The sequence below is a fragment of the Desulfosporosinus sp. genome (assembly GCF_014237355.1).
GTDB lineage: Bacteria > Bacillota > Desulfitobacteriia > Desulfitobacteriales > Desulfitobacteriaceae > Desulfosporosinus.
This window is the reverse complement of the sequence record NZ_JABZFS010000014.1, coordinates 57,672-115,342: the sequence shown is the minus strand read 5'-3', so window position 1 is coordinate 115,342 and position 57,671 is coordinate 57,672. Positions and strand designations below refer to the sequence as shown.

General features: G+C 40.6%; 54 protein-coding genes (2 of these 54 cut by a window edge). 47 read left to right on the top strand and 7 right to left on the bottom strand.

Going from position 1 to position 57,671, the window contains the following annotated elements; genetic code table 11:
* A protein-coding gene (locus tag HGJ98_RS03255; RefSeq protein ID WP_291349593.1) for a LysM peptidoglycan-binding domain-containing protein crosses the window boundary here: on the bottom strand, positions 1–364 show its 5' portion. 173 nt of this gene lie to the left of the window's left edge; the window shows 364 of its 537 coding nt (coding positions 1–364); the start codon lies at positions 362–364; the stop codon falls past the left edge of the window.
* Between the two features lie 153 nt (positions 365–517).
* On the opposite strand from HGJ98_RS03255, the gene HGJ98_RS03250 reads away from it, so the two are divergent.
* From HGJ98_RS03250 to HGJ98_RS03185, 14 genes are all read left to right on the top strand, one after another.
* Entirely contained in the window at positions 518–1,900 is a 1,383-nt protein-coding gene (locus HGJ98_RS03250; RefSeq protein WP_291349592.1) for a 3' terminal RNA ribose 2'-O-methyltransferase Hen1, read from the top strand.
* On the top strand, positions 1,897–4,503 hold the full coding sequence (locus tag HGJ98_RS03245) for a polynucleotide kinase-phosphatase (protein WP_291349591.1): 2,607 nt from the start codon (positions 1,897–1,899) through the stop codon (positions 4,501–4,503). The genes HGJ98_RS03250 and HGJ98_RS03245 overlap by 4 nt, the downstream gene beginning before the upstream one ends.
* A 165-nt stretch (positions 4,504–4,668) precedes the next feature.
* Complete coding sequence (locus HGJ98_RS03240) at positions 4,669–5,868, top strand: saccharopine dehydrogenase family protein (RefSeq protein WP_291349590.1); 1,200 nt, start codon at positions 4,669–4,671, stop codon at positions 5,866–5,868.
* Positions 5,869–5,878: 10 nt separating this feature from the next.
* Positions 5,879–7,015, top strand: coding sequence for a carboxynorspermidine decarboxylase (gene nspC, locus HGJ98_RS03235; RefSeq protein WP_291349637.1), 1,137 nt, complete (start codon positions 5,879–5,881; stop codon positions 7,013–7,015).
* 254 nt (positions 7,016–7,269) lie between these two features.
* A complete protein-coding gene (gene gap, locus HGJ98_RS03230; RefSeq protein ID WP_291349589.1) occupies positions 7,270–8,277 on the top strand; it encodes a type I glyceraldehyde-3-phosphate dehydrogenase in 1,008 nt (335 codons plus the stop codon).
* A gap of 20 nt (positions 8,278–8,297) precedes the next feature.
* Positions 8,298–10,034: a pyruvate kinase gene (pyk, locus tag HGJ98_RS03225; protein ID WP_291349588.1), complete on the top strand. Its 1,737-nt coding sequence runs from the start codon at positions 8,298–8,300 to the stop codon at positions 10,032–10,034.
* Between the two features lie 515 nt (positions 10,035–10,549).
* On the top strand, positions 10,550–11,614 hold the full coding sequence (gene rlmN, locus HGJ98_RS03220; RefSeq protein ID WP_291349636.1) for a 23S rRNA (adenine(2503)-C(2))-methyltransferase RlmN: 1,065 nt from the start codon (positions 10,550–10,552) through the stop codon (positions 11,612–11,614).
* Between the two features lie 31 nt (positions 11,615–11,645).
* Positions 11,646–12,674: an aminotransferase class I/II-fold pyridoxal phosphate-dependent enzyme gene (locus HGJ98_RS03215; RefSeq protein ID WP_291349587.1), complete on the top strand. Its 1,029-nt coding sequence runs from the start codon at positions 11,646–11,648 to the stop codon at positions 12,672–12,674.
* Positions 12,675–12,889: 215 nt separating this feature from the next.
* On the top strand, positions 12,890–14,260 hold the full coding sequence (locus HGJ98_RS03210; RefSeq protein ID WP_291349586.1) for a C4-dicarboxylate ABC transporter: 1,371 nt from the start codon (positions 12,890–12,892) through the stop codon (positions 14,258–14,260).
* Positions 14,261–14,391: 131 nt separating this feature from the next.
* On the top strand, positions 14,392–14,748 hold the full coding sequence (locus HGJ98_RS03205) for a hypothetical protein (RefSeq protein WP_291349585.1): 357 nt from the start codon (positions 14,392–14,394) through the stop codon (positions 14,746–14,748).
* A 423-nt stretch (positions 14,749–15,171) separates the two neighbouring features.
* The gene (locus HGJ98_RS03200) at positions 15,172–16,527 is read left to right on the top strand and encodes a TrkH family potassium uptake protein (protein WP_291349584.1); all 1,356 of its coding nucleotides are present in this window, start codon (positions 15,172–15,174) and stop codon (positions 16,525–16,527) included.
* Positions 16,528–16,727: 200 nt separating this feature from the next.
* Positions 16,728–18,365 (top strand): hydroxylamine reductase, encoded by a 1,638-nt coding sequence (hcp, locus tag HGJ98_RS03195; RefSeq protein WP_291349583.1) that lies wholly within the window; start codon positions 16,728–16,730, stop codon positions 18,363–18,365.
* Positions 18,366–18,621: 256 nt separating this feature from the next.
* Positions 18,622–19,278 (top strand): superoxide dismutase, encoded by a 657-nt coding sequence (locus HGJ98_RS03190; RefSeq protein ID WP_291349582.1) that lies wholly within the window; start codon positions 18,622–18,624, stop codon positions 19,276–19,278.
* Positions 19,279–19,427: 149 nt separating this feature from the next.
* On the top strand, positions 19,428–19,607 hold the full coding sequence (locus tag HGJ98_RS03185) for a hypothetical protein (RefSeq protein ID WP_291349581.1): 180 nt from the start codon (positions 19,428–19,430) through the stop codon (positions 19,605–19,607).
* Positions 19,608–19,836: 229 nt separating this feature from the next.
* Here HGJ98_RS03185 and HGJ98_RS03180 read toward each other — a convergent pair whose 3' ends face one another.
* Both HGJ98_RS03180 and HGJ98_RS03175 read right to left on the bottom strand, forming a co-directional pair.
* Positions 19,837–21,588: an aldehyde ferredoxin oxidoreductase C-terminal domain-containing protein gene (locus HGJ98_RS03180; protein WP_291349580.1), complete on the bottom strand. Its 1,752-nt coding sequence runs from the start codon at positions 21,586–21,588 to the stop codon at positions 19,837–19,839.
* A complete protein-coding gene (locus HGJ98_RS03175) occupies positions 21,588–21,998 on the bottom strand; it encodes a 4Fe-4S binding protein (protein ID WP_291349579.1) in 411 nt (136 codons plus the stop codon). Before HGJ98_RS03175 ends, HGJ98_RS03180 begins: the two co-directional genes overlap by 1 nt.
* A 192-nt stretch (positions 21,999–22,190) precedes the next feature.
* Here HGJ98_RS03175 and HGJ98_RS03170 point away from each other — a divergent pair, with 192 nt between their 5' ends.
* From HGJ98_RS03170 to HGJ98_RS03150, 5 genes are all read left to right on the top strand, one after another.
* Positions 22,191–22,511 carry a heavy metal-binding domain-containing protein gene (locus HGJ98_RS03170; protein WP_291349577.1) on the top strand — a complete coding sequence of 107 codons (321 nt, stop codon included), beginning with the start codon at positions 22,191–22,193 and terminating at the stop codon, positions 22,509–22,511.
* Positions 22,512–22,638: 127 nt separating this feature from the next.
* Entirely contained in the window at positions 22,639–23,601 is a 963-nt protein-coding gene (locus HGJ98_RS03165) for a metallophosphoesterase (protein ID WP_291349576.1), read from the top strand.
* 35 nt (positions 23,602–23,636) lie between these two features.
* Positions 23,637–24,188: an SGNH/GDSL hydrolase family protein gene (locus HGJ98_RS03160; RefSeq protein WP_291349575.1), complete on the top strand. Its 552-nt coding sequence runs from the start codon at positions 23,637–23,639 to the stop codon at positions 24,186–24,188.
* A gap of 87 nt (positions 24,189–24,275) precedes the next feature.
* Complete coding sequence (locus HGJ98_RS03155) at positions 24,276–26,000, top strand: aldehyde ferredoxin oxidoreductase family protein (protein ID WP_291349573.1); 1,725 nt, start codon at positions 24,276–24,278, stop codon at positions 25,998–26,000.
* Between the two features lie 66 nt (positions 26,001–26,066).
* Positions 26,067–26,291, top strand: coding sequence for a MoaD/ThiS family protein (locus HGJ98_RS03150; protein ID WP_291349572.1), 225 nt, complete (start codon positions 26,067–26,069; stop codon positions 26,289–26,291).
* A 119-nt stretch (positions 26,292–26,410) separates the two neighbouring features.
* Here the strand turns inward: HGJ98_RS03150 and HGJ98_RS03145 are convergent, their stop codons facing one another.
* The gene (locus HGJ98_RS03145) at positions 26,411–26,719 is read right to left on the bottom strand and encodes a co-chaperone YbbN (protein ID WP_291349571.1); all 309 of its coding nucleotides are present in this window, start codon (positions 26,717–26,719) and stop codon (positions 26,411–26,413) included.
* A gap of 209 nt (positions 26,720–26,928) precedes the next feature.
* Here HGJ98_RS03145 and HGJ98_RS03140 point away from each other — a divergent pair, with 209 nt between their 5' ends.
* Complete coding sequence (locus HGJ98_RS03140) at positions 26,929–27,834, top strand: DNA-formamidopyrimidine glycosylase family protein (protein WP_291349570.1); 906 nt, start codon at positions 26,929–26,931, stop codon at positions 27,832–27,834.
* A gap of 78 nt (positions 27,835–27,912) precedes the next feature.
* Complete coding sequence (locus tag HGJ98_RS03135; RefSeq protein WP_291349569.1) at positions 27,913–28,254, top strand: cupin domain-containing protein; 342 nt, start codon at positions 27,913–27,915, stop codon at positions 28,252–28,254.
* A gap of 52 nt (positions 28,255–28,306) precedes the next feature.
* On the opposite strand, the gene HGJ98_RS03130 is transcribed toward HGJ98_RS03135, so the two are convergent.
* Positions 28,307–28,600 (bottom strand): lipopolysaccharide assembly LapA domain-containing protein, encoded by a 294-nt coding sequence (locus tag HGJ98_RS03130; RefSeq protein WP_291349568.1) that lies wholly within the window; start codon positions 28,598–28,600, stop codon positions 28,307–28,309.
* Positions 28,601–28,773: 173 nt separating this feature from the next.
* On the opposite strand from HGJ98_RS03130, the gene HGJ98_RS03125 reads away from it, so the two are divergent.
* The 10 genes from HGJ98_RS03125 to HGJ98_RS03080 all read left to right on the top strand — a co-directional run bounded on the left by HGJ98_RS03125 (position 28,774) and on the right by HGJ98_RS03080 (position 40,495).
* A complete protein-coding gene (locus tag HGJ98_RS03125; protein ID WP_291349567.1) occupies positions 28,774–29,829 on the top strand; it encodes a GerMN domain-containing protein in 1,056 nt (351 codons plus the stop codon).
* A gap of 31 nt (positions 29,830–29,860) precedes the next feature.
* Positions 29,861–31,021 (top strand): hypothetical protein, encoded by a 1,161-nt coding sequence (locus tag HGJ98_RS03120; protein WP_291349566.1) that lies wholly within the window; start codon positions 29,861–29,863, stop codon positions 31,019–31,021.
* Complete coding sequence (locus HGJ98_RS03115; protein WP_291349565.1) at positions 31,011–33,440, top strand: hypothetical protein; 2,430 nt, start codon at positions 31,011–31,013, stop codon at positions 33,438–33,440. Before HGJ98_RS03120 ends, HGJ98_RS03115 begins: the two co-directional genes overlap by 11 nt.
* A gap of 133 nt (positions 33,441–33,573) precedes the next feature.
* A complete protein-coding gene (locus HGJ98_RS03110; protein ID WP_291349564.1) occupies positions 33,574–35,001 on the top strand; it encodes a peptidoglycan DD-metalloendopeptidase family protein in 1,428 nt (475 codons plus the stop codon).
* 373 nt (positions 35,002–35,374) lie between these two features.
* Complete coding sequence (gene ehuB, locus HGJ98_RS03105; RefSeq protein WP_291349563.1) at positions 35,375–36,250, top strand: ectoine/hydroxyectoine ABC transporter substrate-binding protein EhuB; 876 nt, start codon at positions 35,375–35,377, stop codon at positions 36,248–36,250.
* 51 nt (positions 36,251–36,301) lie between these two features.
* On the top strand, positions 36,302–36,943 hold the full coding sequence (ehuC, locus tag HGJ98_RS03100; RefSeq protein ID WP_291349562.1) for an ectoine/hydroxyectoine ABC transporter permease subunit EhuC: 642 nt from the start codon (positions 36,302–36,304) through the stop codon (positions 36,941–36,943).
* 2 nt (positions 36,944–36,945) lie between these two features.
* Entirely contained in the window at positions 36,946–37,596 is a 651-nt protein-coding gene (gene ehuD / locus HGJ98_RS03095; RefSeq protein WP_291349561.1) for an ectoine/hydroxyectoine ABC transporter permease subunit EhuD, read from the top strand.
* Between the two features lie 83 nt (positions 37,597–37,679).
* On the top strand, positions 37,680–38,477 hold the full coding sequence (ehuA, locus tag HGJ98_RS03090; RefSeq protein WP_291349635.1) for an ectoine/hydroxyectoine ABC transporter ATP-binding protein EhuA: 798 nt from the start codon (positions 37,680–37,682) through the stop codon (positions 38,475–38,477).
* A 226-nt stretch (positions 38,478–38,703) separates the two neighbouring features.
* The gene (locus HGJ98_RS03085; protein WP_291349560.1) at positions 38,704–39,771 is read left to right on the top strand and encodes a 4Fe-4S dicluster domain-containing protein; all 1,068 of its coding nucleotides are present in this window, start codon (positions 38,704–38,706) and stop codon (positions 39,769–39,771) included.
* Entirely contained in the window at positions 39,761–40,495 is a 735-nt protein-coding gene (locus HGJ98_RS03080; protein WP_291349559.1) for a formate dehydrogenase subunit gamma, read from the top strand. Before HGJ98_RS03085 ends, HGJ98_RS03080 begins: the two co-directional genes overlap by 11 nt.
* A 75-nt stretch (positions 40,496–40,570) precedes the next feature.
* On the opposite strand, the gene HGJ98_RS03075 is transcribed toward HGJ98_RS03080, so the two are convergent.
* Positions 40,571–41,353 (bottom strand): enoyl-CoA hydratase/isomerase family protein, encoded by a 783-nt coding sequence (locus HGJ98_RS03075; RefSeq protein WP_291349558.1) that lies wholly within the window; start codon positions 41,351–41,353, stop codon positions 40,571–40,573.
* 266 nt (positions 41,354–41,619) lie between these two features.
* On the opposite strand from HGJ98_RS03075, the gene HGJ98_RS03070 reads away from it, so the two are divergent.
* Positions 41,620–41,961: a toprim domain-containing protein gene (locus HGJ98_RS03070; RefSeq protein WP_291349556.1), complete on the top strand. Its 342-nt coding sequence runs from the start codon at positions 41,620–41,622 to the stop codon at positions 41,959–41,961.
* Between the two features lie 133 nt (positions 41,962–42,094).
* Positions 42,095–42,559, top strand: a complete 465-nt coding sequence (locus HGJ98_RS03065) for a C-GCAxxG-C-C family (seleno)protein (protein ID WP_291349555.1) — start codon at positions 42,095–42,097, stop codon at positions 42,557–42,559.
* A 95-nt stretch (positions 42,560–42,654) separates the two neighbouring features.
* Here HGJ98_RS03065 and HGJ98_RS03060 read toward each other — a convergent pair whose 3' ends face one another.
* Positions 42,655–43,128, bottom strand: coding sequence for an NfeD family protein (locus tag HGJ98_RS03060; RefSeq protein WP_291349554.1), 474 nt, complete (start codon positions 43,126–43,128; stop codon positions 42,655–42,657).
* 215 nt (positions 43,129–43,343) lie between these two features.
* On the opposite strand from HGJ98_RS03060, the gene HGJ98_RS03055 reads away from it, so the two are divergent.
* The 14 genes from HGJ98_RS03055 to HGJ98_RS02990 all read left to right on the top strand — a co-directional run.
* Positions 43,344–44,066, top strand: coding sequence for a sulfite exporter TauE/SafE family protein (locus tag HGJ98_RS03055; protein WP_291349634.1), 723 nt, complete (start codon positions 43,344–43,346; stop codon positions 44,064–44,066).
* A gap of 399 nt (positions 44,067–44,465) precedes the next feature.
* The gene (locus tag HGJ98_RS03050) at positions 44,466–46,181 is read left to right on the top strand and encodes a methyl-accepting chemotaxis protein (RefSeq protein WP_291349553.1); all 1,716 of its coding nucleotides are present in this window, start codon (positions 44,466–44,468) and stop codon (positions 46,179–46,181) included.
* 174 nt (positions 46,182–46,355) lie between these two features.
* The gene (locus tag HGJ98_RS03045) at positions 46,356–47,120 is read left to right on the top strand and encodes a carbonic anhydrase (RefSeq protein ID WP_291349552.1); all 765 of its coding nucleotides are present in this window, start codon (positions 46,356–46,358) and stop codon (positions 47,118–47,120) included.
* Between the two features lie 253 nt (positions 47,121–47,373).
* Entirely contained in the window at positions 47,374–48,009 is a 636-nt protein-coding gene (locus tag HGJ98_RS03040) for a DedA family protein (RefSeq protein WP_291349551.1), read from the top strand.
* A gap of 147 nt (positions 48,010–48,156) precedes the next feature.
* Positions 48,157–48,618 (top strand): helix-turn-helix domain-containing protein, encoded by a 462-nt coding sequence (locus HGJ98_RS03035; RefSeq protein WP_291349550.1) that lies wholly within the window; start codon positions 48,157–48,159, stop codon positions 48,616–48,618.
* A complete protein-coding gene (locus HGJ98_RS03030; RefSeq protein WP_291349549.1) occupies positions 48,618–49,595 on the top strand; it encodes a UbiA family prenyltransferase in 978 nt (325 codons plus the stop codon). Before HGJ98_RS03035 ends, HGJ98_RS03030 begins: the two co-directional genes overlap by 1 nt.
* A gap of 9 nt (positions 49,596–49,604) precedes the next feature.
* The gene (locus HGJ98_RS03025) at positions 49,605–50,810 is read left to right on the top strand and encodes an NADH:flavin oxidoreductase (RefSeq protein ID WP_291349548.1); all 1,206 of its coding nucleotides are present in this window, start codon (positions 49,605–49,607) and stop codon (positions 50,808–50,810) included.
* A gap of 6 nt (positions 50,811–50,816) precedes the next feature.
* Positions 50,817–51,113, top strand: coding sequence for an acyl carrier protein (locus HGJ98_RS03020; protein WP_367142657.1), 297 nt, complete (start codon positions 50,817–50,819; stop codon positions 51,111–51,113).
* Complete coding sequence (locus HGJ98_RS03015; RefSeq protein ID WP_291349547.1) at positions 51,110–52,285, top strand: pyridoxal phosphate-dependent aminotransferase family protein; 1,176 nt, start codon at positions 51,110–51,112, stop codon at positions 52,283–52,285. The genes HGJ98_RS03020 and HGJ98_RS03015 overlap by 4 nt, the downstream gene beginning before the upstream one ends.
* On the top strand, positions 52,282–53,262 hold the full coding sequence (locus tag HGJ98_RS03010) for a diacylglycerol kinase family protein (protein WP_291349546.1): 981 nt from the start codon (positions 52,282–52,284) through the stop codon (positions 53,260–53,262). The genes HGJ98_RS03015 and HGJ98_RS03010 overlap by 4 nt, the downstream gene beginning before the upstream one ends.
* Before the next feature lie 48 nt (positions 53,263–53,310).
* Positions 53,311–54,318 carry an AIR synthase related protein gene (locus HGJ98_RS03005; protein WP_291349545.1) on the top strand — a complete coding sequence of 336 codons (1,008 nt, stop codon included), beginning with the start codon at positions 53,311–53,313 and terminating at the stop codon, positions 54,316–54,318.
* A 106-nt stretch (positions 54,319–54,424) separates the two neighbouring features.
* Positions 54,425–55,735: a beta-ketoacyl synthase gene (locus HGJ98_RS03000; protein WP_291349632.1), complete on the top strand. Its 1,311-nt coding sequence runs from the start codon at positions 54,425–54,427 to the stop codon at positions 55,733–55,735.
* The gene (locus HGJ98_RS02995) at positions 55,728–56,765 is read left to right on the top strand and encodes an NAD(P)-dependent oxidoreductase (RefSeq protein ID WP_291349544.1); all 1,038 of its coding nucleotides are present in this window, start codon (positions 55,728–55,730) and stop codon (positions 56,763–56,765) included. The genes HGJ98_RS03000 and HGJ98_RS02995 overlap by 8 nt, the downstream gene beginning before the upstream one ends.
* A gap of 34 nt (positions 56,766–56,799) precedes the next feature.
* Positions 56,800–57,671, top strand: partial view of a radical SAM protein gene (locus HGJ98_RS02990; RefSeq protein ID WP_291349543.1) — the 5' portion only. Its footprint extends 421 nt past the window's final position; the window shows 872 of its 1,293 coding nt (coding positions 1–872); the start codon lies at positions 56,800–56,802; the stop codon falls past the right edge of the window.

The window sequence follows — 57,671 nt, the reverse complement described above, 5'->3', positions numbered from 1 at the left end:
ATTCAGCACCTAGAGCAACCCAGGTTTCCTCATCGGCTACCCCTGTTCTTTCAAGCTCAGCTTGACTATTTTGGAAGGCTACGAGAGCAGCTTGAGTTCTTGGACCAAATATACCATCTATGGCGCCGGGGTCAAAGCGGGCAAATCGGAGAAGTGTCTGTAGCCGACTTACGCTTGGACCGCGATCTCCTTGGCGTAAAAGCGGGCATTCTACAGAGCTTATTGGAATTATGATCGTCTGTCCTGGATAAATTAAATTGGGGTTAGTAATTTGAGGATTAAGGGCAAGAATGGCATTAACAGAAGTATTATAGTTTTGTGCGATTTTATAAAGGGTATCACCTGGTTGAACAATATACGTCATTTGAATCCCCCTCATGAGCTTTCTATAACACTATGGGATTTTCAAAGACTTTAGTATTCTCTGTTAAAACTGAATTAATCCCACAATTAGTTAAGTCCGACTTTTTTGGGTATAACTAGAAAGAATTTTTGCAGGTGATAAGGAGTTTTTTACGTGCAGTTAGCAATCAAGGCAGTGGGGGAAGGGGCTAGAGCCTTATCCTTTCTCCTAGCAAAAAACCCCCAGAATTTATATGATCGGACTGAAAAAGGATATCGTGTTCGTTTAACCTATACGGTATTTACGGAAACGGAAGTTGAAGTGATCCTGTTTGTGACTCCTGACCCAGTTGAACTGGTCAAAAACAGTCCGGATACTTTCAAGATCACGCAATATATCAACGATCGAGAATTTGTGGTGAGCAGTATATTTTGTTCCTATGCCCGTTCGGCTTTAGCAACAGCTATAAATGGACGGACTATAGAGGAGTATCTCCCTTGGGTAACTCATGCTTTCCAGTTAAATGTGAGTTTTGGGCCAGTTGCTACAGATTTATCGGATTCAGTAGTGACAGGCCTTTTCGAACCTTTAGGTTTTCAGGTTATAATTGAACGGGGAGATGTTGACTATTTATTTAAATTGAAAGATAAAAGCTCGGCGCGGTTTCTCCATCTTCAAGGCAGGGTCACCCTTCAAAACACCTTAAACTACTTATATGTTCTGATACCGGTGCTAGACGATTATAAACATTACTTTATGGATGAACGGGAAATAGAAAAACTTCAACGTTATGGAGAAGGTTGGTTGGCAAATCATCCCTTCAACGAAGTGATTATTAAACGGTCCCTGCGGTTCAGGGAACTTATAGATAAGGTCCCTCCCGAATTAATGACTAAGATACCTGAGAGTTTTCCTTCAGATCCTTTAGACAATAGGGAGCCTGCAATTAATCTTAACGAACTTCGCTACGAAACTATAGTAAAGATTATTGAGACCTTACCTTCGAAAGAAACCATTGTGGATTTTGGTTCCGGAGAAGGAAAACTGTCCGTGCGTTTAGGCTTAATTCCCCAGGTTCAAGAAATTCTAGCGGTGGAGCCGACAGAACGGTTACTCCTCAGAGCGATGAAGCGTTTTGCTCAGGCCAGTCTACAGGAAGGCTTTATTTCTCCCACCCCGATCTGGGGTTCCTTCTATTATTACGATGAGCGGGTGCGAAATAAGGATGTCATGATTCTAGGTGAGGTAATAGAACACATTGACGAACATAGGCTACCCCGGGTCATGGACACAATTTTTGGTAGCTATCAGCCCAAGACCCTCATTATAACGACTCCCAATGTTGAATATAACCAAGTTTACGAAATGGAAGAAGAGATGCGCCACAAAGATCATCGATTTGAATGGACTCGGGCAGAATTTATAGCATGGTGTAACTCTTGGGCTGACCAATATTCTTATGGTGTTAAGATCGATGGTATTGGGCAGGAAGTCGAGGGGTTTGGTCAACCCTCTCAGATTGCTATTTTTACGAGACAGGTGGGGAGCGAAAAATGACTCAACCAATTGCTATTCCCCACGCAGGAATCGTTCTGTTAGTAGGACCTTCGAACAGTGGGAAAACAACACTCCTTAATAACCTTGTAGAGCAAGGAGTATTATTAAAATCTGAAATTGTAAGCTCGGATCAATTCCGAGTTCTAGTTTCCGATACTGAATTCATTGATTTTGGTAAACACTCTAAGGGTGAACTAGAAGTACTCTCTGCAAAGTATCGTCAGATTTCTCAAAGTGCCTTTGACGCCATGAGTGAGCTCATTAATATTCGCGGTGTTTTAAATAGACTTACCGTGGTCGATGCGACCCATCTTTGGCCTGAAGACCGTCAAAAAGCTGTCAAATTAGCAGTTAAAAACCATCTATCTGTAATGGCCATTATATTAGATATACCGGAAAAGATACTTTTAGAAAGAGATGCGAAGCGAGAACTCCCAAGGGGTCGTAATCGAATCAAGCAGCAGGTTCGAACCTTTAAGAATAATCTTGGTTCCCTAAAAACGGAGGGCTACTCTGCTATATATACTTTAAATGAAGTCCAGCTTGAACAGAGCAGCTTTGTACGAATTCCCAATCCCTTGGTAAAAGAGGTTGGCGCAGGGCTTGATTTTATTGGGGATCTTCATGGTTGCTATGATGAGTTTTTGGAACTCCTTAAAAAACTAGGATATCGGCAAAATGAAGAGGGTCTTTACCTTCATCCTGAAGGCCGTAAACTTGTATCTGTCGGAGATATTTTAGGACGAGGCCCAAAGAGCCTTGATTGTTTGAACTTTTTCATGAAACACGTAGAGAAGAGCCTCGTTTATATGGTGGATAGTAATCACGGTTGGAAGATTGCTCGTTGGCTTTCCGGTCGTAACGTAAACCTGACGCATGGAGATGAAAACGTTGCAGCGGAATTTTTGCATTACGAGCAAGAACAAGGGAAAGAAGCTTCTGATCGTTTTAAAGAGCAAGTTAAAAATTTTCTTCTCGACGCGCCATCAAATCTCGTATTTAGTGAAAATGGAGTTGAGGGGATTGTTGCAGCCCATGCTGGAATTAGGGATCGGTATATTGGAAAACAATCTAAACGGATTAGTGATTTTTGCCGTTATGGAGATACAGATGGGATGGATGAGACTGGAAGGCCAGTTCGTAAGGATTGGTTTATTCAACATCAATCCGGAGAGATTATTGTCTGGGGACATGATCCAAAGCCTCAGCCTCTGGTTGTTAATAACACAATCAATATCGACCAAGGGGTTGTCTTTGGCGGCAGTTTAACCGCTTATTGCTATCCTCAAAAAAAGTTTGTTTCAGTTGGTGCGCAAAAGGACTATGCAGAAGATCCAGAGAGCTCTATACAAAAATGGAAGAGCAAACGGTTTGATCCTCCGAATATCCATGGTTTTATCAACGGATATTCCGTCAATACGGAAGATTATGGAGAAATAAGGATTAAAGAGGAGTATGTTAAATCTTCGATAGAAGAAGTCTCCCATTATACTATCCCTATAGAAGAACTCGTTTATATTCCTCCGACAATGAGCCCTACGACGGATCCTTCTCCTCTTAAGGATTATCTTGAACATCCGAAAGAAGCGTTTGACTATTATCGAAAACAAGGCATAAGGACTATGGTAGTAGAGAAAAAACACATGGGCAGTAGAGCAATCCTCCTCCTGTTCAACGATGTTGAGTCTTCTAAAAACTATGTCGGAACTTCAACTTTAGGGATTGTCTATACAAGGACGGGTAGACCATTCTTTAATCAAGCCATGACCCAAACGATTTTAGAGCAACTGAATACTGATTTAAGGAAGGCCGACTATTTTACTAAGCACAAGACAGACTTTGTTTTACTTGATGCAGAGATTTTACCCTGGAACTTAAAGGCCAAAGAATTAATCAGTGCACAGTATGCTCATGTTTCGGAAGTGACCTTAATGGATCGGCAAAAAATTCTAGAGAAACTAGAGCTGGCCTACCAAAATGGCTGGGACGTTAGTTCGTGGATTGAGGAGTTCAAAGTTAAATTGAAACGTGCAGAGGTTTTTCGGGACGTCTTTCAAACCTACTGTTGGGACACCCATGGAATTGACGGGATTAAGATTGCTCCGTTTCACGTTCTAGCAGATAGTAATCGAACGTATTTTGACCAACCCCATCTTTGGCATATGGAACAGAACAGGGACCTAGCTGCATTATCTCATCTATTCATGGAAACGGAATTTAGAGTGGTTACGGATGAAGTGTCTGAAGATGAGGCAATTCGTTGGTGGGAGGAAATTACGGAAGACGGCCATGAAGGATTTGTCGTTAAGCCAGAAACCTATATTGCTAGAAATGAAAAAGGTCGTTTGATTCAACCGGCAATCAAGGTCCGAGGGAGAAAATACCTTCATATTATTTATGGAATTGATTACTTACAGCCTGAGAATTTAGCTCGTTTAAAGAGACGTAATGTTAATCGAAAGCAACGTCATGCCTTAATGGAATTTGCCTTAGGACTAGAAGGGGTTAAGCGTTTTGTTAAGAAAGAATCAGTTGCAAGAGTCCACGAATGTGTCCTAGCAACCTTGGCCTTAGAGGCTGAGCCAGTCGACCCGAGGTTATAAAGATAATGATTATCTTTGCAAGGGTCAGGAAAAGCTAATAGTCAGCAAGAATTCAAGAATTTGTGTAGTAAAAAAAGTTATGGCTCATTTTATGGGTTTTAATTGATTATTTAGAGTGGTTTAGGTATAATTTGCAGTGTTGTTAAAGTGATAGGAGGGTGCTAAATGGGAAAAGCTTTGATTATCGGTGCTGGTGGAGTGGCCAGTGTTGCTATTCATAAATGTTGCCAGAATCCAGATGTATTTGAAGAGATTTGTATTGCCAGTAGAACTGTGGAAAAATGTGAAGCCATTAAAAACCAATTGGCAGGAAGCCGCACAATAATTCATACGGCTCAGCTTGATGCTGATAATACGGATATGGTTATTGACTTGATTAAAAGCTTTAAGCCAGATATTGTTATAAACCTTGCCCTCCCTTATCAGGATTTGACGATTATGGATGCCTGTTTAGCAACTGGGGTTGATTACTTAGATACTGCTAATTATGAACCACCGGATGTTGCTAAGTTTGAATACAAATGGCAGTGGGCTTATCGTGAGAAATTTGCTCAGGCAGGAATAACTGCTTTGTTAGGAAGCGGTTTTGATCCAGGAGTTACGGGTGTCTTTTGTGCCTATGCCCAGAAACACTATTTTGATGAAATCCATACCATAGATATTGTCGATGCTAATGCGGGTGATCATGGATATCCCTTCGCTACTAATTTTAATCCTGAAATTAATATTCGTGAAATTACTGCAAACGGTAGATACTATGAAAATGGTTCCTGGGTGGAGACGGATCCCCTTTCCATGAAAGCGGTTTATGACCTTCCAGAGATAGGCCCTAAAAGCATTTATCTTATGTACCATGAGGAATTAGAATCCTTAGCTGTTAATATCAAGGGAGTTAAGCGGATCAGATTCTGGATGACCTTCTCGGATAATTATCTTAATCATTTACGTGTTCTTGAAAATGTCGGAATGACTTCGATTGAGCCTATTGAATTTGAAGGGCAACAGATTATTCCGCTGCAATTTTTGAAGGCTGTACTTCCAGATCCAGCTTCCCTGGGTCCGCGAACTAAAGGAAAAACGAATATTGGTTGCATAATACAAGGAATCAAAGATGGAAAACCTAAAACCTATTATGTTTACAACGTGTGTGATCATCAAGAGTGTTATGCTGAGGTTGGATCCCAGGCTATATCCTATACAACAGGAGTTCCGGCGATGATCGGGGCTATGTTGATGCTTAAAGGTATTTGGAAAAAACCTGGCGTATTCAATGTTGAAGAGTTTGACCCTGATCCATTCATGGAAGCTTTAAATAAATGTGGTCTCCCGTGGCAAGAAAGTTTCTCGCCAACTCTCCTTGATTGAGGTGTATAAATTGGACATTGATATCAGTGCCCTGCCTTCACCCTGTTATATTGTAGATGAAAGACTACTTTCAAGAAATCTTGAAATACTGCATTCCGTACAACAGCGTACGGGATGCAGCATTCTCCTTGCCTTAAAAGGATTTTCAATGTATTCCGTATTTCCTCTTGTAGGTCAGTACCTGAAAGGGATAACCGCTAGTTCTTTATTCGAAGCTAAGCTGGGTAATGAAGAAATGGGAAAAGAAGTTCATATTTATGCTCCCGCCTATATTGAAGAGGAATTTGATCAAATCCTTAGACATTGTGATCATGTTACCTTTAATTCCTTTGACCAATGGAACCGCTTTAAAGACAAGGTGAAAAACTCTACAAAAAAAATAAGCTGTGGTGTTCGCATTAATCCGGAATATTCGGAGATAACGACGCCCATTTATGATCCTTGCTATCAGTATTCCAGACTCGGAGTCACTCTAGATAATTTTAGGCCTGAAGAGCTTGAAGGTATCGAAGGACTTCATTTTCATACCATGTGTGAGCAAAATTCGGATACTCTTGAACGAACGATTAAAGTGGTGGATCAAAAATTCGGTCATTTTATTAAGAAAATGAAATGGCTCAATTTAGGTGGAGGTCATCATATTACCAGACCTGATTATGATATTGAAACCTTGGTTCGTTCCATAAAGTTCTTTCAGGATAAATATGGAGTCCATGTATACCTGGAACCAGGTGAGGCAGTGGCTTTGAATACCGGTTATCTAGTTGCTAGGGTTCTGGATATAGTTGATAATGATATGAAAATTGCCATTTTAGATACTTCGGCTGCATGTCACATGCCAGATGTACTTGAAATGCCCTACAGACCGAATATAATAGATGCTGGAGGGCCCGATGAATATTCATATACCTATAGACTAGGCGGGCTTACATGTCTAGCCGGAGATATCATTGGCGACTACTCCTTCAAACAACCTTTAAAGCCGGGGGATAGGCTTGTCTTCTGCGACATGGCCCACTATACCATGGTGAAGAACAATACCTTTAATGGGGTTAATCTCCCTTCCATCGCCCGTTTCAACCAAAAAGAAGGCATTAAAGTCGTTAAACAATTTGGTTATGAAGATTTCAAGACCCGTCTTTCCTAAGGGTTCTAGCAAGCTACGACTTGCTAGGTAAGGTAACGTTTGTTCCTTTTTTACCTTGTAGTGCCATTTTCAGAAAATGGGATCAGGCTGTGCGCTTGCGCAGTCTGAACTTTTGAGTGATACTCTCCCAAACTATCTGATTTACTGCGATACAAGTATTGAAAGCAGGAATTTGTCTATCTGCACAGAATTATATGTATGTTGTATACAAACTTTGTTTTAGTATAAATAGGTTTTATTAGAGGAGGTAAACCATGATCCGCGTTGCAATTACTGGTTTCGGTAGAATTGGTCGACTTACACTGCGTTCCGCCCTCAATCAATCACTCCCATTCGAAGTGGTGGCCATTAACGATATGGGAAGTCCCGATCAGTTAGCTCATTTGCTCAAGTACGATTCGGTGCACGGAACCCTTCCCAATACAGTGGAAGTTGACGGTCAGGCCTTGGTTATTGATGGAAAACGTATTGAAATTGTGGCTGATAGAAACCCTCTAAATCTGCCTTGGAATAAACTCGGAGTAGACATAGTGATCGAGTGCACAGGTAAATTTAAGAAACGTGATGAGGCAGCAAAACATATTACCGCAGGAGCTAAAAAAGTTGTTATCACTGCTCCAGCCAAAGAAGAAGATATCACCATTGTAATGGGAGTTAATGACGATCTATATGATCCCCTTAATCACCACGTAATTTCCAATGCTTCTTGTACTACCAATTGCCTGGCACCTGTTGCTAAAGTGCTAGTGGATTCTTTTGGGATTGAACAAGGGATGATGACAACCATTCATTCAGTGACCAATGACCAACGCACGGTTGACGTAAAACATAAAGACTGGCGAAGATCAAGGGCTGCCTATCAATCAATGATTCCAACAACGACGGGTGCAGCTAAAGCAGTTACCCTTGTTATACCAGAATTGGAAGGAAAAATGACTGGACTAGCTGTACGAGTTCCTACTCCGAATGTATCCTTAGTCGATTTTGTGGCTAATTTAACAAGACCTGCCACTAAAGAAGAGGTGAATAACGCTTTTCGCCAGGCAGCAAATGGCAGCATGAAAGGATACCTGGAATACACGGAATTACCCCTTGTTTCCCTGGATTATAATGGTAATCCTGCTAGCTCAATAGTAGATGGTTTGTCTACTATGATGCTTGGTGATCGTATGGTCAAAGTATTGGTTTGGTATGATAACGAATGGGGTTATTCTTGCCGAGTTATTGATTTAGTAAAGCTTATTGCAACGAAAGGTCTGTAGTTAAGAAGGAGGGGGTACCCATGAGGAGGACAAAAATTGTCTGTACAATTGGTCCGGCAAGTGAGTCCAAGGAAAAGGTTCAAGCTCTTCTAGCTGCAGGAATGGATGTTGCACGACTCAATTTTTCCCACGGAACCCACGAAGAACATGGCCGAAGAATAGCAATTCTAAAAGAAGAAGCTGCTAAAGCAGGAAAACATCTAGGGATTCTACTCGATACCAAGGGACCAGAAATACGCACTGGAAAGGTCCCTGAAACGGGAGTTACTCTTGAAAATGGTTCAAACTTTGATCTGGATATAGACCTTAGTATCCTTGGCGATGAACGACGAGTTGGAATTACCTATACTGATTTGTGGCGAAAGGTTAACCCAGGCAGTCATATTCTCATTGATGATGGTCAAATTGAATTAGAAGTAGTCGCTGTAGATACTGAAATAATTCATACGGTTGTTCGTAATGGCGGAGTGCTTAAATCCCAAAAGGGAGTTAATATTCCAAGTGCGCTTATCGACCTGCCTGCTGTAACTGAAAGGGATATCGAAGATATTCGCTTTGGCATTTCCCAGGGAATTGATTTTATTGCCGCTTCGTTTACCCGCAAGGCCTTAAATGTCTTGGACGTGCGTAGGGTTGTAGAGGAAATGGGAGCGGATGTTCATATAATCGCTAAGATCGAAAGCCGAGAAGGCCTGGATAATCTAGACGCTATTCTTGAAGTCGCTGACGGTCTCATGGTAGCCCGGGGTGACCTAGGGGTAGAAATTCCGGTTGAAGAAGTTCCTATTAGACAGAAGGAAATGATTCGTAAGTGTAATTTATTAGGTAAACCTGTGATTGTGGCAACACAGATGCTAGACTCTATGATTCGACAACCCAGGCCTACACGTGCAGAGGCCAGTGATGTTGCCAATGCAATTCTAGATGGTACGGATGCGATTATGTTATCTGGCGAAACAGCAGCGGGTTTATATCCCATTGAAGCTGTTCGTATGATGGATAGAATATCTAAGCGTACAGAAATAACCTGTCTGGACAATCAAGCTTCTCGACATCCTCAAATCAATGTTGCTGAGGCGATTTGTTTTGCAAGCTTTACAATTGCAAAGGACCTTCATGCAGCTGCCATTCTTACGCCCACACATTCGGGCTTGACTGCTCGGATGATCTCCAAGTATCGCCCTATTGCCTTAATCGTTGCAGCAACTCCGTTTGCAGCAACAGCTAGAAAATTAGCGCTGCAATGGGGTGTCCAACCATTAGTCGTCCCTAAAAGTTCAGGAACGGATGAAATGGTTTCGGTTGCTGTTAATACGTCATTAAATGATAATTATATTCAGTCTGGTGATGTAGTGGTCATTACAGCGGGGGTTCCAATTGGTAAGGTTGGTACGACAAACATGATAAAAGTTCAAGTCATGGGAAATATTTTGGCTAAAGGTACCGGCATCGGACGTAAGTCCTATTCTGGCTTTGCCCGCAGAGTTCAAATTCCAAATAGTGAGGATTTCAAGGATGGGGAAATTTTAATCACAGAGTCTACGGATGCTAGCTTCGTACCCTTAATTGCTCGGGCAGGAGCGTTAGTTGTTGAAGAAGGCGGGTTGACATCTCATGCGGCCATAGTAGCTTTACAATTCGGCATCCCAACAATTGTCGGGGCTATAGACGCCTTTTCCAAGGTTACTGATGGACAGTCCTTGACAGTCGATGCTCTAACGGGTTTGATGTATGAAGGGTCGGTTAGTATTCTCTAAAGATACACGGATATGATATTTAAGGAATACAAAAGGATAACGTAGTCTTTTATTATTATAGAAGGATAGCAGCGCTATCCTTCTTTTTAATCAGACTCCTCGCCGCTGTGCGACACCATGATGAATGAAAAATCCTTTACGCTTTTGTCATTTGCTATGAAAGCAACTTAAGCGCTATGTCATCCTGAAGGAGGGACGACTGAAGGATCTTAGAAGTTTCGATATTGCAAGGATGACAGAATAATTTTTGTTTAGTATTTGAATGGTTAGGGAATCCAATCTGCCCCCTGCCTTATCGAAAGGGCTTGTAGTAGCCTAGAAATGAAGAGTTATGGTATAATTAACCTAGTTATTACTCATTTCTTAGATGGACAACTCTGGGGTTCTGGTTTAGTGTAATAATCTAAAACCAAACTTCTAAAGTTATAGTATATAGTGATTAAGCCAGAGTCTTAACCGGAAAGTTAAGAACTCTGGCATTGTTATACAATGTTTTTAGAGAGGTTAAGAATGGAATGAAAAAAGAGTCCATTTATGAATTGACGCTCGAACAACTGATTGAATGGCTTATGTTGCATGGACATAAAAAATCCCGAGCTTTAAACGTTTGGGATTGGCTTTATAGGAAAAGGGTAACAAAGTTTTCAGTAATGACGGATGTTAATCACGATTGTCTGAACTTATTAGAGGACCATTTTGTCATCCAAACCTTATGTGAGCATATCAAGCAGGAATCGACGGATGGAACGATCAAATATTTATTCAAATTACAGGATGATCATCTGATTGAAACAGTCCTCATGAAACATAAATTCGGCTTATCTGTTTGTGTCACGACTCAAGTAGGCTGCAACATCGGCTGTAGCTTTTGTGCGAGTGGTTTAATGATAAAACAACGTGATCTATCTAGTGGTGAAATCGTTGAACAAATCATGAAGGTTCAACAAGACATGGATAAGGCCAATCATGGTGACATTGTAAGTCATGTTGTAGTGATGGGAATCGGCGAACCTTTTGATAATTATGATCATGTAGCTAACGCCTTGCGAATCATTAAAGATCACAAAGGACTGTCCATACCTGGTAGACATATCACTATATCAACCAGCGGCTTAGTCGAAAAAATTTACGAGTTTGCAGATAGTGATTTGAAGGTAAACCTTGCCATCTCCTTACATGCGCCGACAAACGAACTTAGAGAACAAATTATGAAAATTAATCGTGTCTATCCTATAGAAAGTTTGATTCAGGCTATTGAGTATTACTTAGCTAAAACGAATCGCAGGATAACGTTAGAATATATTTTAATTAAGGATCTGAATGATCATAAAGAGCACGCATGGCAGCTTGCAAACTTGATTAAATCTGTAAAACCCCTCGTAAATGTTAATCTAATACCCTATAACCCAGTGGATGAACACCAGCAATACCAGAGAAGTGACCATGCAACGATGCTCGCTTTTTATGATATTCTGAAAAAGCAACGTATCAACTGCAGTATTCGTCTTGAACATGGAAGAGATATCGATGCTGCATGTGGACAATTACGAAGTAAACAAGTCAAAGCACATCAGGATTAATTGTTAGAGAAAAGGAGAATCTGCAAGAAGGATGTATAGTTTTAAGGACGATTATAGCGAGGGAGCACACCCTAGGATATTAAATGCACTAATAGCCTCTAACCTCGAACAATTGGCAGGCTACGGAGAGGATAAATACTCCCTTGAAGCCATAGACTTGATAAAACAAAGAATTCAGCGTGATGACATCTATATTCATTTGTTTTCCGGCGGAACCCAAACGAATCTCACGGTTATTTCCGCATTTTTAAGACCTCACGAAGCAGCGATTGCGGCCAACACCGGTCATATTCTTGTGCATGAGACCGGAGCTATTGAAGCTACAGGGCATAAAATCATATCGTGCGAAGTTAAAGATGGTAAGCTTGCCCCCGCTCATATCAAAACTGTCCTGGATACACACACGGACGAACACATGGTAAAGCCAAAACTAGTTTACATCTCCAATCCAACGGAGATTGGCTCAATTTATTCAAAGGGTGAACTTAAACAGCTAAGTCAGTTTTGTAAGGAAAACAATTTATATATTTACCTTGATGGTGCACGCTTAGGATCGGCTCTATGTTCGGAAGAGAATGATATCGAACTGTCTGATTTAGCTACATTGGTTGATGCTTTCTACATTGGTGGAACCAAGAATGGTGCCCTGCTGGGGGAAGCTCTAGTGATCTGTAAGGATTCTCTTAACGAGGATTTTCGATTTTACATTAAGCAAAGAGGGGGACTGCTTGCCAAAGGTCGAGTCCTTGGCATTCAGTTTCTAGAACTTTTTAAAGATGACTTATTTTTTGATCTGGCAAGACACGCTAATGCTATGGCAAGGTTGCTGAGAAATGAAATCAGCCGGGCTGGATATACATTTTTGACGCACTCAACCTCCAATCAAATCTTCCCGATTTTGCCTAATTGGTTAATCGAAAAACTTCAGGAAAAGTACTCTTTTTATATTTGGGCAAAAATCGATACGGATCATTCCGCCATCCGCATCGTTACCTCCTGGGCTACACAAGAGGAGGCTGTTTCTGCTTTTATCGAGGATATAGTGAACTCGTTCAACTAAGAGCTGAAAATCGAGTAAGAGGCACTCCCACTTACAAGAAGTGGGAGCCTTAATATTGGATAAATGACCTAAAATAGGTCAAAACAGGGGGACAATTCGTCGTTTCTAACCTAAACGACGAACTGTCTCCTTATTTGACTGGTATGCTTGGAAACAGCTTGTGAAAAACATGATATAATTATGAAAAGCGAAAAATACAGTCGAGGAGTTCAGTTATGACGGATTTTTTTCCCCGAATTCGCAGTATACTCACGTTTAACATAGCGATTTTATTCTTAGTGAATCTATTTATACAATCAGATCTAATACAAGAAATCAATCTCATAATTTTGCTAGTCGTAATTGTGCTTAGTTTTACTGCAGTTTCGGGTACCAGTTTGCTTATTGGTTCTATGTCATTTGGCTTAAGCATAAGTCTTTTTCTATTCTATGATGCTCCTCTGATCGTTTGGCAGCAAGCTTTCCAAGAAAACATATATTTAGTCGTTATGTTCACTCTAGTACCGCTGTTAGGTATTCCTATTCAGCATGGGGGATATTTTGAAGCTTTGCAAGGTGTGTTTAGACGTTATATTTATTCTAACAGTCGATTTTATTTGCTCGTAAGTTTCGTGTCTGCTTTTGTTGGAGTCTTAGTTAATTTGGCTGTAGTACCCCTAGTTCTTCAGGTTAGTCAGGCCAGTAGTAAACGTTCTAATAAAAAGTTACTAAGCTCAGCAATTGTCCGAGGTTTTGCGACTTGCACGATCTGGGCACCTACAACAGCTGCCATAGCACTTATCGTGCAATTGAGCGGCGCGAGTTGGCCTTTGTTTTTTCCTTATGCAATTTTATGCGGAGTCATTGCTGGTTTGGTCGGATACTTTATGACAATGCATGAAGAAACGAAAGCGGGTAAGGATTTTACTTCCATTGATGAGGAACCTCATGTTGAATTTGATATGCAAAAAATAATTGAGTTAAGTACATTCAGTATTATTTTAATTTCTGCTATTGCGGGACTTTCATTTATTACCGGGATACATACCGTTATAGTCGTTTCTATTGCATCCTTAATCTTTCCAGTTCTGTGGCTTGGATTTATTGGACGTTTGAAGATTTTAATAAAAGAGTTCTGGGTGTATTTCCACGGTCTCCCAAAATTAAAAAATGAAATTGTTCTTTTTATGGGAGCAGGATTGTTGGCAACCAGCATCGACTACTCCCACTTGGGAAACTATATATCCTTTGTTTTATCCAATTTAGTCGGACAAAATGCCTTATTTCTTGCTATTGTCATTGTTCTAAGTATTCTAATGCTGTCTGCTTTAGGCATTCACCCAATTATTCCTGTTACGATAATTGGAGGAACGGTAAAGGCAGCTGCTTATGGAGTTACTCCGACTTACCTAGCCCTTGTTTTAGCTGTTAGCTGGGCGATGGGAATATCAATTTCGCCTTCATCAGCGACGGTTATTGCCTTATCAGGGTTGACAGGTCAGTCTCCTATCCACGTAGGGCCTCGTTGGAATGGCTTATATGTCATAATTTCTTCGACGGTCATGCTTTTCATTTTGACTGTGTTCCGAATTATTGGATGGTTATAACCAACACTCACTTTTTTATGAAATACTAACCTAGACCCCCTTTTAGAGAAAAGGGGATTCGTATTGATTATAAAAAGGGATTATGAACCCAAATATAATTCGAATGTCGGTATAATGCGGAGGGAGAAATAATGCAAGGTTTATCTATAGGTAATGCAAGTGTGGCTATGATAAATAGGTACACAGAAACAAGAGAGATTTGCTTGGTTCCATATCATGTCACGTTCGCGTCTTTAAATAAGGTGAAGTTTTGTCGGGAATTCAAGATGGAAGAAAACCATGATATTATTCCCGTTCTTGAAAAGGAAGCTCAATTAACGATTTCTAAACTTAAAGCTACTTGGCTATTTCGCAATGGAATTATTGTTAATATAACATCTGATCTTAACCCAGCGGAACGAATTATTTATTTTGAGCTTATTCTTGCTCCAGAAACGACCCAAACCTCTTTCATTGAACTTCTAGAATACCTAAATAATTGCATTTAGAAAATTAATTCTAGCTGGATATTATAAAGACATGAACAAATTTTTGTCCATGTCTTTTTGTTGCGATAACATTGTAGGTAAACACTGTTAGATAAAACCATGTCAATCAACGTTGAAATTCTGTCTGTTCATCATAAGGCCAAAGCCAAGTTCCAAAGTAAACCAAGAATTCCCATATAGAACTTATTACACGCATATAATTAGTCCCCTTTCCCATACAAGAATCAGACAATTCAGATAAGTTAGGTTATATCTAGGATATCTTTATATCGAGTTTTTGTCAATCTGATAAGGAAAAAATATAGTATTCTTTACAAATCAAATTTTTAGGAGTAATATCATTTTAGTTAAAATCAGAAACCTCATATATCCCCCAGAGTTTCTAAAATTAGTGGGCCGGAAAGCTGAGTGATTAAGATAGATTTGAAACGTAATTTTTTGAAAAAGAGGCTTGAGCTAACTCCTGTACAGCTTATTGTTATCAGTTACTTTTTGGCAACATTTGTTGCTATGATTCTGTTTTCTCTGCCTGTTACTTTAAAACAAGGGGTCACATTGTCTTTCGTTGACACACTGTTTACATCAGTAAGTGCAATATCAGTGACAGGTCTTTCAGTAGTTAGCATAGTAGATACTTTTAGTGTGTTTGGAATATTTATGCTTATGATAGTTTTGCAGTTTGGGGCAATTGGCTTAATGACTCTTGGGACATTCATTTACGTTATGATGGGAAGAAAGATCGGCTTAACACATCGTAGACTGATAATGATTGACCAGAATAGGGGAAATATTAAAGGCGTGGTGCAAACCATCAGGTTGGTGTTAGGTTTTGCTTTAACTATAGAATTCGTTGGCGCAATTATCTTTGGTACATACTTTTATTTAAGCGGATATGAAACCACATGGTACGAAGCATATTACGTTGGTTTATTTCACGCTCTATCTTCATACACTAATGCAGGTTTTGACATATTTGGTGATTCATTATATCGCTTCTCCCAAGACTACTTTGTACAGACATTAACCATGATCTTGTTAATACTGGGGGCATTGGGTTTCCCCGTGTTAATTGAGATAAGAACTAAACTTGCAAAGAAATACCCTGATTTTCGTTTCTCTTTATATACAAAACTTACCACATCGATTTTTTTTATTTTAATTCTACTTGGAGCATTAAGCTTCTTTTTATTGGAAAAAGATCTATTTATGGCAAACCTTCCTTGGCATGAAAAGGTATTCCATTCGTTGTTCTTTTCGGTTACTCCACGAAATGGGGGTCTTGCGACATTAGATGTTAATATATTTAGTACACCGACGTTATTCATTATTTCAATTTTAATGTTTATTGGGGCGTCTCCATCGAGTGTAGGTGGTGGCATTAGAACCACAACGTTTGCAGTAGTATTGTTGTCAATTTTTACGTTCTCAAAAGGCAAATCAGAAGTGCGTGTTTTTAAGAGAAGATTAGCCACAGAGGATATCATGAAAAGTTTCGTTGTATTCTCTACATCAATAATGTTGGTGATTACTGCGATTATCTTATTGGACAGTATTGAACAATATTCGCTCATTGGAATAATATTTGAGGTTTGTTCAGCTTTTGGTACAACTGGTTTATCAATGGGGTTTACAACTGAATTATCTACACCAGGTAAATATGTAATTATAGCTTTAATGTTTATTGGTCGAATTGGAATTTTAAGTGCCCTTTTGTTTATAAGTGGCAAAAACAATAAAGAGTCTTATCATCTTCCAGAGGAAAGAGTTATTATTGGTTGAAATATCATTAAGCCTAAGCGCCGGGACGTTCCCGGCGTTTTTTATTGTCAATAAATCACGGCGGAACCGTGACCCAAATCACATACTAGCGGCATTGATAGTGATAGTATAAAGCCATGGAACACAACGAACCAAATGAACCAACGAAACCAAGACGCGGTAAGGCGTCAAATATAAAAAAAGAATGGAGTTGTTAATCTATGTTTTGTTATCAATGTCAGGAAACAGCTAAGGGAACCGGTTGCACCATCAAAGGGGTCTGTGGGAAGACTGAAAATGTTGCGAATTTGCAAGACCTTCTAATCTACACATTAAAAGGAATCTCCATTTATGCCATTCAAGCGCGGGGACTTCACCTTGTTCGCAAGGATGTTGAAAAGTTCATTATGGAAAGTCTTTTTAGTACAATTACCAATGCCAACTTCGATAAACATCGTTTTATACATCGAATTCAAGAAGGACTCATACTTCGTGAAGATCTTAAACAAGCAATTATTAGAGTGGGCGGAACAATTCCTGGAAATTTACATGATGCAGCTACTTGGACTGCACCTGTCGGGGAATTCGAAAAGAAAGCTGCCGAAGTTGGTATCCTTGCCACGGAAAATGAAGATGTTCGCTCACTAAGAGAATTGCTCACCTACGGCTTAAAAGGAATGGCTGCATATGCCGAGCATGCATATACTCTTGAGTATCAAGAAAGTGGTATCTTCGCATTCATTGAAAAAGCCTTGGCAGCGACCCTTGACGATACACTAGAAGCTGGTGATCTTGTAGCTCTTGTCTTAGAAGCCGGGAAATATGGTGTGGACGTTATGGCCCTTTTGGATAAGGCTAATACTACAACTTACGGAAACCCAGAACTTACCAAGGTCAACATTGGGGTTAGGAAAAATCCAGCAATTCTAGTCAGCGGTCACGATCTGAAAGATCTCGAAGAATTGCTCATTCAAACCCAAGGAACAGGAGTAGATGTCTACACCCACGGAGAAATGCTCCCAGCCCATTACTACCCTGCCTTTAAGAAGTATGATAATTTCGTGGGCAATTACGGAAATGCTTGGTATAAACAAGATAAAGAATTTGACTCATTTAATGGCCCAATCTTTTTAACCACTAACTGTCTCGTTCCACCAAAAGACTCTTACAAAGATCGCATCTACACCACAGGCGTTGTCGGCTTTGAAGGGGTTAAGCATATCGCTGATCGCGCCGATGGAAAGGCTAAAGATTTCTCGGCACTGATTGCCCATGCTAAAAGCTGCCCAGCCCCAACGGAGATAGAGACCGGTGAAATCCTTGGTGGATTTGCTCATAACCAAGTCCTGGCCCTTGCTGATAAAGTAGTTGATGCTGTAAAATCAGGAGCCATTAAGCGATTCTTCGTTATGGCAGGCTGCGACGGCCGCATGAAGAGCCGTGACTATTACACCGATTTTGCTAAAGCCTTACCTCAAGACACCGTCATCCTAACGGCAGGATGTGCTAAATACAAATACAATAAACTGAACCTTGGGGACATCGGCGGTATTCCTAGAGTCCTTGATGCAGGACAATGTAATGACTCCTATTCCTTAGCCGTTATCGCCTTAAAACTTAAAGAAGTCTTCGGGCTGGATGATGTTAACAAACTTCCAATTTCGTATAACATTGCTTGGTATGAGCAGAAGGCAGTCATCGTGTTATTAGCCTTGCTACACTTAGGCGTGAAAAACATTCACTTAGGACCAACTCTTCCAGGTTTCTTGTCCCCGAATGTTGTCAAAGTCTTAGTTGAAAACTTTGGGATAGCAGGCATCTCCACGGTTGATGATGATATCAAAATGTTCATGGCATAATAGAATGCTTTCAATGTAAAGCCAGCATAAATGGGACTGCCTTCTACCCCGAAGGCAGTCATTTTACTATAACGTGTCAGCGAGTGTTAGGGGGACGTCCTTTTTGACACGGAATTGCGTGTCAAAAGGACCGTCCCCCTGACACGTTCTAACTTTCTGCCCCAAAAGCGCGTAAGGTAGGTATTTCTTAATGGATTAGCACATATGAAATTAAGTAAAATAGCTAACGCCTTATGGGAAAGGGAAGGGATTGTTCATGCAGTATCCGTATTTAACGGTACCCCTTGGTCAACATCGGTTACCTAAATTACCTTATGCATACAATGCACTTGAACCTGTTATAAGCGGAAGATTACTAGAAATTCATCATAGTCAGCATCATAAATCCTATGTGGAAGGTTTGAATAAAGCAGAAGTAAAACTAGTAGAGGCTAGGCAAAGAAGAGATTATAGCCTAATAAAACATTGGGAGCGAGAAATTGCCTTCCACGGTTCCGGTCATATTCTCCATAGCATTTATTGGACCTCTATGTCTCCTATGAGGAATCGATGGGAAACTCCCGGAGCTCAAATACACAAATATATTGCGAATTATTTCGGAAGCTTTATTGCCTTTCAGGAGCAATTTAGTGAGGCTGCTATAAATGTAGAAGGGTCTGGTTGGACACTGTTAGTATGGCAGCCGGCTTGGGGTCGTTTAGAGATCCTCACAATCGAGAAACATCAGAATCTCTTTCAAGCAGGTAGCATCCCCATTCTTGTAATGGACCTATGGGAGCATGCTTATTATTTGGACTATCTTTCAAAACGCAAGGACTATGTTAGGTCTTGGTGGCAAATTGTTAATTGGGCTATGGCAGAAAAACGTATAAACCTTGCCCTTTCAGTTCAAATGCCGCTCATTATTACTTAACTAGAATCATGTTCGAGGTCGGCTTATGTTCCTATCCTAAAAAAGATTAAGAATTAAGTACTTACTATACATAGAAAAATACTATAACTCAAAAGCTATGAACTAAGCAGTTGCAGTACACTGTTTTAGAACATGGAGGTGTGTTACCTATGAGAAAATGGGAAGATTTAACCAGAGATGAAAAAGAGATCATTAACACAATGAAAAACCAGGGGATCAGCCCTGATGAACTACTCGAAAGGATGCGTAACTCAGGAAGAATGAGTGAGGAAGCAATAGAGGGCTTACGAAAAGCCCTTGAAGATGTAAGACCATTTCTGGTTCACTAAAAATGTAAGTTGGTGTTGGGGGACAGTTGTCGACTTGCGCCCTCGACTTACACCAACGTGTACATATCCTCTGCGACAAAACAAAAGACGAATGTCAGCCTCATTACAGGCAGACATTCGTTTTTTTTGTACTGTCAGAAAGTTTAAAACTTCGTTATTATACTGCAAGAAGGCTTAACCCGTGCGAAGACGGTGTCTTCGTCGTCCAAGCATAAGTGCAACTATAATTTTAGATTTTTTCTGCGAGTAATTGCGAACATTTCTCTGCATAGTGATTAATCATGCGTTCGACGACGGATGAATCTAGCGGTCCATGCATACTTGGAGTTTTAAAAAATCGTTTTGGTAATTCAACCTTCCGAGGATCAAACCCTAATTTTTCTTTGAGTTGAAGTTTTGTTGAGTAAATCCGTTTGGCAATTGTTGTTAGGTGATCATCAGTCAGTGGATAACCTGCAGCCTGCAGGGCTTTTAGTACAGTCTCCCGATTATATAGTTTTCGAGCGAAGAGACAGATGACCAGGGAATTTAGAAGGCATCGCTCTAGCTCCTCGTCAAAGAGTGAAGCGACGGCTTTCTTTTCGTCAAAGGTTTTAATAGATTGATCGACAGCGTAACCGGCATTGCATAAATGTGAATGCCGAGCCCCAACGGTTAAACCCGTCAAATTTGCATATCCCGTGTGATACCCTGGGATTTCATTACCTGCAACTTGAAGAGCGAACTCTTCACCACCATAGGCGGCACCAGCAAAACGAGTTCCTTCCCCGAGAGTTTGGTAAAAAGGATTTATACGGCTCGCTAGATTTAGGATAGCTTTATAATAATTTTCAGTATCTCCAAACGTAAGGGGTAGCAGGGTTTCAGTTTCGGTCACAATACCCTGCATTAGGCTTTCAGTTGCCCAAGCTAAAGCAACACCTGTTGAAATGGCGTCCATGCCAGTCTTTTCGACTGCTTCGATGAGTTGTAAAACGTCATCTGTCTTACTAATTCCAAGTAATGTGCCTAACGAATAGATTAGCTCATAGTCATAGGCAACGCTCACAGATTCATAATCGTAACCTTCATCGAATTTTCTCCGAAATTGACCAATATGGATACAGCCGACTGGGCAACCGGTGCAAGCAATCTTACGGACAAGATTTTTTTCGCCAAAGGCTTCTCCGCTTATCTGGTCAGCACCCTCAAAGCGATTAACCGTCAGATTCTTGGTGGGCAAAGCACCTAAAGCATTGATTACTTTAACATTAATCGTTGTCCCTAAGTCGTGATATTTAGACATCAGGTCAGTATCAGTCACTGCTTTAAAAATACTTTGGTAGGTTTTGAAATAATCTTTAAAGTCTTTTATTTTAGTAGTTTTATCCCCAGTAACTATAATTGCTTTAAGAAGCTTGCTTCCCATTAAGGCGCCAAGGCCTAGCCTGCCAAAATGCCGATAGGTGTCAACACAAACACTTGCAAACTTGACCATTTTTTCCCCAGCAGGCCCGATTCTCAGAATGCTCCGCTTGCCGCTTGCTTCTCCTGAATCCCGAAGGAACTGACCAACTACATCCGAATCCATTCCCCATATTGGTCGGGCATCTTTAATAGTAACGTTTCCTCCATCAATTGCGATGTATGAAGGCCGAGGCGCTTTGCCATGGATCACAACCGCATCAAACCCTGCCATCGATAAAGCTAAGGCCAGTCTGCCTCCAGCATAGCTTTCTCCCAATTCACCCGTCAGAGGGGAAATGAACATGGCCACTGTCTTCGTAATAAGCGGGTAGATACCAGAGATTGCGCCGATTGCTAATATCATAGGTTGTTCTGAAGCAAGAGGGGGGAGTTCAGGCCGCATAGTTTCTTCAAGCAGTTTCGAGGCTAGGCCGACTCCACCAAGAAACTCGGACAAATCCGTACGTTGCTTGATCTCGATCTTACTTGTTGAGAGGTCTATGTATAAAACCTTAGTGGTTTTTTCGTAGAACATTATTGCACCTCCTCAATTAACTGTAAACAACCATGGGGGCAAAAGCGCGCACATACACCACAATGTTTACAGACAATTGGCTTCTTAATGTCGGTATCAAAATGAATTGCATCGACTGTGCAGGCAGTTACGCAACGTTCGCATCCTACGCATTTGTCTTTATCTAGTAAAACCCCACCGGCCTGACGTCTTACAAGTGCTCCTGATGGACAGACTTCTGCACAGGGTACATCATCTTTGCACCCTTGACAGACGATCCCAATAAACTTACCAGTGAGTCCTCCGCTTGTTTTAATACGAATAGCACTCTTCAGGATAGAATGGTCCTGCTGATTAACCGCTGCACAAGTTATCATGCAGGATAAGCAACCAATACAGCGGTTCATTTCAACTGCTCTTAATACTCTCATAGTAACCTCCAGCAAAGTTTCGGTTATAGATGATCTGATAATCCAAGTATACTACAATATTCCAGTTACATAATAATTATTTGTCCCTATTTCTATAATTTTTTGGAGATGATCCGGGGACCCTATTCATTGTTAAGACATGGAATATAGTCTATAATCATATAAAGTAATAGAAAAATAGGGGGTCAAATCATGATTCTAACAACCACACCGTCAGTTGAAGGGAGAAAAATTACATCATATTTTGGCGTAATTACCGGAGAAGCTATTATGGGTGCCAACATCATGCGAGATATTTTTGCAAGCATCACAGATGTTATTGGTGGTCGTTCTGGTGCTTACGAAGAAAAATTACAGGAAGCACGACATATTGCCCTAAAGGAATTAGAGGAACGAGCAGCAAGGCTAGGCGCTAATGCGGTTGTAGGTATTGATTTGGATTATGAAGTCATCGGCCAAAGCGGCAGCATGTTAATGGTTAGTGCCTCAGGTACTGCGGTACGTATAGAGTAAAACCCTAGTGTAAAATACTAGCATTAAAACGAATCTTAAATACCGGTTAAGGATGTTTGACACATCTTAACCGGTTTACTATGTTTAGACAGTTTAACGTTTGATCTCATTTAAGGATGGATTAAGTATGAAAAGAAGTTTTCTGATACTTTGTATTATATTTATTACTGGACTATCGCTACTCAACAACGATGAGGTCATACCACCGGACAAGGCTGCAAACTCACAAGCTTCCAATTACAATTTATCGTTTGCAGTTTTAGGAGATGTTCATGGCAATACCGTTAGTCTTCAGAAAGCGATCAAAGATCTTTATCATATAAACCCAGGGATAAATGCCCTAATACTAAATGGCGATACAGTAGATCAAGGGATTAAGAAACAATATAATCGAATCCAATGGATTCTGCAAAAAAATCAATCCTTGCTGCCTAAAACGATAATTTGTAATATTGGAAACCATGAGTTTTTTAATTATGAGATAGAAAAAAACAGCCCCCAAGATGTAAACGCTTTTATTAATCGTTACCTTGATTTTGCAGATGAAGATAGGGTATATCATGACACTTGGCTTAATGGTTACCATTTTATATCCTTGGGGTCAGAGGACGGAAATTCTCAGACCCTTGATTCTATAAGATCTTATATTTCATACGAACAACAACAGTGGCTAATTGCTAAACTGGCTGAGAACTATGAAAAGGGCAAGCCGATCTTTGTTTTTCATCATCAACCATTGAATAGTAATTCCAACAACGGATGGGTAGGATCAGATCAAAGTGATGAAATCAAAAAAGTCCTATCTCAATATTCGGAGGTTATACTATTCACCTCCCATACACATGCTGATTTGACAGAGAAGAGTGTTGTACTAAATCAACCCTATACGAAGGTTCATACCGGAGCAGTTCATTACACTATTATACGGAACCCTCAAAAGCAAAGCAGGACAAGAGAGCCTCTCATCAAAGGCTTATATGTGGAAGTCAAGGGGAATCAGGTTGTTATAAAAGGACGGGATCTAAAAGAAAATTCATGGATCTTTACACAAGAGATTAATAACGAGAATACTCCTCCAGCATCAATCTAACTAAATGGTTCATGAAAGGAGTAAGCGGACGGAATATGAGAATCGTTGCCATTGGAGATTCTATTACGGAAGGATATCCTTATACCAAAAACGAGTCTTGGGTAACCTATTTGGCTCAGGAACTTAAATGTGAGGTCATCAATAAAGGTATCAATGGGGACTTGACTGAGATTATCCTTGAGCGCTTCCGACGTGATGTACTATCCTTTAATCCGACCCATGTTATCATCCTTGGTGGAACTAATGATGCTTATGCAAACTATCCCTTAGAAAAGGTAAGCCCAAATTTTACGGAAATGGTATCAATAAGCAAGGAGGCCGGGATCATCCCTATCCTCGGATTGCCCCTTCCATCCTTAGTGCCAGCAGAGGAGTTTTTTTTGATACAATATAGAGATTGGCTAAAAAACTTTGTGAAAACGAAAGGCTTGTTGCAGATTGATTTCTATACTCCCTTTCTGAAGCGCTTAGAGGCAGGCGAAGAATCTGAGCTTTTTGTGGATGAAGTGCATCCGAATCTTAAGGGTTATAAATTAATGGGCCAAACAGCTCTTAATGATTTAATAATTTACTTAAAGAACACCTAAGAGAATAGTCCAAGTGGTTACGCCAAATAATAGGGTATGTGAAACTGGACGGGTTCACAAAATTTGTGACTCTTGGAGGGTTTAATAGTGAAAATATATCGAGTCAACATGGCAAAGCTCTCGTTTGTTGTCGAAGAAGTACCTGATGAGTGGAAGGTTCTTGGAGGCAGAGGGCTAACTTCGGTTATTATCGCCAAGGAGGTTGAACCAACCTGTCATCCCCTAGGGAGCAAGAACAAATTAGTTTTTGCTCCAGGGTTACTGACAGGTACCATGGCGGCTAACGCGGGACGCTTATCGGCTGGTGCTAAAAGCCCGTTAACGGGAGGGATCAAGGAGAGTAACTCGGGGGGAACTGCAGCCCAAAGATTAGCGAAGCTTGGCGTAAAAGCCCTGATCATTGAGGACATCCCAGACGGAGATAAATGGTACTGCCTTCATGTTCACAAAGAGGGAGTGGAAATAAAAGAAGAGAATGAACTCCTAGGAAAGGGCAATTATGAAGTAATCCATACTTTGACTTCAAGGTATGGAGAAAATACCGGAGTACTCACTATTGGGCAGGCTGGAGAATATAAAATGTCCGCCGCAAATATTTCGGTAAAGGATCCCAAAGGCCATATTAGAAGTCTAGGACGGGGTGGGCTTGGTGCGGTAATGGGATCCAAACGGATCAAGTTCATAACCCTCGATGATAACGACGGAGAAGGGGTTGAAGTTCTCGACAAGGAAACGTTTCAAAAAGCAGCCAAAATCTTTAATAAGGGTTTGCTTAGTCACCCTGTCAGCGGGAATGCCCTGCCTAAATATGGAACCAACGTCCTCGTCAACATTCTTAATGAGGCTGGGGGACTACCTACTAAGAACTTCAGAATGGGCCAATTCGAGGGTGCCGAAAAGATTTGCGGTGAAACCATGTACGATACCATCATGGATAGAAAGGGAGATCCCACTCATGGCTGCCATGTCGGTTGTGTGATTCGTTGCTCGCAAACGTATAATGATAAAGACCATAAATACCTAACCTCTGGTTTTGAATACGAAACCATTTGGGGATTTGGAGCAGGTTGTACCGTAGACGATCTAGATATTATTGCTCATGTCGATCAGATCTGTGATGACATTGGTATTGACACCATTGAGACTGCCGGGACGATGATGGTGGCGATGGAAGCGGGTATCCTTCCTTGGGGGGATGGTCCTGGAATCCTGAAATTATTCAAAGAAGAAATTAAGGAAGGTACTCCTTTGGGCCGGATCCTGGGGAATGGTGCTGATTTTACAGGCCGAGCTTTTGGGGTAACCCGGATTCCTACAGTTAAACATCAAAGTATACCGGCCTATGATCCACGGGCGGTCAAGGGAATCGGTGTAACCTATGCTACGACTACCATGGGTGCCGACCATACAGCTGGGTATTCCGTTACTTCAAATGTTTTGAATGTGGGTGGTCGCATAGATCCCTTAGGTAAAGAGGGTCAGATTGAACTTTCGAGGAACTTGCAAATTGCTACTGCCTCCGTTGATAGTGCAGGTCTATGTGTCTTCACAGCATTTGCGATCTTAGACTATGAACCAGTCTCACATGCCCTTATTGACATGATCAATGCTCAATATGGCACGAACTGGTCTGTAGACGACTGGTTTGATCAGGGACGATATATTCTTAAAACGGAAAGGGCTTTTAACCAAGCAGCTGGATTTACAAACAAGGATGATCGTTTACCTGAATTCTTCAGTGAACCTGTACCTCCGCATAATGTTACCTGGGATTTTACTGGTGAAGAGCTTGATCAGGTGTTTCAATTTTAGAATCCGCAAAAGAATTATACGATTGAGCGGAAATAAAATACTCTCTTAATAAGGAGGCGAATGAAAATGGAAGTTAATGTAAAGCTTTTTGGAGACCTTCGTGAAGGCCGTTTTGAAGAAAAAAAGACTGTACTAGAGGAAAACAGTCGTGTAATTGATATAATCCATCAACACAACTTGCCATTAGATAAAGTCGCGATCTGCATGGTTAACAGTTGTCAAGCTGAATTTGGACAAATCTTAAAAAACCATGATATTGTTGCTTTTTCTCCTCCTGTCGGAGGCATGTAACAGGTATAGTTATCAAAAGAGGAGACTAGCTCGCTAGTCTCCTCTTTTATACTATCAGACCCCCATTCCACTTTGGGCACCACTATGAATAAAACTAAAGTGCACTTTTGTTGTTTTCTTTACTGAGTAAGAAACTTGTGTACTTCGTGCTCCGAATGATAGCCGATCATTTTGTCTTTTGGTTCGCCGTCCTTGAAGAGAATCATAGTAGGAAGATCCTTTACTTCATACATAGTTTGAACTTCTGGAACTTTGTCGACATTAACTCGATATATTTCTACTTTTTCATGAAGACTATCGGAAATTTGTTCTAAGATAGAATGAAGTCGTTGGCTGTCTGGTGATTCGTCCGAGCCAAATTCTAGCGCAAAGGGAGTAGGGTTTTTTAAAACAGCAGGCAGTTTACCCGAGAATATTTCTTTGATCATTTAGGCACATCCTTTCCTTGCTTTATCAATAGTCTTCTCACGGAAGCAAAAAATAAACTCAAATTCCCAAAGTTCTAAACTCATTTAGTAAAATTCCTGCCTATAGACACAGATTTATGACGTTGATAAATTAGATTAGAAAAATGCATTAATCGAGAGGGTCCGTGGAATTATAAGTAGGCAAAGAGGTGAAGGGGGATTGAGGTTTTATGCCTGAAGTTCCTGAAATGGAGATATATAAGAACTATTTAAACCAATGGGTAAAAGAAAAGAGTATCAGCCATGTTAATATCTTCAGAGCTAAAAGCATTAACCTTGAAATTACAGAATTTACCAGGTTGGTCATAGGTAAACAAATAAAAAGCATATCACGCCAGGGTAAATATCTTATATTTCATCTTGATGACGGTCATGCTCTTCTTACGCACATGATGCTGGATGGAAGGGTTTTCCTCTTGACAAATAATTCAGATAGTCCGCAGAAAAATGACGTGAGCCAAGCGTTATATTTACAAAATGAGATTTTAATTAGCAGTGCAGAGGATATAAGAAAAAGAATTAAAGAGTTGCCAGGAAAACCAAGCGTAGTTTTCGGGTTATCGGATGGCTCGATACTTTTTTTCTGCAAACTAACACTGGGGTACTTACACTACCTTGATCAGGAGCAACTAAGGACAAAATTACAGGAATTAGGAAGAGACCCTTTAGATCCAAACTTCAGTGCCCAAGAATTCTCTCAATTACTTGAGAGAAAAAGGGGGATGATCAAGCCGTGGCTAATGAATCCCAAAAATATAGCTGGTGTCGGAAATGCTTATTCAAATGAAGCCTTGTTTAGTGCAGGCGTTATACCGACACGGTTGATCTCAACACTAAGTCACGCTGATAAGGTGAAACTATTTGATTCCTTAGTAAGTATCATTCGTGATTCTATCCGCCTCGGAGGGGATATAGAGGAACCTTTTGCCGTATGGGATGATTTCACTGGGGGATATAATACTTATTTCAAAGTGTATGATCGGGCTGGTCAACCATGTTTTGTTTGTCAAGAAGCAATTCAAAGAGCAGAAGTTGGTGGTAGAAATGCATTTTTTTGTCCTCACTGTCAACACTAATTTTCCCAATTTAAGTATTTAAAAATCTAAAGTGTAGAACATAAATCTAGAAACAAACCTAAATAAGGGAGGCAAATTATGAAAATAGAGAAACTCTCAGACAAAATTGTCTATATGGATGATAAGCTTACTAAACGAATCCTTTTTAAGGAAACCAGAGTTCTGAGCTTCGTATTAAATTTTCGACCAGGCCAAGGAGTTCCCCCTCACAACCATGAACAAAGCGATTTAATAATTCACGTTCTTGTTGGTCAAGGGGAAATGGGGGTAGATGGGATTATTCACCAGATTAGTCAAGGGGATGTTATACACTGCAAAGGAACCGAAGTATTTAGTTTAACAAACACGGGAGATAAAGATATGTCATGTTTTGTAATACTAGCACCTAATCCATCTTCGGCATATTCAATAGAAGTTTGAACAAGTAATAGAAACGAGACAAGACCCTTATATGGGTAATGTCTCGTTTTTTCTAGTCCCCATTATCAGATGGGGTGGTGGTCAATTTTGCAGATTGGATTGATTGGTCATTAATCAGACTTTCATCCTTCGCTTCTTGCTTGGGCTTCAGTTTCTGTCTTAGCCCCCGCCAGATAGCTAAGAGAAGCATAATAAAAGCTCCTGCAAAGGTAGACCCTAAGATTACTAAGACTAGTGGCACCTCTTTCGTGATCCAAAAAAGATGAATGGTTACCAAACTTGCATTTTGTACAGCAAAGAGTGCTATTAGAAGGGAACAAATAAGAGATAAGATAAGAACAAACATTAGCAATACCTCCTCAGTTAATAATAAACTAATTCGACTAAAAGCAACGAGATACCTGCATATTTTATACTAATTACTATAATATTCCACCGTAAGATTATTGTCTAAAGTATGTGACTGTGTATTCGATTGGAGAAGTGCTATACTAAGATAAAAACATTGGAGGGGTAAATGTGAAAAAGATATTTGTTATTCTATTATTATTAGCGCTTTTGGTTTTAAATGGTTGCACAAATAAGAACGAAATTAAACCTCCGATTGAGAATTCTAATCCACAGGAATCAAAGCAATCACTTACTATTAAGGATTACTATACCTATAAAGAAAATACGAACTATATTTATCAGGGTGAAGGGAATGAGTATGCTTCTTACAACGTCTTTGTGGATTATATCGAAGGAAACCGTGTTCAGATAAGATCGAATAACGGCGGGACAGAAACGGTTCAGGTTCTGGAAAATAAAGATGGTGAACTTAACCTGTTATTCGTGAAAGGGGAAACCTATTATCGAGAGAATCTAACCCAAAGCCCTGTAAATAAAAATGAAATTCTATTAAAAGAACCGCTAGTAAGCGGAACGAATTGGACCTTGGCAGATGGTAGAAGACGCTCTATTACAAATGTGGCAGTAGACGTAGCCACTCCTTCAGGTACTTACAAGGCATTAGAAGTGACGACGGAAGGTGAAGACAATAAGATTCAAGACTATTATGCCCCAAGTATTGGTCTAGTAAAAACTATTTTTACCTCAAATGAATATGTTGTTACTTCGACTTTAAGTAAAATAGAGAATAATGTGCCGTTAATTCAAACCGTACGGTTCTACTATCCAAATGTCAATGACGACAAGCTATATTTTATTGATAAAAAGCTGTCGTTTAAAACGAATGATCTAACAAAGATTATCTTTGAAAAGGCATTTAAAGAATTGCCTAAAGGGGAAATTTCCAAGGTTTTAAGCCCAAATGTTAAGATTAAAAGTTTATACTTAAACAAGGACAACATGGTCTATGTAGATTTTACAAAAGAATTGGTAAGTGAAATGAACGCTGGGTCAGGTTATGAAACTATGATCTTACAGAGTATCACTAATACACTGGGAAACTATTATGGGGTGGACAAAGTTTATATAACCATCGAAGGTAGTCCATATGCGTCTGGGCATTATATGATGAAAAAGGGTGAGTTTTTCCGAGTTGACCTGAAAAACAGCGTTAAACTACCTTGAACCCCTAATTCACTGGATGAGGTGAAAAGTCTTGGCTACATGTGTACGTTTCTTACAATGTGCTGGTTTTCGTTTTGACAGTCCCTCCTGGGATGGGTCGGAGGCATGGGCAAAACTCCGAAATCAAGATTTATGGCACACCTTCCAAGCGGTTATCACCCTTTGTCGTACAGAAAATATCGAATTTCTCTTCATAACTGGAGATTTATTTGAGCAAGAGTATGTGTGCAGAGAGACCATCGAAGGAGTAGCGAGGTCCTTCTCTGAATTAGACAATACGCGAATATTTATAACCCCGGGCAGGCGTGATCCCTTAATTATAACGTCTGCCTATCGCTTAGCGGTTTGGCCAAGGAATGTGCACATATTCTCCAGTAGGGTTGGCAGTGTCAAAATTCCTTCTCATAACGTTATAATTTGGGGGGCGGGTTGGACAGCTTATCATCAGGAACGACCTTTCCTTGATGGCTTCAAGGTGTCGAATGAGGATGCGATTCAGCTTATGCTTCTTTATGCTGCCGTAGATCCAGAGAACAGTACAGAAGGGTTTATTCCTATTCGGCAAGAGCAGATTTCTTCAAGCGGTTTAAATTATTTAGCCTTGGGTCACCGGGATGTCTGGAGCGGAATCCAGCAAGTTGGAGAAACATTCTGGGCAGATTGCGGTTCAGTTGAGGCCAGAAGCTTTCTTAGTGGGGGGCATCATGGTGTGCTCCTTGGCGAGATTAATAAAGAATCTTCTCGCTTTGAATTTCGGGAATTAGGTCAACGCCAGTATACTGAAAAGATTATAACAATCGAAGGGACTTCAACTATTAATGAGGTTGCGGCGAAATTACTGGCAGAAACCAGCTTTGAAGAACGTCAAAAAGACCTGTTTAGAATTAAGTTGACTGGAACAATATTGGACAATGAAACAATGGTCCAACCATTACAGAAAATCCTGGAGACTGAATTTCGTTTCATTGAAGTTCTTACTTCAGAATTGAGAACTTATCCGCAATTCAGATCAAATGGAATCTTAGCGGCAAAGAGCAATAGCGGTTATCCTACTCAAGCTCAAATATTTGTTGAAAAATTGCGAGAGCGCTTGGTAAATGCCAGTGGATCAGAGGATATTGAACACTGGGAATTAGTTCAGAAAATCGGATTGACAGCGCTGGGGCAGGGACGGTTAGTCGATGAGGATTGAACGAATAAGGATTAATAATTCAGAAGGTCTAGGGGATATCGATTGGATATTTCCCCTAGGCCCTGTGTTGCTTACCTTTAAGGATCCCGGTCATCAAAGGTTGTTCAGGGATCTATTGCTCGCCATATTTTATAATCAACAGGAACTACAATTCCAAACAACACCAGGTCAGAAAGTTTTAGTAGAAGTATGGATGTCTGGAGAAGGTTTATACTATCGTATTCGTACTGAATTTATGGAAAAGGACAGTAAGTTAGAGTTGCATTCTACCTTACTGGACGAAAATGGACAGACAATTTGTTTGCCAGAAACCATGATGATTGGAGATTATTTGTTCAGACTAAAACATCAGGCTTTTTTACAAGGTGGGATTGTAGAATGGCCAGAAAATGATCACTATGATACCTTTGCTAGACTTGTTCGCAACCTGCGTCAAGGAGGGGATGAGGAACTCTCATTAAAGAAAGTTCGCGCTTCTATTGCTGGGGCTCAAAAGAGAGTTGAAGAACAAAAGGATAGTATGACTCTAGTTAAAGCGGAATATGATGCCCTAAGGTTTGAATGGGAAACTGCACACCGTCACCAAGAAGAAGAACGATTGCTTGAAATAGAAATAAAAAATTTAGAAGAAAAACTTATAATTCTTGATGAAAAGATTTTATTAACAGCTGATATACAGAAACGATTAGAGATTCTTTCGCAAAATCCAGATTACCGTGAGCTACGCCATCTGAATGACGAGATTGAAGGATTGGAAGAACGGTTACACAACATAGAAACAAATTTAAAGACCATTTCCTCGGAAACTCATCTGAATTGGACCGTCATTGAAGGCTTGCGGGAAGAGTTCTTGGAGTGGGGGTGTCTACAGAATAGTTATAGTTCCTTAGTTACTGAAACACAGACGCGGTCAAACTATATTACCGGGATCCAAAACCTTTTACAAACATCGGGCTACCATGGATTAGCTGAAAACGAGGATCAACGTTTGAGGCAGGCAGAAGAGGAAAGGGATACTGCCCAAAAGAAATTGCGTAAGCTTCTTGTTAAGAGACGAGGACTTATTGGACTCGAATTCTTATACTATAAAAAATGTGCTCATCTTCAAAAGTTATCCGTAATGGCAGATGTTACAGAGGTTGAGAACCATAGGATTGACCAAAAGGAAAAGCGTTTAGAGTGGTGGCGATACTCAAAACCAGCTAACTATTTTGATCGATTAGTACTGAAACCGTTAGGTTTGACAACCATCGCTGAAAGGTTAGCCAATCAGCTTCTCCAAAACTACAAACAATACAATGTAACAAACTATCAGGAATTTATCCGAAAGCTTAAGGAATATCATGACCTACAAAAACGAGTCAAGGGCATGAAAAAGCAAATGGAAAGACTGCAGGATAAAATAAGTCAAGAAAGTCACTTACGTCGAATTGTGGACTCGCGTAATAAATTATTAAAACAGGCGTTTACAGCGGTTCAGGCCGCTGACTTCTCACAGTGGTTAAAGGGATGGGAAGATTATCAACGAAAAAAACACCAACTATTTGTAGAATTAGATGAGTTGCATCGTAAGCTTGAACAACAGATGACCGTAGAAAAAAAGTTAGCTGAAAGTGCTGAATTCTTGCGCCAAAGGTTGAATAATTGGGGGATACCGACCGAGGATAGAGAAGAGGCATTTTCGGCAGTTATAAACGTCGCCAATCAACTTCAAGAGAGAGACGATATCCAAAGAGAACATGCTGCACTTTCAGAAAGATTACATAACCTACTCGGCGATAGGAATATTGTAGAACTAGGCAAGTCCTTAGAACCCATAGCAGAATTAGAACGTGAGAGCTGTCTTTCTAATGACGAAAGACGAATAGAAATGTCAGCATGGTATAAAGAACAAGACGAAATCCGAGATAACTTAGTGGTTTTAAAACAACGTCTACGGAGTAACCGCAATGTTTCTTCATTATCAGTTCTTGAGAAAAAAATTGATGAAGTTAAACGTCGATGGACGGCGTATGAAGACTTACGCCATGCTTTAGTTGACGCTAGGGAATTGTTGGAATTGTCCTGGCAAGAATGGCAAAAGAAGCATGGAAAGACACTTGGTGATGAAAAACAGTGGATATACGACCACTGCTTCTATTCAGAGACTCAGTCCTTCATAGAAGAGACATCGGTGAAAAGGGAATATTTTTCCTATCGAATGGCTGTCGCCCAGTTAGCCCTTAGCGATACTATAGATTTACCCCTGATTTTCTCGGTCCGACAAGTAAAGAATGAAGACCTGACTTTCTGGGAAGAAATAACCAACTATCTTCAAAAATTTTCATTTTCTAGACAGGTGATTTTTTGTGAGAATAATTCTAACCTTAGGGAAACTCTTGCGGGAAGAGGTTGGTTCATTTTAGGCATGGAATGCTAATTAAGGTCCTTTAGATCATCTATAACTGAGTGAGTTGTGTAGATTTCCCCATAAGGTTGACAACAATGGCAGAATAATAGAAAATGATAGGGGATAAACTCAAAAGCGAAATGACGTTTATTAGGGGGGTTCTATGAAAAAGGTCAATGACATACCATTAAAGCACTATTTTGAAACGATAAAAGCTAAGATTTTCACAATAAAAAATATATCATGGAAATCTCCAAGAATAATTGGTGGGTCCATCGTACTTATGCTGCTCATGGGTAGTGGATTGGTTTATCTAAATTCAACAACTTCGGCAGTTTATATTGTTGTAAATGGAGAAAAGATTGGATTAGTTGCAAATGAAGCTCAAGCCGAGGAAATGATAAACCAAATTCTCTCTGAAAAAGGAGCTCCCCTGGGGATCGAAGCCAAGACCCATGATGGGATTACCTACTCATCCGTCCGAATCAAGAACGCTGACTTTCGTATGCTTTCAAAGGAAGACTTAGCAGAGGATATTTCCTATTATGTTGATGGAGTCATGCTGACAGTTAACAAGGAGCCGATTTTTGTTCTAGCCAAAGCAGAAGACGGTGACAAACTACTAAACGATCTTAAAGAATATTATGCTCAGCCTAGTGATAAAAATCTAGTATCATCGGTTGAATTTGAAGATGAAGTTGAGACTCAGCCGGTTGAAGTCCCTATTGAACAAGCTATTTCCTATGAGCAAGCTCTCGAAAAGCTAAAACAAGGTAATCTGCAAAAAGTTGAGTACACTATTCAAGAAAATGATTCTTGGTGGCTTATAGCTCGTAAAAACGATATGATGACTAAAGAAGTTTTAGCCAGTAACCCTGGAACGAATGAAGATACCATTCTAAAACCGGGGGAGAAAATTGTTTTAGAAAAGGTCAAGCCCTACTTAAATGTGGTAAGTGAAGGAATTCGCACAGAAACGGAAACCATTCCCTTTGATGTAATAACTGAACAGGACTCAAGCCTATCGAGTGGGCAAACAAAGGTAAAACAACCGGGTAGTGATGGACAAAAAGAAGTACAATATGCTTACGTTCAAAAAAATGGCAAGATCGTTTCCCAAACCGTTAAAGATGAAAAAGTATTGAAAGAAGCTGTTTCCCAGGTCATTAAGAAAGGACCGCAAAGAGTAACAGTTGCCTATTCTCGTGGTAGTGGGAGTACTGCTTCCGGGCTATCCTGGCCCTTGAGAAGAGGAATAACTTCTTATTATGGATATCGTGGCTCAGATTTTCATACAGGAATTGATATTGATGGAGACCAGGGTGAACCATATGTAGCCGCTGGTGCCGGTAAAGTTGTCAGTGCAGGATGGGCCGGTAATTATGGACGTACCATTGTCATTGATCATGGTAATGGAGTGATGACACGCTATGCTCATTCTACTAAACTTCTGGTTTCTGTAGGAGAGAGTGTGTCCAAAGGTCAAAGGATTGGTTTAGTGGGATCAACTGGTCGCTCTACTGGGTCACATCTGCATTTTGAAGTGATTATCAATGGAAGTACAGTAAATCCACTCAAGTCTCTAAGGTAAGCAAACTTAGTTTGAAATGTCAAAAGGTCTTAGGCAGTCTATTCAAAGATTGTCTAAGACCTTTTTTTACCTTGACACTCAGACAACTTATCTGATATCATTGGGTTGTCAGTAAAATATTGTTTGGCTTAAAGGCTATATTTCCCAAAAGGAACGTAAGGGAACTGCCAAAGGTGGTACCTTGGTGTTATGATCGTTGAGTATCATAGAGCTCAGACCCATGATTCAGCTCCTATAGTTAGTCTGAATCATGTATCTTTACCATGCGCTTTTTTCTTTTGGGAGCCCTAAAGGTTCTCATTGTTTGCCTTTTTGCCAGATGGTGCTCTAAAAAAGAGCAGGAACTAAATTTATTTTTGGAAGGAGATTACACATGAAACGATTTAAACTATTTCTGGCTGCTACTTTAACTTTGTCCCTTTTAGCATTAGCAGGGTGCGGTGCAGCTGAAACGAAGAACGATGCCAAATCTACCTTGGAAACCGCTAAGGAAAGAGGGTACGTAGTTGTTGGATTCGCCAATGAAAAACCCTATGCCTATCAAACACCGGATGGCAAGCTCACCGGAGAGGCTGTAGAAGTTGCGCGAACAATCCTCAAAAATATGGGTATTGAGGAAATGAAAGGGGAATTAACTGAATTTGCTTCTCTGATTCCCGGATTAAATGCTAAGCGCTTTGATATGATCACTGCGGGTATGTTTATTAATCCTGATCGAGCCAAAGAAGTGGATTTCGCTAACCCTGAGTATAGTATTGGTGAAGGTATTGCTGTTAAAAAAGGAAATCCCTTAAATCTTCATAGCTATAAAGACATTGCTGCTAATCCTAAAGCAATAATCGCAGTTCCTGGAGGAGCTATTGAGTATGACTATCTTCTAAAATCTGGAGTTCCATTAAAGCAAATCATGACAGTTCCTGATATGCCAGCTGCCCTGTCGGCTCTCCAGTCCGGACGTGCTGATGCTCTTACTGCAACTGGTCCATCTGTCCAAGCAACGCTTGAAACGGCTAACAATCCTGATTTGGAAAGAGTCATGGATTTTGAGCAACCAGTTATTGATGGCAAAGAAGTACGAGGATATGGCGCCACTGCCTTCCGTAAAGAAGATAAAGATTTTCGTGAGGCTTTTAACAGTGAACTCCAAAAGCTTAAAGAATCCGGTGACCTGTTAAAGATCATTTCTCCCTTTGGATTCACAGAACAAGAACTTCCTGGTGACAAAACAGCCGCGGAGTTGAGTAAGTAATATAAATTCTAATCAGTAAATAACCTTTCCGAAAGGGGTCGGTGTAAACCTATGTGGTTTGATATTCTCCCTTCTTTCTGGGAGGGAGCAAAAGTAACAATTGAATTAACCTTGTTTTCAGCGGTGATTGCCTTTTTCCTCGCATTTGCTGCGGGTTTTGGGCGACTTTCAAAACACAAAGCCGTCCGAATACTGGCCACTACCTATGTCGAGGTTTTTAGAGGGACATCATTGTTTGTTCAGCTTTTCTGGATTTACTTTGCCTTGCCATTGTTTGGTATTATGTTGCCCAAGATGCTTGCAGGTGTCTTAGCACTATCTCTCAATGCAGGAGCCTATGGTTCTGAGATAGTGCGCAGTACGATTATCTCCGTACCAAAGGGACAAACAGAGGCAGCTATTGCCCTTAATATGACCCCGTGGCAAAGAACTAGGCTTGTTATCTTACCTCAAGCCTTGGTGATGATGCTTCCGGCCTTCGGCAATCTAATTATCGAAATGCTGAAAGGCACAGCTCTTGTCTCCTTGGTAACACTTTCTGATTTGACATTTGTCGCAACAGTACTCAATTCCTCAATTATGCGTCCGACAGAAATATTTTCAGTGCTATTAGTCATCTATTTTGTCATCTCCCTACCCTTCACTCGAGGGATTCGGTGGATTGAGCACAGGTTATCCGCGGGGAGGTATTAAATATGTGGAGCTGGGAATATACTCTAGAGATTTTACCAGAGATTTTAGCTGCTTTGAAAATTACTATTTCAGCTACATTTGTAGCTTTTGCAGTAGCTTTAGTTGTGGGTCTGATTTTGACCCTCGCTCGCAGGTCCGCCTTTAAACCGCTATCCCTATTTGCCCATGGGTTTGTAGAGTTCGTCAGAAACACTCCGCTCTTAGTTCAACTGTATTTCATTTTTTACGTTTTGCCTGAGCATGGGTTGTCACTTTCACCTTTTGTTGCTGGGGTTGTTGGATTAGGACTGCACTATAGTACCTATCTATCCGAGGTATATAGAGGGGGGATTGAGTCAATTCCTCCAGGACAGTGGGAAGCTGCGAAGGCACTGAATTTTTCTCCGATAGACACCTGGAGAAAAATTATCTTACCTCAATCAATTCCGCCTGTAATTCCAGTATTAGGGAACTATCTTATAACTATGTTCAAAGAAACACCTGTACTCTCGGCGATCACACTTGTTGAGATAATGCAAACAGCTAAGATGCTTGGTTCTCACTCATTCCGCTATCTGGAAGCTTTTACGATAGTAGGCGTGATGTTCTTGATACTGAGTTATTCATCCTCCCTTATGGTGAGGCGCTTAGAAGTTCGTCTAAACCTTAGATAGGTTTAGATGCATAAATAACGAAGGAGGTTGATCGTGTGAGTGTACCGTTAAAACTGATTTATCATGAGGAACCAACCAGGAGTATTGATAACGATCCTCGGAAGGCTGTAATAAAACCAATTGTCACCTATAGTAATATCAGTAAGTCCTATGGCGATCTTCATGTACTAAAAAATATTGATCTTAACATTGCTCCCGGCGAAAAAGTAGCTCTTATAGGGCCCAGTGGCTCTGGAAAAACAACCTTGGCCCGTCTGCTTATGACCTTGGAAGAACCAACATCCGGGACAATCGAAGTTGATGGGGAAATGTTGTGGCATCAAAGGGTTAAAGATAAACTGGTTAAAGCCAATGAGAAGCACTTGCATCAAGTGCGTGGCAATATCGGCATGGTCTTTCAGCACTTTAACCTATTCCCACATATGACAATTTTACGTAATGTCATGGAAGCCCCACGAAATGTTCTTGGTTTAAGTAAGGAAGTAGCCAAACAACGGGCTGTAACGATGCTTGAGCAAGTCGGTCTAGCTGGAAAAATAGATGCTTACCCCGCTCAGCTGTCTGGGGGACAGAAACAACGTGTAGCCATTGCTCGTGCTCTAGTTATGCGACCCAAGGTAATGCTTTTTGATGAGCCAACTTCAGCCCTCGACCCAGAGTTAGTCGGTGAAGTCTTGGAAGTCATCAAAGCAATTGCTGCTGAAGGGGAAATGGCAATGCTTCTAATTACCCACGAAATGGAATTTGCAAGAGATGTAGCAGATCGAGTTTTATTCTTCGATCAAGGACGAATTATTGAGCAAGGACCACCCAAGAAAATTTTCAATAATCCTGAGAGTGAACGCTTACAAACATTCTTAAGCCGTTTTAACAGACATTAAAAAACGCAAAATATAATCCAATAAAAAATTTCAATTAAAGCGGGCTATCGGCCCGCTTTTTGGCGTGTCAAAAAGGACCGTCCCCGCGACACGCGTTTGACACGCGAAAGCAACGAAGGGATCCCCCTTTACCCCCTGGGTGTATTCCAAAAATTACCCTTGAATAAAGGTGCGATTTATGATATTAATAATACAAATACAGGTGGGGGGTATAGGGGGTATGGAGATGAATAAAAATGAGGCAATCTCTCGCAGAACATTTTTCAAAAGAACTACTGCAGCTGGTTTACTTGGGGCATTGGCAGCAACTGGTTTAGATAAGCCAGTTCAGGCTTCAGAATTGAGTAATGGAAAACTAGGTACTCTGATCGATTTAACCAAGTGTGACGGTTGTAAAAACTATCAAACACCCTATTGTGTTGAAGCATGCCGTATGCATAATCAGGAACGATTCCCTGAACCGAAAAAACCATTAAAAAAGTATTGGCCCCAAGATAAAGTGGAAGATTGGTCAGATAAACGAGATTTAAAAAGCCGACTGACTCCCTATAATTGGACGTTTGTTGATCATGTAAGGGTTGAGCATAATGGAGAAGAGCAAGAAGTTTATGTTCCAAGACGCTGTATGCATTGTGATAATCCGACTTGTTCGAAACTATGTCCTTTTAGTGCCATCACTAAGGATTCCTCAGGAGCAGTGTCCATTGATGATGAACTATGCTTCGGAGGAGCTAAATGTCGGGATGTATGTCCTTGGGGTATTCCCCAACGACAAGCGGGAGTTGGTCTTTACCTGGATATCGCACCAGACTTAGCTGGCGGTGGAGTTATGTATAAGTGTGATATGTGTGTTGACCTTCTGGCATCGGGCAAAAAACCGGCTTGTGTAAGTGCTTGCCCGAAGGGGGCGCTTTCCATTGGTCCTCGAGAAGACGTAAGAGCTCTTGCCTATCAACGGGCTGAAGAGATCAGAGGCTATGTCTATGGGGACGAAGAAAATGGAGGAACCTCGACCTTGTACATTTCGACAGTCCCCTTCGAGATGATTGACGCAGCAATAAAAGCAGACAAAATGAGCAAAAAGGACGCTGCTCCAGGTCGTCCGGGGATGCCTGTTAATGTCGAAAACTACCTTTCTACGGGAAAAGGAATGTTAATGAGTGCCGTTATAGCCCCATTTGCGGGAGCAGCAGTTGCCGGCATAACAGCCTATCGGACAATGAAAGGGAATAGAGCTAAACAAACAAGAAATAAGTTACAGGAACAAGGAGGGGAGAATAACCATGAAGAATAGTCAAAAGCAGGATAAACTATTAAGGCAAAACTTTGTAAATAGGTTTGTCCACTGGACAACGGCCCTCTCAGTTATGCTGCTTATAGTTACTGGCTTAGGGCAACTTCCCTTGTATACTCGATATAACGTGACGAAATTGCCTGGAGCACAATGGCTTGGAGATTATTTCATAACCATTAACCTTCATTACTATGCTGCGTTTTTGCTCCTATTTGCTGTCTCTTTCCATATCGTGTATGCCCTTGCTCGAAGAGAGTTTGATATTTTTCCCCGCAAGGGAGACATGAAAGAATCCTATCAAATTATTAAAGCAATGCTGACCAAAGGAAAAGAGCCGGCCTCGGATAAATACCTTGCCGAACAACGTGTAGCCTATTTGTTCATTGGGCTAAGTATTCTCCTCTTAATTATTACTGGCTTAATTAAAACCCTTAAGAATGTACCTGGCGTCGACCTTCCGAACTCCTTTTTGTATTGGAGTACTGCCCTGCATAACCTTGGTACAGGTTTAATAATTTTCGGAGTCATCGGACACTTAGCAGCCTTCCTTCTAAAGGAAAACCGTCCACTTCTTCCTGGAATGTTTTCAGGATCAATCAATCGGGACTATGTTAAACATCGACATAGTCTTTGGTATGCTAAACTCCTTCGCAATGGCGAAATAACGGAAAACAGTGCAGGTTATGATACCATTCCCAGTACTTCAGATAATCTAAATCTATGAGTAAAAGAACTCCCCGCGAAAAAACGCGGGGAGTTTCGTTAACAAGGTATTATACTTCCGCCAGCCAAGTTTTCTTTACCTTCCCTTGAAGACTGGTTTTCTTTTCTCGAGAAAGGCCGTAACTGCTTCGCGCAAATCTTCAGTACCGCAGCAAAACGTGGATTGTGCCTGTTCGAAGAGTAATCCCGCCTGAACACTACTTTCGTTGGCTAGATTAATTCCTTTTTTCGCAAAGCGAATCCCTGCAGGTGGAAAACCAGCCATTTTATGCGCAAGTTTCATAGCCCGCTCATTTAGAGTCTCTTTGGTTACCATAATTTCAATCAACCCAATTCGCAATGCCTCTTCGGCATCAATTTCTTCACAACCCATAATTAGCCGTTTAGCTTGCCCAATTCCCACTAAATGAGTTAAGCGTGTTGTTCCTCCCATATCAGGAGATAAACCAAACCGGACTTCAGGAATCGAAAATCTTGCATTATCTGCCGCAATTCGAATATCGCAACCGAGAATGAGTTCTGTAGCAGAACCATAACAAAGTCCGTTGATAGCCGCAATTACAGGGATCGGTAATTCCTGCCAGAAAGAGTATAGGTTTTGCAGCCACAGAAGGTTATCCATTATAAACTGAGAACTCACATCCTTTAAGAATTTAAGGTCAATTCCAGCTGAGAAATTATCACCGTTAGCGTTAATTACGATTCCACCTAGGTCGTGATCAGCTAGGATCTCTTTTTGGATTTCATCTAGTTCATGAAGAAAATCTGTTCCAACCAAATTGAATCCTTTAGCATTATCCAGAGTTATTATTCCGATTCTACCATCCTTGTTAAAGTTCAGATGTTTACCATAGCTCATTTATATCCCCCATTCATTTAATTAATTTGTTATTGATTACATTATACCTGGAAATTCTATACTATTGGAGATGTAATCAGTAAAAAATGAATATAAATTCAGCGAGTATCTTTCAATAATCCCTATCTAATGAAGATTATGAGCCACTAGGCTCTTTAATAGAACCTCAAAGACCTTTAAATAGTTTGAAAGTTAAAGAGTAGAGTCTAGCATGGAGTGGTATTATAATCAGATAGATAACAATGTAAAGAAAGTATAGGTGGAATATGAGAGTAATCATTGTTGAAGGAAAAACCGATAAACAACGTTTGCTTCAGCTCTTAGATGAACCTGTAGAGATTGTTTGCACCAATGGGACGATAGGATTAGATAAGTTAGAAGAACTGATTGCAAATTACAGTGATGATGAAGTGTGCGTTCTCCTTGACGCTGATGAGGCGGGCAATAAGGCACGGCGGCAATTTAAACAAGAGTTTCCTAACGTTCGTCACTTATACACTCATCGTATGTATCGAGAAGTGGCAACCACCCCGTTAAATGTTTTAGCTAGAATCCTTGAGGGTGCTTACTTCGCAGTGAAAATGCCGGAAGGCGAAGACGTGTATTGAGAGATCTTTCATGACTCTTCTTCGACATTAACTGAAATCTACATAGACAAATTATTTATTCTGAATAGTAGGAATATAGCTTACTTGTGTAGAATTACTAGGAATGACTTATCGAAGAGGGGGAGAAACATTAATGGATGAATTAAACATGGAAGCTCGGGCGCGTGCAGGCAATAAATTTAAAGGTGGCTTAAATTGCGCAGAAGCAATTGTTCATACGTTTAATGAGATGCTGAACAGTCCCTTAAACCCTGAGGCTTTAAAAATGGCTACCGGTTTTGGGGGAGGATTAGGACATGCTGGTTGTATGTGTGGTGCATTAACGGGTTCAGTTATGGTTTTAGGGCTTTTTAAAGGTCGCAATGCTCCAGGGGATTCTAGAGAACCTGCCTATAACCTTGCTCATGACTTTCATGACCGTTTCGTTCAAAAATATGAAGTCACATGCTGTCGGGCCTTGAATACTCATGAGTTTGATTCACCAGAGCATTTACGTCAGTGTCTCAAACTTACCGGAGGTACCGCTAAGCTTCTAATGGAATTCATACAAGAAAAGAAATTAATTGATGAGGATTTCACTTGGCCTGCTATGGCCTAGTAAGGTTCACACATTCCTGTTAATTTTAATTAAGAGCAAGTAATCATCGTTCGATAGAACGATGATTACTTGCTCTTATTATTGAACTATGTAGGTTACATTTGACGAACAATGATACGCGTACCCTCAACAGCTATTACTTTAATCCTTGACCCACTGTTTACGAATGCTCCTTCTGTGACAACATCAAGTCGCTCACCATTAATGTCTGCAGTTCCAGCAGGGTGTAATTGACAGAGTGCAATTCCTTGTTTGTCTAAGAAGCACTCGTAGTTTTGTCTAGGGGTTACATACCCATCCTTTGTGGTTAGACGGGTTTTTAAGGCGAACCTATCCCAAAGAAAACGAGTTTGAGGCAAGCGAAAACTTAATAGGAATATCCCTGTTAGAGTAAGTAGTAATAAGCCTACGAAGAAGACTCCTTGGGCAAAGGAATCCACCGAAAACACGATCCCAGTAATAAGGGCTAAAACTCCAAATAGACCAATAATTCCTCCAGGAACAAAAATCTCTAAAACTAAGAGGATAATTCCCAATACAAATAACGTTATAACAAAACCGGTTCCCATTTTGTTTCCTCCTTTTACTTATGAGAGAAACCTTTTATTAGATATAACATGTTCTGCTTCAATAGGCAACAATATCCGCCCACAGTTAATTCCCGCACGAGAAATTATTTGATGGCTAATCCTTCAGTAATAAAATATTTCTAGAGAGGAAAGTAATGAGACAGGCTTGCATATATATACTAAGCTTTATTTGGGAGGAATCAACTTTGGACTTAATGTATACTTTCCCAGCGGTTATTGGTTTAGGGGCGCTTCATTCACTGGAACCGGGGCATGGTAAAGGAGTAATTACGGCTTATTTAATATCTTCAGGTGCCAAAATCAAAGAGGCAATTATGATTGGTTTAATATCGGCATTGGCCCATACGCTATCGATTACACTGCTCGCTGTTTCTACGACGACAGCCATTAAAGTTCTTGTCCCAGAAAATCTGATTCATTGGCTTCAGTTTGTTTCAGGAATTGTCGTCATATACATAGGACTGAGCATAATTACCCATAGGATCTTCGATTATTATGAGAGAAGACACAAGCCCATCAATAGTTTTCATGTTCACGCTCATGATTGCAATGGTCATTGCAATCATAACCATATGAAGCCAGGGTCTAATCCAACAACCCGCTTTAACTTATTCCTCACTGGCTTTTTTACTGGGATTGTCCCATGTCCAAGTGCTTTAGCTATTCTTCTTGCAGCAGTATCAGCGGATCAAATTCCCCTAGGGTTAGGACTAGTGGGTGCCTTCTCAATCGGAGGAGCGATAACCATGGTGGCAATTGCTTTATTTGTTGTCCGAGCCAGTCATACAATAAAGAAATTGGAACGATGGCAAGTAGTAAATCGCCTTGCTTTGGTCTCCTCTTGCTTGATCATTTTTCTTGGTGGAGCAGTGATTTTTCAATCGTTAAGCCGCATTGGAGTATCTCCGATGTTCTAAAGCGCTATGTCATCCTGAAGGAGGAACGACCGAAGGTTCTAGAACCTTCACTATCTTACAAGGATGACAGAATATCTTTCGTTATCGTAATGCGGGTTACGCATAGGAATTCTAAACGAGATCCACACACCATGGTTGGTGTGTGGATCTTGACTTTGTCTAAGTTAATTATAACTTAGCAAAGTCATTATTGACTGAATAAACGCATTTTATTTTGAAAATATTCTGAAAAATATTCGTAATTCTTATAAAATCTTATTATGTAAGCGTAATTTTAAGTGCTTACGTTCTTTTTCGATATGGCGCAAAAATTGCAAGAATGCAAATAAGAACAAAAAAGAACAAATAAGTAGAGAGGTGTAGGAGTTGAATTTGAGTTTTTGGAAAAACAGAGTTCTATTGTTTATAGCAGTAATTATGTTTTTCATTGGTCTTGTATTTAAAGAATCAAGTTATGGTTTTCTTTTATTCATCCTGAGTTTTGTAAGCTTGCTTGCTACCACAATATATCAAACACATCAAACATCCAAATACTTGGCTTTATCCATAGAAGCTTTGAAGAGAGGATCACTGGGGGATTATCTTATTCTAGAAAAGGGAGTTAGTGTCGTGCGAACCCTCTTAGGTGAGTTAATCCAGATTAAAAAACAAGGCCATACCGACAGACTGGCAGTTATAGAATTACAAAAAAAGCTTTTAAGTCAAAATGAACAGATTTTAGCCCTAAGTTCATTCTGGGAGCCAGATGCCTTTGATAATAAAGATGATCAGTTTCGAAATGATGGTTACTATGATAACGGTCGTTTTACTTCGTACATCTATCGAGATAAAGGATTAATTGAGGTAACCCCTCTAAAAAATGTCTACGATGAGCCATGGTATATCGTTCCGAAAAAGACAGGTAAGATTTCAATATTAGACCCCTATGAGTATGATCTAAATGGGAAGTCAATTTTAATGACTAGTATTATGCTTCCTATAATAGTTAATGGGAAATTTCTAGGCGCAATTGGTACTGATATTGAATTAAAAGAAGTTAAAGAAATTCAAAGAGATATTGTGTTCTATGACAACCCATATAAAAACTTCGATATTACTAAAGTTATGGAGGCTTTGCTGAGACGCAAGGATGTCTTTGGAATCCTGGGACAAGTTATCAAAGCTGCTAATACTAATCAGCGAGAGATTCTAAAGCATTTATCTATCACAGCACGACAAGTCACCAATACTGCTCAAGAATTAACGACTATTTCACAGCAATCAGCCATTGCGGTGGAAGAGGTAGCGAAGACTATTGAACAGATTGCCGGGAGTTCGACTGAGCAGGTAAGGGATATGGAAAATGGTGTACAACAAATGATGGAATTGGGAGAGATAATAAATAGGGACCAGCTAAATTTATACGATGTTAATAATTCTATAGAACTGGTTGAGACGATGAAGGACGAAGGCAGTGTCGCCATCAAAGATTTAACCGTAAGGACGGAAGAAAGAGAACGTTATACAGAACGAATCCAAGAAAGTATTATGGAAACCAATCATAGTGCAGAGAAAATTCATTCAGCCAGTCGGATGATTCAAGCAATTGCCGATCAAACGAATCTATTAGCATTGAATGCTGCAATCGAGGCGGCACGAGCAGGTGATGCTGGAAGAGGCTTTGCAGTTGTGTCTGAAGAGATCCGAAAGTTGGCGGAGCAATCGGCCCAATCGACAAGAGATATTGAGCTTATTGTACAAGAACTACAATCAAATTCTCAGAATGCAGTAGCCGTGATTGCTAAAAGTTCTGCAATTGCTCAAAAACAAGAAGAAAGCATAGAAATAACCGTTGAAAGGTTTAAGAGAATAGCTGTAGCAATCGAAAAGACCAAAGGGATAATGAATACGTTGAATCTTTCAGGTCAAGAGATGGAAAAGAAAAAAGATCAAATTATTGACATCTTGCAGAATCTAGCAAATATTGCGGAGTCCAATGCTGCCAGTACTGAAGAAATATCCGCTTCTTCAGAAGAGCAAGCTGCATCTATGGCAGAAATCGCAAATGCCAGCCAAGGTCTGTCAAAACTCGCGACGGAATTACAACAGTCTATAGATAAATTTGAAGTAGACTAGTATTTTAGGAGCATTACTAAAAGGCTGGCAGATTCTCTGCTGGCCTTTTAAATTCGGGTTATTTGGAAAGAATTATAAACGTTTCCGGATTTTTAAGTGTCTAAGATTAGGAATAACCATATTAAGGTAAAATACTAAAGAATCTATTTACTATTTTGTAAGGAGAGATTGTTTATGAGAAAACTATTACCCTATCTTGGCTGCACATTGATTACTCTAGCCATATTGCTCAATGGCTGTGGGAGTATGCTTTCCTCAGGTGCTGATCAATCGGTGGAGGCGGAGAATCCTGCTGCCCAGGAAGCGTTGGCTGCTGCCCCAGTCTACAAACGAACAGAAATTATTTCATTACCTAACGAAGCAAAACAGCTCTTAATTGAAGGAAATCAACGGTTTACATCGGGTAAGCCGTTGAGCAAAGATCTTAGTTTGACAAGACGAAGTGAGCTGATGAAGAACGGTCAACATCCTTTTGCGGTAATTGTGAGTTGCTCAGATTCGAGAGTACCTCCTGAACTTCTATTTGACCAAGCCCTAGGAGATTTATTCGTAATTCGTGTTGCTGGAAATATTATTACTCCCGTTGAATTGGGAAGTGTGGAGTATGCCGTAGAACACTTGAAAACTCCTTTAGTCGTTGTGCTTGGACACGAGGAATGTGGAGCGGTTACTGCTACCGTGCAGGGTGGAGAAACACACGGCAATATTGAATCGATTATTAAGAAGATAAGACCGGCGGTTGTTGAGGCTAAGTCCTTAAGTACAAGCCAAACAACGGAGAAAGAAGTAATTAATAAGAGTATTGAACTAAATATTAAAAACGCTATAGGAGATATCATGGAGAGTCCAATTATCCTAGAGGGTACTGCTGTAAATCAAGTTGAGATCATTGGAATTAAGTATGACCTAGATGAAGGGGTTGTAAGGTTCATCAATTAAATACCTGGAAAATGTGGTCAAAGAACTTTTAGAAGAACTCATCTTGTGATAAATAACTAAGAATTTAAAATTTGTTGCATATATTGGAGGCTCCTTAGTACACATATTAGGGGGTCTCCAAAGCCTGTCAGAGAGTATTAAGTTACCACTTGAAAATCGAGTATACAAATACTAAAAAGGACTTTTGTTGGGCTATGTCGAATAGATTCTTTTGCCACCTATCTTGAAAAAATAAACAGTAGAAGGAGCTTTTATGGAATTAATAACCGCACTCATAGATTTTATCCTACATATTGATCGACACTTAGTTGATATCATTCAGACCTACGGGACTTGGACCTATCTCATTCTTTTTATGATTATCTTTAGTGAAACGGGATTTGTAGTCACTCCCTTTCTTCCTGGAGACTCTTTGCTTTTTGTAATTGGGGCATTAGGAGCTAAGGAGGCCTTGGACTTTGAGTTGGCTTTGTTCCTTCTGTTGGTTGCGGCGGTAGGGGGGAATACCCTTAACTACTTTATCGGCAAAATGATTGGACACAAATTACTTGCCACAAAAAATTCCCGCCTTATCAAGAAAGAATATCTCTATAAGACTCAGGCCTTTTATCAGAAGCATGGCGGCAAAGCCATAATATTATCCAGATTTATTCCTATCATCCGTACGTTTGCTCCTTTTGTGGCTGGCCTTGGTAAAATGAGCTTTATGAGATATAGTTTGTATAACGTTATTGGTGGTTTTTCCTGGGTCTTTTTGTTTATGTTTGCTGGGTTCTTCTTTGGTAATATACCAGCGGTGAAAGATAATTTTACCTATGTAATTTTCGCGATAATCTTTGTTTCTCTGCTGCCGACAATTGTTCCTTACCTTCGGGGTAAACGGCGATAAATACTAAACTCTAATCTAGATAATCTTCTGTTCATAGCTCAACGTCTCACAAATAGTGATTCGTTGAGCATTTTATATTTTTATACCTCTAATATAGGAAATGCGTTAAAAATAGTGTAATATTACACTAAAGGAGTGTAATATCCTATGACAAGAATGGATTTTATTAATAAAGCTTCAGAGAAATTAAAACTAGTCCGTGCTGAAGGTGATTATACCCAGGATAAAATGGCCGAACTATTGGGCATATCCAAGAAAACTCTTGTTCAGATCGAAAAGGGCCGGTCTACCCTTGGCTGGGCAGGTGCAGTAACCTTGTGCACAATTTTTAGAGATAGCGATGTCTTAGAGATGACCTTTGGAGGGAACCCTCAAGATATTATCCTCTCTTTAGCTTTCGACGATTACGAATACTATGAAAGAACCATGGGCGGAAAAGTATGGTGGAGTAATCTTGAATGCACGGATCACTTTAGAATCCAGCAGAATATTATTTCTAGGCACTTCAGGATCCTCGATAGTCAAGACCGAAGAATATGCTCTTCTTTTAATGAGCTTTTTATCAGGAAAAGGTTTCGGGAGCTTTCAGGAGAGGAGGAAAAAACTTGATGACATTCATTAAGGCCTATGTCAAATCTATGAGGCTTTATTACGCTTTTGTCACAGGAATAGCCGGTTGGATTGGCATGGCTTTTTACGAATATATAGCAGAGTCTCCCTTTCAGTCAGTGGAACTAGTTCCAACTACAGAAAAAAAAGCGGTGGTTCTCGTCATGCTTTTTCTTAGTTGGGGAGTAAATCAGATTATCAATGATTACCTAGGCTTAAAAGAAGACAAAGTGAACGCTCCGCACCGTCCTATGGTTACCGGTGAACTCAATCCCCAAAAGGCTTTGGTTTTAACGGGAATCCTGCTGATAATTACATTAGTAATTACCTACATATTTTTAGAACCAATTGCCCTTATTCCCGCAATCTTAGGAATCTTTCTCAATGTTTTATATGAATACGCTAAGGGTCATGGTATTTGGGGAAATATCGTTTTTGGACTGATGATCTCAACTTGTACTGCTTATGGCTTTCTGGCAGCCGGTCCAACCCAGTCTCCCTACTTTACATATAGTCGTGTTTCAGTCCTGATATTAGTGGCCGTTATGAATGGTTTGATGACTTTTTACACGTATTTTAAAGACTACGAAGGGGATAAGGCTGCAGGTAAACGGACGATTATTGTGCGTTTTGGAATTGATAAATCTAGATATCTGGCGGCCATATCAGCGCTTCTACCGGCGGGAATCTTTTGGCTGCTTTATTATAATGATTTCATCGAAGCTAGGGTTAACAGTATGTTTCTCATTCTAGCTGGTTTAACTTTTTTCCTCGAGCTTTGGACTGGGTACCTATACTTTAAAAACCCCCGCGGAGAGAGAACCTACTACTCTTTGGTGGCGAATTTCCGGGCGTGTATCTGTGGTCAGGCAACCCTTATCGCCTTATTCAATACCGAACTGGCTATGCTTCTATTTTTAGTCTCTTATATGTTTGTGGGATTCTTATTTGATCTGCACACGGATCCAAAATCCTAGGAGGTTATTATGAAACTTTTCGAACCAGCTAGAATAGGTCCCTGTCACTTGAAAAACAGGATCATCCGATCGGCAACCTTCGAGGGAATGTGTGATTCCCTGGGGCGTCCACTCTCAGAATACCGACAGTTGTATAAGGAATTAGCTGCAGGAGGGGTTGGGGGGATCATCACAGGCTTCGCCTATATTTCTCCAGAAGGAAAAGCCATGCAGCCAGGTCAAGCGGGAATAGACCGTGAGGAAATGATTGAATACTATTTGCCAATTACCAGAGAGGTTCACAACTACGATTGTAAAATCTTTATGCAGTTAGCCCACACAGGCAGGCAGACAAGGAAACAGGAAACCAGCCAGGATGTTTGGGGGGTCTCCAGTAAGAGCTCCTTATATTTTGGAGGATATCCACGGGAATTGACGACGGAACAGGTGTATTCCTTGGTCAGGAAGTTTGGGGAATCAGCAAGCTATGCTCAACGTGCTGGATTTGACGGTGTGCAGGTGCATGCAGCCCACGGTTACCTGATCCATCAATTTATATTACCCGGTATCAATACTAGGAAGGATGAATTTGGCATTGATGAGTCTAGTAAGCTAGGTACAGAATTCCTGGAATTGATTCTTCAAGAAATCAGGACTAAGTGTGGTAAGGATTTTGGGCTGTTGGTAAAGGTAAGCGGGAGCGATGACTATTTTACTCGATTTACACCTAGACAGTTTACCAGCCTGATTAAGTTTTTAGATGGTCAAAAAGTTGATGGTATAGAGATTAGTTATGGAACAATGGACAATGCTCTCAATATCTTTCGCGGAGATATTCCACTCAAAGTAATTTTAAAGCATAATCCTGTCTTTAAAGATAATATCAGCATTAAAACTATACCTAAGCTGCTTTATAACGCTCTAATTTATTGCATCATGAGGTCTAAATTAAAGCCCTTTACGCCGACTTATAACCTTAGCTATGCTAAAATTGCGAAAAATTTAACCAGTAGTCCTATAATAAGTGTTGGTGGTTTTCGAAAGGGAGCAGAAATACGAAATTGTCTAGAAAATGGCTATGCGGATTTCGTTAGTCTATGCAGGCCGTTAATTTGTGAATCCGACTTCGTCCATTTACTCCAACAGGACGAGGATTACACCTCCAAATGTGTTAATTGCAACATATGCGCTGTCATGTGTGATTCTGACCGGTCAACAAGGTGCTATCGGCGATAAGCGGTTATGCTGATACAGATCCGTAAGCTGGCGGAAGATCCACCAGTTGAGCATAGAGTTGTTAATGAAAGGAAGAGGAAGATGGAAAGCAGAGTCATTAGCACAATACAAAGTGTTTTGGATAAACGACCCATAATCACCTTAGAGAGTCGTTTAATCGAAGATCTATTAGTCGATTCTTTAGACAAGTTGATGATCCTTTCAGCCTTAGAGGATGAATTTGCCATAACTATATCAGAGGATGATTTTGCGGATATTTTCACTGTAAATGATATGGTAGAGAAACTTAAGGAGGTAATATGACTCTAGCTGATTTTTACAATAGGTTGAATGTAGATAAGAGCCTCGCAAAGATCACGGGGTATAATCCTTATTACCAGACAATAAATTCAGGTCTCACTGGACGAATGCTGGTAAATGGACGTGAAATGATTGACTTAGCCTCGAATAATTATTTGGGCTTGGCTTCCGACAGTAGAGTGATACAAGCTGCAATTGAAGGAATTCATACCTATGGAGTTTCCCTTTGCGGTACTCCCATCGCTACGGGGTATATAGATTTATACCAAAGGTTGGAGGAAAGATTATCGCGCTTTGTTGGCTTGGAGGACACGGTTATTTTTCCTTCCTGTTACCAAGCTAATAACGGTTTATTTGCATGCGTTGCTGGGCCACAGGACTTAATTGTTGTCGATAGATTAGTTCATTCCTCCTTGATCCAAGGAATTAAATCCTCAGGAAGTAAAATTAGACCCTATCTGCATAATAATTTTGAGCACTTGGAAGGAATCTTGCAGAAATCAAGAGACTTTAGGCAGGTCTTTGTGGTGACTGAGTCTGTATTTTCAACCGAAGGTAGTATTGCCCCCTTTAAAGAGATCCTACAGTTGTGTGACAAGTACGGTGCCTTGCCGATTATCGATGATTCACATGGTATCGGGGTATTGGGAAATTCGGGCCGAGGAATTCTCGAAGAGCAGATGATTGAAGGATACAGAGGAATCTATACTGCCTCACTAGGTAAGGGGCTCGCTAATGCTGGTGGGATGATCAGCGGGGATAAAAAACTAATAGACTATCTCAAATATTACTGCTCTCATTTAGTATACTCCACTGCCCTTACCCCAGCGGTCTTGGCTGGTATCAATGCAGTTCTGGATATTATTTATTCCGAATTTGGCGATATTAAGAGACGACTTGTGGCTCATCAACGACAAATCTATGAAGCACTTCTTGAGGGAGGATTTAACGTCGTTTCCGGTGAGGCTCCGATTAATTCCATTCAAACGGGCAGCCAAGAAACTACCTTTATCCTTGCCAAAAAGCTCTATGAAGAAGGAATACTCTCCACCTCCTTCATTGAACCTGCGGTTCCCAGTAATCAAGGGCGAGTAAGGTTGATTGCTAGCGCTGGTCTTAGCCAGGAGACTATTGATGAAGCTATCAGGATCATCCAAAGGATAGGTTTCTTATGAGATATTTCTTTATATTAAATCCGGGTTCTAAGGGTGGAAAAAGCAAAGCAACGTTTGAGAGGATCGTTTCGTTTCTTCATCAAAGGGGAGTAAACTTTGATTATCGGCTGACCAAAGATCTTGATGATGCCTATACCCTCTCAGTAGAAGGGAATAAAAAGAACTATGATGTCATAGTCGCTGTAGGGGGAGACGGTACAATCAACAGGGTGATCAGTGGATTTTATGATCTTCAGGGCAGAAGGATTTCCAAGTCTAAGCTGGCAGTTATTCATACGGGTATGAGTCCTGATTTTTGTAAGAGCTACGATTTACCCCTGGATATCGATCAAGCCCTTTATGCTGTTCTTAAGGGAGAGTGTGAGAAGATACCGATTGGGAAGATTAATTATTTGGGTGAGTATGACAAGAGGCTGGACGGTCGTCCGCTCTGCCTTAATCATCAAAATCTACAAACCAGCTATTTCGCCTGCTGTTCTAATATTGGGCTGGGAGCCCTAGTGGCTAAAGGAGCTAACAGCGGGATTAGAGACTTAATCGGGGATTTTGCGGGGACGTTGGTTTCAGTAATTAAAACTCTGCTAAGGTTTCAGTCGGTAAACTTTACAGTCACTTTAGATAGCCGAAAACAGGTGTTGGAGAAGGTTTACAATATCTTTGTGGGTAAAACGACTTATATCGCTTCAGGACTTAAGGTGAAACATCAGTTATCCCATATAGATCCACGTTTTTATACCCTGACTGTTAAAAATGTTGGTCTTGCAAATTGGGTAAGTGTCTTAAAAAAGTTGTACAGCGCTAAAGAGTTTGCTAATAACAATACGATGTGTTTACAATACGCTCAGCGAATAGAAGTCTACGGAAGCAGTCAAAATCATGAATTAGAGTTTGATGGTGATCCTAGAGGGTTTTTGCCCTGTGTAATTGAGTCTGCAAAGGACCCTTTAGAAGTAATTTGTGATAAAAGTAAAGGTTAAGTTAATTAATGAAGTTACACCAAAAGTAGATAAGCAAGAGGGCTAATGATGAATAGAGAAAAGGAACTAATCGAAGTTATTAACAGGCATATGCCTAGGAGTTCTAGCCAACAAAATAATCTCTTTGAGTCAGACTCTGAAGTCGTCACTTTTGCTGGTAAAGGGCTTTTGTATAATATCGACGAATTTTCCGAAGAAGACTTAATGAGAGAAGAGGATCCTTATAGGTTAGGCTGGAATATGGCCATAGGCAGTATCAGTGACATACTGGCTTCAGGGGGCAGACCCAAATTCTACGCTCATAGTATGGTTATACGAGATTCATGGACCATGGACTATGTTGAAAAGGTGTCTCTTGGAATTGCCCAAGTACTTAAAGAAGTAAAGGCAGGTTTTATTGGTGGAGATTTTGGGATCTCGAAAACCTGGAGATACACTGGTTCGGTTATTGGAGATCTAGACTGTCAGGCCCTCTTAAGGAGTGGAGCAAAGGTTGGGGATGGGATTTATATTACTGGCCCAATGGGCAGAGGAAACCTGGAGGCTGCCCTTAAACTATATGAGCAAAACCCTCTAGTCAAACATCTTACGGGGAGATGGAAAAATTTCTTTCCCTTGAGAAGCAAGGAGGCAGAGCTAATTAGGCAATATAGCCATTGCTGTATCGATACAAGTGATGGTGTCTTCAATGCTTTAAGCACCATTTCAGAAATGAGCAGAACAGGTTTTGTAGTAAACAGCCTACCATATATTAAAAGTGGTTTGTTTTTAGCAAAAACTTTGAACCTCCCTAAGGAAATGCTTTTTTTAGGAGAATGTGGAGAGTATGAATTACTGTTTACCTTAGGGAAAGAGATTGAAGAAGAGTTTGAGAGAGAAGCCAGAGAAAAGAAGTTAGTAGTTTATAAACTTGGCGAAGTAAAAGAACAAGGGATTAAATCTCTCCGGAAAAGAAACCGTGAGATCGATTTAAGTAACTACGCCCTGCGAGCCAGAGACTACGCAGATCCGAAAGATTATTTGCGAGAAGTCATTTATTTTCTTAAGAATACTTAGTCCGTTTAACCATCTCCATTTTATTTTCTATCAAGGATGACAAAGTTACATAATAGTAAACTGCGAAGCAGAACATGCTAATCGAACTTCGTTCCTCGAACCTCGAATTTCGACAAAGGGGGCGGTTGAAGTAAAACGTAGAGTTGTTATCACGGGGATAGGACCAGCTACAGCCCTTGGTATTGGCAAAGAGGATTTCTCAGCAGGTATATACGGAATGAAAACATGTCTAACCGAAATTCCGAAGAGTTATGAACAGACCTATAAGTTTAAATCACGCTATTTTGTTCCCAAACCAAAATTTTCTCTGACAGATCTAGGATTCCACAAATCAGTGGAAGGGATGATGGAAGAGGCAGCCAGAATCTCCGTTCTATGTACGAAGCTGGCTTTGGAAGATGCGGGATTTAGGATTAGTGACGGGGAAAAATACCTGCAGGTTAGGGGACTGGAAAATTGCGGCACAATTATCGGCATTGGTATGAGCAGCCTGCAGACCGCCTTTGATTCCTATTTAGCTCATATGAATCATATAGCTCATATCGCAGATAGCGAAACGTCAGTCTCTCAGTCTCCTAGGTTCAATAGAATGGTTATTCCCATGCTCATGACGAATTCCCCTGCAGCCTGGATTTCCATCCTTTTCGGGCTAAAAGGCTTCAGCTATACTCTCAATGCCTCCTGTGCGTCAGGAAGTTATGCCCTTGGTGAGGCTTACAGAACAATTTCAGAAGGCAGATGTGATGTAATTCTGACAGGGGGTGTTGAGGCCTTAGGGGAAAAGAATGGGGCTATCATGAGAGGGTTTGACATGCTCTCAACTCTAACTAGGGCAGAGGACGGAAGGCCCCAACCCTTTTCTCAGCAACGAAGTGGATTTCTATTTAATGAAGGGTCAGGATGTGTCCTTGTATTAGAGGAGCTCGAAAAAGCTAAGACCAGGGGGGCTGATATATATGCTGAGGTTGCAGGGTTCGAAGCAGGCAGCGATACCTACAGCATTGTCCAGATGGACCCCAGCGGGGACAATATCTCTGGTCTTTTTGAGAGGATATGCCAGGGGATTAAGGTTGACTATCTGAATGCCCACGGTACTGCGACAACTATGAACGATGATATTGAGTCTAGAGTCATCCAAAGGATCTTTGGAAATAAAAACAACCAGCCATATATTAATTCAACCAAAGGTATCCTTGGGCATAGTATCGGGGCAAGTGGAGCACTTGAGGCGGCAGTAACAGCAATCTCCATAAAAGAATCTAGAATTCATGGGAACTTAATTTCAGAACCGATGGAAAATTTGAATTTGCCTTTGGAGACCTTCCAGACCCCCATTGAATACGCTCTATCCGCCTCCTACGGCTTTGGGGGGCATAATTCCTTGATTCTGTTCAAGAGGTATCGGGAAAATGAGTAGGGGGCAGGTCATGATCACCGGTGCAACTGGTTTTATTGGCAGCCATATTGCGAGGGTGTTCTGTGAAAATCAGGTCAAAGTAGGCTGCCTGGTTAGAAAAGTCAGTAACCTTTCTAATATCGAGGGTTTACCAGTTGAGTTAACGACTGGTGATGTCAGGAATATTGAGGAATTGGTGAGAGCTTTCAGCGGCTACGATTGGGTGATTCATAACGCTGCCAAAGTAGCCGACTGGGGAGATTATGACGAATTCTATCAGACAAACGTCGTCGGTACTAAAAATGTTCTGACTGCCTGTGTTCAGGCTGGAATAAAAAATATCCTGTTAACTGGATCTAATTCCGTCTATGGAGAAGAAAACTGTCTAGCTGTCAAAAACGAACAATCCCCCTATAATTCTCACTATTCGTATTTCGGAGACAAACTGTTCCCCTGTAAGTTAAACTACTATCGAGATACGAAAGCCATGGCCAAGAAAGAGGCTTTGGCTTTTGCGGCAACCCATCATTTGAACCTGACTATTTTGGAGCCTGTTTGGGTGTATGGTGAGCGGGAATTTAACACGGGGTTTTATGAATACCTAAAGACGGCTAAACGTGGAATTCCCTTTGTTCCAGGAGCGAAACAGAATAATTTTCATGTCATCTATGCCGGAGACCTAGCAAAGGCCTACTTTTTGGCTTATACAAAACAGCTGAAAGGCCAAAACTGCTTTCTAGTGGGTAATCAACGGTCTGAGAATATGGACCGGATCTATAAGCTGTTCTGTTCAGAAGCAGGAGTAAAAAAGCCCGGCAATCTTCCTAAGGCTGTAAGCTATCCAGTGGCATTTCTGATGGAGCTTCTATTCACCCTATTTAAATCTCAGAGTCCACCGCTCTTAACACGGGGAAGAGTCAATATGTTTTACGACAATATTGAGTTTTCAGTGGACAAAGCAAGTCAAATCCTTGGCTTCAGAAACTCCTTTAGTCTTGAAGAAGGGGTCAAGAAAACCGTCCTTTGGTATAAAAAGCAAGGCCTGATCTGATCAGCCAAGCTTGAATGAAGGGGGGAGATAAAAAATGATAACAGTAAGTAATGTAACAGGCCTAGGAAAAGCCGTCTTCGGCTTGAAACTGAAACTAAGCATTTTCTTCCACTTCCTACCGACCCTTTGGAAGAGAGAAATTACGTTCAAAAGGTTTATTTTGTTGATGAAAAGACTTCTGCTTTTTGTGTCTCGGATGGAGCATAATAAATTTGTGAAATTAGGGGATAAGACAAGGTTAGGATTATATATCCCTGGTTTTCCTTCTTCCGCTTTTTATACTGCCTGTCAGAAATTTAGTCAATTTGAAGAGAAGATGCCCTGTACCACTGTTTTAATTTCGATTACCTCCGCCTGTCCGTATCATTGCACCCACTGTTATCAGAAACTCGATAGGGGCAAGGATACTAAGATCGATACCCTGATCCAGGTCGTTCGGAAGTTGCAGGACCTTGGAATTGCCTTCTTCAATATCGAGGGTGGAGAACCCTTTTTGGCTTACGAGCGATTACAGCAGATTTGTTCTGCAATAGATTCCAGATCAGAAATTTGGATAAATTCTACAGGCGCTGGTATGTCTAAGGAGAAGCTTGTGGAACTAAAGGAGCAAAATGTCACCGCTATCATGTTTTCTTTACACAGCTCTGTACCGGACATCTTTAACAAGTTTATGGGTAAAGAGTCGGCCTGGGAAACTATGGAGGAAGGAGTAAAGATGTGTCATGAGGCAGAGTTAGGGGTTGCCTTCAATACGTGCCTGATGAGAGAGGATTTCTATAATGGTAGGTTTGAAGAAATAATGGAGGTGGCTAAGGACTTTAAGGCTTGCCTGATCCAGATCATTAAACCTAAACCTGCCGGAGCATGGTTAGAAAAAGCAGATATAGAATTCACTCATAAGGATAT

Coding starts and splice junctions, on each gene's coding strand:
- HGJ98_RS03115 (WP_291349565.1), top strand. CDS start 31,011: ATGAGGATTGAACGAATAAGGATTAATAATTCAGAAGGTCTAGGGGAT.
- HGJ98_RS03215 (WP_291349587.1), top strand. CDS start 11,646: ATGTATAGTTTTAAGGACGATTATAGCGAGGGAGCACACCCTAGGATA.
- HGJ98_RS03030 (WP_291349549.1), top strand. CDS start 48,618: ATGACATTCATTAAGGCCTATGTCAAATCTATGAGGCTTTATTACGCT.
- HGJ98_RS03060 (WP_291349554.1), bottom strand. CDS start 43,128: ATGGGAACCGGTTTTGTTATAACGTTATTTGTATTGGGAATTATCCTC.
- HGJ98_RS03175 (WP_291349579.1), bottom strand. CDS start 21,998: ATGAGAGTATTAAGAGCAGTTGAAATGAACCGCTGTATTGGTTGCTTA.
- gap (WP_291349589.1), top strand. CDS start 7,270: ATGATCCGCGTTGCAATTACTGGTTTCGGTAGAATTGGTCGACTTACA.
- HGJ98_RS03010 (WP_291349546.1), top strand. CDS start 52,282: ATGAGATATTTCTTTATATTAAATCCGGGTTCTAAGGGTGGAAAAAGC.
- HGJ98_RS03150 (WP_291349572.1), top strand. CDS start 26,067: ATGGAAGTTAATGTAAAGCTTTTTGGAGACCTTCGTGAAGGCCGTTTT.
- HGJ98_RS03035 (WP_291349550.1), top strand. CDS start 48,157: ATGACAAGAATGGATTTTATTAATAAAGCTTCAGAGAAATTAAAACTA.
- ehuB (WP_291349563.1), top strand. CDS start 35,375: ATGAAACGATTTAAACTATTTCTGGCTGCTACTTTAACTTTGTCCCTT.
- HGJ98_RS03025 (WP_291349548.1), top strand. CDS start 49,605: ATGAAACTTTTCGAACCAGCTAGAATAGGTCCCTGTCACTTGAAAAAC.
- ehuC (WP_291349562.1), top strand. CDS start 36,302: ATGTGGTTTGATATTCTCCCTTCTTTCTGGGAGGGAGCAAAAGTAACA.
- rlmN (WP_291349636.1), top strand. CDS start 10,550: ATGAAAAAAGAGTCCATTTATGAATTGACGCTCGAACAACTGATTGAA.
- HGJ98_RS03065 (WP_291349555.1), top strand. CDS start 42,095: ATGGATGAATTAAACATGGAAGCTCGGGCGCGTGCAGGCAATAAATTT.
- HGJ98_RS03075 (WP_291349558.1), bottom strand. CDS start 41,353: ATGAGCTATGGTAAACATCTGAACTTTAACAAGGATGGTAGAATCGGA.
- HGJ98_RS03210 (WP_291349586.1), top strand. CDS start 12,890: ATGACGGATTTTTTTCCCCGAATTCGCAGTATACTCACGTTTAACATA.
- HGJ98_RS03110 (WP_291349564.1), top strand. CDS start 33,574: ATGAAAAAGGTCAATGACATACCATTAAAGCACTATTTTGAAACGATA.
- HGJ98_RS03165 (WP_291349576.1), top strand. CDS start 22,639: ATGAAAAGAAGTTTTCTGATACTTTGTATTATATTTATTACTGGACTA.
- HGJ98_RS03245 (WP_291349591.1), top strand. CDS start 1,897: ATGACTCAACCAATTGCTATTCCCCACGCAGGAATCGTTCTGTTAGTA.
- HGJ98_RS03040 (WP_291349551.1), top strand. CDS start 47,374: ATGGAATTAATAACCGCACTCATAGATTTTATCCTACATATTGATCGA.
- HGJ98_RS03160 (WP_291349575.1), top strand. CDS start 23,637: ATGAGAATCGTTGCCATTGGAGATTCTATTACGGAAGGATATCCTTAT.
- HGJ98_RS03055 (WP_291349634.1), top strand. CDS start 43,344: ATGTATACTTTCCCAGCGGTTATTGGTTTAGGGGCGCTTCATTCACTG.
- HGJ98_RS03140 (WP_291349570.1), top strand. CDS start 26,929: ATGCCTGAAGTTCCTGAAATGGAGATATATAAGAACTATTTAAACCAA.
- HGJ98_RS03015 (WP_291349547.1), top strand. CDS start 51,110: ATGACTCTAGCTGATTTTTACAATAGGTTGAATGTAGATAAGAGCCTC.
- HGJ98_RS03205 (WP_291349585.1), top strand. CDS start 14,392: ATGCAAGGTTTATCTATAGGTAATGCAAGTGTGGCTATGATAAATAGG.
- HGJ98_RS03130 (WP_291349568.1), bottom strand. CDS start 28,600: ATGTTTGTTCTTATCTTATCTCTTATTTGTTCCCTTCTAATAGCACTC.
- HGJ98_RS03185 (WP_291349581.1), top strand. CDS start 19,428: ATGAGAAAATGGGAAGATTTAACCAGAGATGAAAAAGAGATCATTAAC.
- HGJ98_RS03020 (WP_367142657.1), top strand. CDS start 50,817: ATGCTGATACAGATCCGTAAGCTGGCGGAAGATCCACCAGTTGAGCAT.
- HGJ98_RS03145 (WP_291349571.1), bottom strand. CDS start 26,719: ATGATCAAAGAAATATTCTCGGGTAAACTGCCTGCTGTTTTAAAAAAC.
- HGJ98_RS03170 (WP_291349577.1), top strand. CDS start 22,191: ATGATTCTAACAACCACACCGTCAGTTGAAGGGAGAAAAATTACATCA.
- HGJ98_RS03005 (WP_291349545.1), top strand. CDS start 53,311: ATGAATAGAGAAAAGGAACTAATCGAAGTTATTAACAGGCATATGCCT.
- pyk (WP_291349588.1), top strand. CDS start 8,298: ATGAGGAGGACAAAAATTGTCTGTACAATTGGTCCGGCAAGTGAGTCC.
- HGJ98_RS03180 (WP_291349580.1), bottom strand. CDS start 21,588: ATGTTCTACGAAAAAACCACTAAGGTTTTATACATAGACCTCTCAACA.
- HGJ98_RS03080 (WP_291349559.1), top strand. CDS start 39,761: ATGAAGAATAGTCAAAAGCAGGATAAACTATTAAGGCAAAACTTTGTA.
- HGJ98_RS03045 (WP_291349552.1), top strand. CDS start 46,356: ATGAGAAAACTATTACCCTATCTTGGCTGCACATTGATTACTCTAGCC.
- ehuD (WP_291349561.1), top strand. CDS start 36,946: ATGTGGAGCTGGGAATATACTCTAGAGATTTTACCAGAGATTTTAGCT.
- hcp (WP_291349583.1), top strand. CDS start 16,728: ATGTTTTGTTATCAATGTCAGGAAACAGCTAAGGGAACCGGTTGCACC.
- HGJ98_RS03240 (WP_291349590.1), top strand. CDS start 4,669: ATGGGAAAAGCTTTGATTATCGGTGCTGGTGGAGTGGCCAGTGTTGCT.
- HGJ98_RS03190 (WP_291349582.1), top strand. CDS start 18,622: ATGCAGTATCCGTATTTAACGGTACCCCTTGGTCAACATCGGTTACCT.
- HGJ98_RS03070 (WP_291349556.1), top strand. CDS start 41,620: ATGAGAGTAATCATTGTTGAAGGAAAAACCGATAAACAACGTTTGCTT.
- HGJ98_RS03135 (WP_291349569.1), top strand. CDS start 27,913: ATGAAAATAGAGAAACTCTCAGACAAAATTGTCTATATGGATGATAAG.
- HGJ98_RS03085 (WP_291349560.1), top strand. CDS start 38,704: ATGAATAAAAATGAGGCAATCTCTCGCAGAACATTTTTCAAAAGAACT.
- HGJ98_RS02995 (WP_291349544.1), top strand. CDS start 55,728: ATGAGTAGGGGGCAGGTCATGATCACCGGTGCAACTGGTTTTATTGGC.